At 71.6% G+C, this 57,671-nt stretch carries 53 protein-coding genes (1 of these 53 running past the window's edge); 6 read left to right on the top strand and 47 right to left on the bottom strand.

Features of this window, described 5'->3' with window-relative positions; translation table 11 throughout:
- Positions 1 to 259: 259 nt before the first annotated feature.
- Positions 260 to 1,705, bottom strand: a complete 1,446-nt coding sequence (locus AC067U_RS36390) for an RsmB/NOP family class I SAM-dependent RNA methyltransferase (RefSeq protein WP_478834147.1) — start codon at positions 1,703 to 1,705, stop codon at positions 260 to 262.
- Between the two features lie 74 nt (positions 1,706 to 1,779).
- On the bottom strand, positions 1,780 to 2,709 hold the full coding sequence (gene fmt / locus AC067U_RS36395) for a methionyl-tRNA formyltransferase (RefSeq protein ID WP_478834148.1): 930 nt from the start codon (positions 2,707 to 2,709) through the stop codon (positions 1,780 to 1,782).
- 340 nt (positions 2,710 to 3,049) lie between these two features.
- On the opposite strand from fmt, the gene AC067U_RS36400 reads away from it, so the two are divergent.
- Positions 3,050 to 3,595 carry a hypothetical protein gene (locus AC067U_RS36400; RefSeq protein ID WP_478834149.1) on the top strand — a complete coding sequence of 182 codons (546 nt, stop codon included), beginning with the start codon at positions 3,050 to 3,052 and terminating at the stop codon, positions 3,593 to 3,595.
- Between the two features lie 245 nt (positions 3,596 to 3,840).
- On the opposite strand, the gene AC067U_RS36405 is transcribed toward AC067U_RS36400, so the two are convergent.
- The 14 genes from AC067U_RS36405 to pyrR all read right to left on the bottom strand — a co-directional run bounded on the left by AC067U_RS36405 (position 3,841) and on the right by pyrR (position 20,457).
- Positions 3,841 to 5,973, bottom strand: coding sequence for a primosomal protein N' (locus AC067U_RS36405; protein WP_478834150.1), 2,133 nt, complete (start codon positions 5,971 to 5,973; stop codon positions 3,841 to 3,843).
- Positions 5,974 to 6,143: 170 nt separating this feature from the next.
- Positions 6,144 to 7,352: a methionine adenosyltransferase gene (gene metK / locus AC067U_RS36410; RefSeq protein WP_478834151.1), complete on the bottom strand. Its 1,209-nt coding sequence runs from the start codon at positions 7,350 to 7,352 to the stop codon at positions 6,144 to 6,146.
- 192 nt (positions 7,353 to 7,544) lie between these two features.
- Positions 7,545 to 8,786 (bottom strand): bifunctional phosphopantothenoylcysteine decarboxylase/phosphopantothenate--cysteine ligase CoaBC, encoded by a 1,242-nt coding sequence (gene coaBC / locus AC067U_RS36415; RefSeq protein ID WP_478834152.1) that lies wholly within the window; start codon positions 8,784 to 8,786, stop codon positions 7,545 to 7,547.
- Positions 8,787 to 8,860: 74 nt separating this feature from the next.
- Positions 8,861 to 9,133, bottom strand: coding sequence for a DNA-directed RNA polymerase subunit omega (gene rpoZ / locus AC067U_RS36420; RefSeq protein ID WP_004948662.1), 273 nt, complete (start codon positions 9,131 to 9,133; stop codon positions 8,861 to 8,863).
- 40 nt (positions 9,134 to 9,173) lie between these two features.
- Positions 9,174 to 9,737, bottom strand: a complete 564-nt coding sequence (gene gmk, locus AC067U_RS36425; protein WP_365116917.1) for a guanylate kinase — start codon at positions 9,735 to 9,737, stop codon at positions 9,174 to 9,176.
- Between the two features lie 61 nt (positions 9,738 to 9,798).
- The gene (locus AC067U_RS36430; protein ID WP_016638838.1) at positions 9,799 to 10,122 is read right to left on the bottom strand and encodes an integration host factor; all 324 of its coding nucleotides are present in this window, start codon (positions 10,120 to 10,122) and stop codon (positions 9,799 to 9,801) included.
- Between the two features lie 213 nt (positions 10,123 to 10,335).
- On the bottom strand, positions 10,336 to 11,172 hold the full coding sequence (gene pyrF, locus AC067U_RS36435; protein WP_478834153.1) for an orotidine-5'-phosphate decarboxylase: 837 nt from the start codon (positions 11,170 to 11,172) through the stop codon (positions 10,336 to 10,338).
- Positions 11,169 to 12,278: a quinone-dependent dihydroorotate dehydrogenase gene (locus AC067U_RS36440; RefSeq protein ID WP_478834154.1), complete on the bottom strand. Its 1,110-nt coding sequence runs from the start codon at positions 12,276 to 12,278 to the stop codon at positions 11,169 to 11,171. The genes pyrF and AC067U_RS36440 overlap by 4 nt, the downstream gene beginning before the upstream one ends.
- Positions 12,279 to 12,377: 99 nt before the next feature.
- Positions 12,378 to 15,686 carry a carbamoyl-phosphate synthase large subunit gene (gene carB, locus AC067U_RS36445; protein WP_478834155.1) on the bottom strand — a complete coding sequence of 1,103 codons (3,309 nt, stop codon included), beginning with the start codon at positions 15,684 to 15,686 and terminating at the stop codon, positions 12,378 to 12,380.
- Positions 15,679 to 16,842 carry a glutamine-hydrolyzing carbamoyl-phosphate synthase small subunit gene (carA, locus tag AC067U_RS36450; RefSeq protein WP_478834156.1) on the bottom strand — a complete coding sequence of 388 codons (1,164 nt, stop codon included), beginning with the start codon at positions 16,840 to 16,842 and terminating at the stop codon, positions 15,679 to 15,681. The genes carB and carA overlap by 8 nt, the downstream gene beginning before the upstream one ends.
- Complete coding sequence (locus AC067U_RS36455) at positions 16,839 to 17,435, bottom strand: PH-like domain-containing protein (RefSeq protein ID WP_478834157.1); 597 nt, start codon at positions 17,433 to 17,435, stop codon at positions 16,839 to 16,841. Before AC067U_RS36455 ends, carA begins: the two co-directional genes overlap by 4 nt.
- A complete protein-coding gene (locus tag AC067U_RS36460; RefSeq protein ID WP_478834158.1) occupies positions 17,432 to 18,721 on the bottom strand; it encodes a dihydroorotase in 1,290 nt (429 codons plus the stop codon). The genes AC067U_RS36455 and AC067U_RS36460 overlap by 4 nt, the downstream gene beginning before the upstream one ends.
- A 2-nt stretch (positions 18,722 to 18,723) precedes the next feature.
- Positions 18,724 to 19,713 carry an aspartate carbamoyltransferase catalytic subunit gene (locus AC067U_RS36465; RefSeq protein ID WP_478834159.1) on the bottom strand — a complete coding sequence of 330 codons (990 nt, stop codon included), beginning with the start codon at positions 19,711 to 19,713 and terminating at the stop codon, positions 18,724 to 18,726.
- 156 nt (positions 19,714 to 19,869) lie between these two features.
- On the bottom strand, positions 19,870 to 20,457 hold the full coding sequence (pyrR, locus tag AC067U_RS36470; protein ID WP_393578524.1) for a bifunctional pyr operon transcriptional regulator/uracil phosphoribosyltransferase PyrR: 588 nt from the start codon (positions 20,455 to 20,457) through the stop codon (positions 19,870 to 19,872).
- Between the two features lie 297 nt (positions 20,458 to 20,754).
- Between pyrR and bldD the strand changes: the two genes are divergently transcribed.
- A complete protein-coding gene (gene bldD, locus AC067U_RS36475) occupies positions 20,755 to 21,255 on the top strand; it encodes a transcriptional regulator BldD (protein ID WP_125645028.1) in 501 nt (166 codons plus the stop codon).
- Between the two features lie 140 nt (positions 21,256 to 21,395).
- Here the strand turns inward: bldD and nusB are convergent, their stop codons facing one another.
- From nusB to AC067U_RS36545, 14 genes are all read right to left on the bottom strand, one after another.
- A complete protein-coding gene (nusB, locus tag AC067U_RS36480) occupies positions 21,396 to 21,830 on the bottom strand; it encodes a transcription antitermination factor NusB (protein ID WP_478834160.1) in 435 nt (144 codons plus the stop codon).
- 2 nt (positions 21,831 to 21,832) lie between these two features.
- Positions 21,833 to 22,399 (bottom strand): elongation factor P, encoded by a 567-nt coding sequence (gene efp / locus AC067U_RS36485; protein ID WP_478834161.1) that lies wholly within the window; start codon positions 22,397 to 22,399, stop codon positions 21,833 to 21,835.
- A 58-nt stretch (positions 22,400 to 22,457) separates the two neighbouring features.
- A complete protein-coding gene (locus AC067U_RS36490) occupies positions 22,458 to 23,570 on the bottom strand; it encodes an aminopeptidase P family protein (protein WP_478834162.1) in 1,113 nt (370 codons plus the stop codon).
- Positions 23,571 to 23,631: 61 nt separating this feature from the next.
- Positions 23,632 to 24,354, bottom strand: a complete 723-nt coding sequence (locus AC067U_RS36495; RefSeq protein ID WP_478834193.1) for an AAA family ATPase — start codon at positions 24,352 to 24,354, stop codon at positions 23,632 to 23,634.
- Positions 24,355 to 24,426: 72 nt separating this feature from the next.
- Positions 24,427 to 24,879, bottom strand: coding sequence for a type II 3-dehydroquinate dehydratase (gene aroQ / locus AC067U_RS36500; RefSeq protein ID WP_478834163.1), 453 nt, complete (start codon positions 24,877 to 24,879; stop codon positions 24,427 to 24,429).
- Positions 24,876 to 25,985, bottom strand: a complete 1,110-nt coding sequence (gene aroB / locus AC067U_RS36505; protein ID WP_478834164.1) for a 3-dehydroquinate synthase — start codon at positions 25,983 to 25,985, stop codon at positions 24,876 to 24,878. Before aroB ends, aroQ begins: the two co-directional genes overlap by 4 nt.
- Positions 25,982 to 26,500, bottom strand: a complete 519-nt coding sequence (locus AC067U_RS36510; protein WP_478834165.1) for a shikimate kinase — start codon at positions 26,498 to 26,500, stop codon at positions 25,982 to 25,984. Before AC067U_RS36510 ends, aroB begins: the two co-directional genes overlap by 4 nt.
- Positions 26,497 to 27,681, bottom strand: a complete 1,185-nt coding sequence (aroC, locus tag AC067U_RS36515) for a chorismate synthase (protein WP_478834166.1) — start codon at positions 27,679 to 27,681, stop codon at positions 26,497 to 26,499. Before aroC ends, AC067U_RS36510 begins: the two co-directional genes overlap by 4 nt.
- A gap of 132 nt (positions 27,682 to 27,813) precedes the next feature.
- Positions 27,814 to 28,641 carry a shikimate dehydrogenase gene (locus AC067U_RS36520; protein WP_478834167.1) on the bottom strand — a complete coding sequence of 276 codons (828 nt, stop codon included), beginning with the start codon at positions 28,639 to 28,641 and terminating at the stop codon, positions 27,814 to 27,816.
- Entirely contained in the window at positions 28,638 to 30,443 is a 1,806-nt protein-coding gene (gene mltG / locus AC067U_RS36525) for an endolytic transglycosylase MltG (protein ID WP_478834168.1), read from the bottom strand. Before mltG ends, AC067U_RS36520 begins: the two co-directional genes overlap by 4 nt.
- Before the next feature lie 83 nt (positions 30,444 to 30,526).
- A complete protein-coding gene (gene ruvX, locus AC067U_RS36530) occupies positions 30,527 to 30,997 on the bottom strand; it encodes a Holliday junction resolvase RuvX (protein ID WP_478834169.1) in 471 nt (156 codons plus the stop codon).
- Positions 30,997 to 33,681 (bottom strand): alanine--tRNA ligase, encoded by a 2,685-nt coding sequence (gene alaS, locus AC067U_RS36535; RefSeq protein WP_478834170.1) that lies wholly within the window; start codon positions 33,679 to 33,681, stop codon positions 30,997 to 30,999. The genes ruvX and alaS overlap by 1 nt, the downstream gene beginning before the upstream one ends.
- On the bottom strand, positions 33,681 to 34,019 hold the full coding sequence (locus AC067U_RS36540; protein WP_478834171.1) for a DUF6167 family protein: 339 nt from the start codon (positions 34,017 to 34,019) through the stop codon (positions 33,681 to 33,683). The genes alaS and AC067U_RS36540 overlap by 1 nt, the downstream gene beginning before the upstream one ends.
- Positions 34,020 to 34,025: 6 nt before the next feature.
- Entirely contained in the window at positions 34,026 to 34,454 is a 429-nt protein-coding gene (locus AC067U_RS36545; RefSeq protein ID WP_478834172.1) for a DUF948 domain-containing protein, read from the bottom strand.
- 138 nt (positions 34,455 to 34,592) lie between these two features.
- Here AC067U_RS36545 and AC067U_RS36550 point away from each other — a divergent pair, with 138 nt between their 5' ends.
- The gene (locus tag AC067U_RS36550) at positions 34,593 to 36,743 is read left to right on the top strand and encodes an ATP-binding protein (RefSeq protein WP_478834173.1); all 2,151 of its coding nucleotides are present in this window, start codon (positions 34,593 to 34,595) and stop codon (positions 36,741 to 36,743) included.
- A gap of 13 nt (positions 36,744 to 36,756) precedes the next feature.
- On the opposite strand, the gene rpsD is transcribed toward AC067U_RS36550, so the two are convergent.
- Positions 36,757 to 37,368 (bottom strand): 30S ribosomal protein S4, encoded by a 612-nt coding sequence (rpsD, locus tag AC067U_RS36555; RefSeq protein WP_393578503.1) that lies wholly within the window; start codon positions 37,366 to 37,368, stop codon positions 36,757 to 36,759.
- 297 nt (positions 37,369 to 37,665) lie between these two features.
- On the opposite strand from rpsD, the gene AC067U_RS36560 reads away from it, so the two are divergent.
- Entirely contained in the window at positions 37,666 to 38,337 is a 672-nt protein-coding gene (locus AC067U_RS36560) for a DUF2470 domain-containing protein (RefSeq protein ID WP_478834174.1), read from the top strand.
- Between the two features lie 163 nt (positions 38,338 to 38,500).
- Here AC067U_RS36560 and AC067U_RS36565 read toward each other — a convergent pair whose 3' ends face one another.
- The 4 genes from AC067U_RS36565 to AC067U_RS36580 all read right to left on the bottom strand — a co-directional run bounded on the left by AC067U_RS36565 (position 38,501) and on the right by AC067U_RS36580 (position 42,582).
- Positions 38,501 to 39,856: a replication-associated recombination protein A gene (locus AC067U_RS36565; protein WP_478834175.1), complete on the bottom strand. Its 1,356-nt coding sequence runs from the start codon at positions 39,854 to 39,856 to the stop codon at positions 38,501 to 38,503.
- A gap of 52 nt (positions 39,857 to 39,908) precedes the next feature.
- A complete protein-coding gene (locus AC067U_RS36570) occupies positions 39,909 to 40,523 on the bottom strand; it encodes a vitamin K epoxide reductase family protein (RefSeq protein WP_478834176.1) in 615 nt (204 codons plus the stop codon).
- A gap of 75 nt (positions 40,524 to 40,598) precedes the next feature.
- Entirely contained in the window at positions 40,599 to 41,861 is a 1,263-nt protein-coding gene (gene hisS, locus AC067U_RS36575; protein WP_478834177.1) for a histidine--tRNA ligase, read from the bottom strand.
- Positions 41,862 to 41,871: 10 nt separating this feature from the next.
- Positions 41,872 to 42,582 carry an MBL fold metallo-hydrolase gene (locus AC067U_RS36580; RefSeq protein ID WP_478834178.1) on the bottom strand — a complete coding sequence of 237 codons (711 nt, stop codon included), beginning with the start codon at positions 42,580 to 42,582 and terminating at the stop codon, positions 41,872 to 41,874.
- A gap of 155 nt (positions 42,583 to 42,737) precedes the next feature.
- Here AC067U_RS36580 and AC067U_RS36585 point away from each other — a divergent pair, with 155 nt between their 5' ends.
- Positions 42,738 to 43,511, top strand: coding sequence for a peptidylprolyl isomerase (locus tag AC067U_RS36585; RefSeq protein WP_478834179.1), 774 nt, complete (start codon positions 42,738 to 42,740; stop codon positions 43,509 to 43,511).
- 183 nt (positions 43,512 to 43,694) lie between these two features.
- Positions 43,695 to 44,924, top strand: coding sequence for a DUF349 domain-containing protein (locus AC067U_RS36590; protein WP_478834180.1), 1,230 nt, complete (start codon positions 43,695 to 43,697; stop codon positions 44,922 to 44,924).
- A gap of 168 nt (positions 44,925 to 45,092) precedes the next feature.
- Here AC067U_RS36590 and AC067U_RS36595 read toward each other — a convergent pair whose 3' ends face one another.
- The 12 genes from AC067U_RS36595 to AC067U_RS36650 form a co-directional block, all read right to left on the bottom strand.
- Positions 45,093 to 47,519, bottom strand: coding sequence for a RelA/SpoT family protein (locus AC067U_RS36595; protein WP_478834181.1), 2,427 nt, complete (start codon positions 47,517 to 47,519; stop codon positions 45,093 to 45,095).
- A 364-nt stretch (positions 47,520 to 47,883) separates the two neighbouring features.
- Positions 47,884 to 48,447, bottom strand: coding sequence for an adenine phosphoribosyltransferase (locus tag AC067U_RS36600; protein ID WP_478834182.1), 564 nt, complete (start codon positions 48,445 to 48,447; stop codon positions 47,884 to 47,886).
- Positions 48,444 to 49,517, bottom strand: coding sequence for a protein translocase subunit SecF (gene secF, locus AC067U_RS36605; protein ID WP_478834183.1), 1,074 nt, complete (start codon positions 49,515 to 49,517; stop codon positions 48,444 to 48,446). The genes AC067U_RS36600 and secF overlap by 4 nt, the downstream gene beginning before the upstream one ends.
- A gap of 1 nt (position 49,518) precedes the next feature.
- Complete coding sequence (gene secD, locus AC067U_RS36610; protein ID WP_478834184.1) at positions 49,519 to 51,378, bottom strand: protein translocase subunit SecD; 1,860 nt, start codon at positions 51,376 to 51,378, stop codon at positions 49,519 to 49,521.
- A 159-nt stretch (positions 51,379 to 51,537) separates the two neighbouring features.
- Positions 51,538 to 51,996 carry a preprotein translocase subunit YajC gene (yajC, locus tag AC067U_RS36615; protein ID WP_478834185.1) on the bottom strand — a complete coding sequence of 153 codons (459 nt, stop codon included), beginning with the start codon at positions 51,994 to 51,996 and terminating at the stop codon, positions 51,538 to 51,540.
- 164 nt (positions 51,997 to 52,160) lie between these two features.
- Entirely contained in the window at positions 52,161 to 53,222 is a 1,062-nt protein-coding gene (ruvB, locus tag AC067U_RS36620; protein WP_478834186.1) for a Holliday junction branch migration DNA helicase RuvB, read from the bottom strand.
- Between the two features lie 151 nt (positions 53,223 to 53,373).
- Entirely contained in the window at positions 53,374 to 54,006 is a 633-nt protein-coding gene (ruvA, locus tag AC067U_RS36625) for a Holliday junction branch migration protein RuvA (protein WP_478834187.1), read from the bottom strand.
- Positions 54,003 to 54,533 (bottom strand): crossover junction endodeoxyribonuclease RuvC, encoded by a 531-nt coding sequence (gene ruvC, locus AC067U_RS36630; RefSeq protein WP_478834188.1) that lies wholly within the window; start codon positions 54,531 to 54,533, stop codon positions 54,003 to 54,005. Before ruvC ends, ruvA begins: the two co-directional genes overlap by 4 nt.
- 118 nt (positions 54,534 to 54,651) lie before the next feature.
- Positions 54,652 to 55,404 (bottom strand): YebC/PmpR family DNA-binding transcriptional regulator, encoded by a 753-nt coding sequence (locus AC067U_RS36635; protein WP_478834189.1) that lies wholly within the window; start codon positions 55,402 to 55,404, stop codon positions 54,652 to 54,654.
- A 57-nt stretch (positions 55,405 to 55,461) separates the two neighbouring features.
- The gene (gene pdxT, locus AC067U_RS36640; protein ID WP_478834190.1) at positions 55,462 to 56,055 is read right to left on the bottom strand and encodes a pyridoxal 5'-phosphate synthase glutaminase subunit PdxT; all 594 of its coding nucleotides are present in this window, start codon (positions 56,053 to 56,055) and stop codon (positions 55,462 to 55,464) included.
- Between the two features lie 13 nt (positions 56,056 to 56,068).
- A complete protein-coding gene (gene pdxS / locus AC067U_RS36645) occupies positions 56,069 to 56,980 on the bottom strand; it encodes a pyridoxal 5'-phosphate synthase lyase subunit PdxS (protein ID WP_478834191.1) in 912 nt (303 codons plus the stop codon).
- Positions 56,981 to 57,181: 201 nt separating this feature from the next.
- Positions 57,182 to 57,671 carry the 3' portion of a LemA family protein gene (locus tag AC067U_RS36650; protein WP_478834192.1) on the bottom strand. The gene runs 50 nt beyond the window's last position, so 490 of the gene's 540 nt are visible here — the last part of the coding sequence; its start codon lies beyond the right edge, outside the window; the stop codon is at positions 57,182 to 57,184.

Here is a 57,671-nt window from a genome sequence, read left to right on the forward strand (position 1 = left end):
GGCCATCGGCTTGCCGACGCGACCAACGGGAGCGCCCTTGACGCCGACGGCCGGCACGTAATGACACTGGGACTGACGGGCAGCCCCCGGGCACCCGCTCACCCCCGCCCAGGCGAAGCCTCGGCAAACCCCACCCCGCCCCACCGCCTCGCTCCGCTCGCTACGGCGGTGCCAGGGGGCGGGTGGGCAACCCCCGACCGGCCCCGGCAGGGCTCGGGGGGTGGAGCGGGCCGCGTCAGCAGCCCCGTACCCCCTCCCCCTACGCCACCCGCCGCAGCAGCGCCAAGTACATCGCGTCCGTCCCGTGCAGGTGCGGCCACAGCTGGACGTCCGGGCCGTCGCCCAGGGCCGGGACGCCCGGCATCAGGGGGCGGGCGTCGATGAGTTCCGCCGCGGCGGGCGCCGCGCCGCCTCGGCCCTTCAGGACGTCGTCCACGACGACGCGGGTCTCCGCCAGGTGCGGGGAGCAGGTCGCGTACCCGACCACGCCGCCGACCCGGACCGCCGCCAGCGCCTCGCGCAGCAGCGACCGCTGGAGCGGTGCGAAGCCGTCCAGGTCCTCCGGACGCCGCCGCCAGCGCGCCTCCGGGCGGCGGCGCAGGGCGCCCAGCCCCGAGCACGGGACGTCCATCAGGATGCGGTCGAAGGAGCCCGGCAGCCACGCCGGGCGGGTGCCGTCGGCCGTGATGACCTGGTACGGGCCGGGGTTCCCGGCCAGCGCCCGTTCCACCAGCCGCGCGCGGTGCGGCTGCTTCTCCGAGGCCAGCAGGAACGCGCCGCGCTCGGCCGCCAGCGCGCCGAGCAGCGCCGCCTTGCCGCCGGGACCGGCGCAGCCGTCCAGCCAGCGTTCGTCCCGACCCTCCAGCGGCGCGTTCGCCAGCGCGATGGCGACCAGCTGGCTTCCCTCGTCCTGGACTCCGGCCCGGCCTTCCCGCACCGCCTCCAGCGCGCCCGGCTCACCGCCCTCCGCCAGCCGGACGGCGTACGGCGACCAGCGGCCCGGCAGCGCGGACTCCTCGCCGACGGCGTCGACCAGCTCCTCGGTCGTGGCCCGGCCCGGGCGGGCCACCAGCGTGACCTCGGGGCGGTCGTTGTCCGCCTCCAGCAGGTCCTCGATGCCGGCCCGGCCGCCGCCCAGGGCGTCCCACAGCGCGGAGACCACCCAGCGCGGGTGCGAGTGGACCACCGCGAGGTGGTCCTCGGCGTCCTCCTCGTAGGGCGGGGCCACCTGCTCCAGCCAGCCGTCGAGGTCGTGGGCGGAGATCTTGCGCAGCACCGCGTTCACGAACTTCGCGCGCCCGTCGCCCAGCACCACCCGCGCCAGCTCGACGCTCGCCGACACCGCCGCGTGGGTCGGGATCCGGGTGCCGAGCAGCTGGTGCGCACCCAGTGAGAGCACGTCCAGGACGGGCGGGTCCACCTCCCGCAGCGGCCGGTCGATGCAGGCGGCGATGATCGCGTCGTACGTGCCCTGGCGGCGCAGGGTCCCGTAGACGAGCTCCGTGGCCAGCGCGGCGTCCCGGGCCTGGAAGTTCTCGTCCTGGCGGGCCTTGCGCAGCAGCGGCGGCAGCACCAGGTTCGCGTACGCGTCGCGCTCGTCCACGGCGCGCAGCGCCTCGAAGGCGAGGATGCGGACGGGGTCCTTCTTGGGACGGCGGTACGGCTTGGCCTGCTTCTGGCCACTGCGGCGAGGCTGCTCACTCACGGGAAAGGTGCTCCGGGATCAAAGGAGATGAGGGGGACGGGTTCCAAGCCCCGTCCCCCTCAGCCTACGTCCCCTCAGCCCACCCGCTCACCAGCGGCGATCCGGACCCCGCGGGCCCAGTCCGCGCCCTTCATCGGCTTCTTGCCCTGGGGCTGCACCCAGAGCAGCTCCACCGCGTGCGAGCCCGTCCCGACCCACACGTTGTTCTTGGCGACGGCGATCTCCCCGGGGGCGAGGTCGGTCCGCTCGGTGACCAGGCCCACCGAGACCAGCTTCAGCCGTTCGCCGCGGAAGACGGTCCATGCGCCGGGTGCCGGGGTGCAGCCGCGCACCACGCGGTCGACGCGCAGGGCCGGCGCCTTCCAGTCGATGTGGGCGTCCTCGACGGTGATCTTCGGGGCGAGGGAGATGCCGTCGCCGGGCTGCGGGACCGCGCGCAGGGTGCCGTCCTCGATGCCGTCCATGGTGGCGGCGAGCAGTCCGGCGCCGGCGAAGGCCAGGCGGGTCAGCAGGTCGCCGCTGGTGTCGGTGGGCCGGACGTCCTCGGTCAGCACGCCGAACACCGGGCCGGCGTCCAGTCCTTGCACGATCCGGAAGGTGGACGCGCCGGTGACCTGGTCGCCGGCCATGATCGAGTGCTGTACGGGGGCGGCGCCGCGCCAGGCGGGCAGCAGCGAGAAGTGCAGGTTGACCCAGCCGTGCCGGGGAATGTCCAGGGCGCTCTGCGGGAGGATCGCGCCGTAGGCGACGACGGGGCAGCAGTCGGGCGCGATCTCGCGCAGCCGCTGCTGGAACTCGGGGTCGCGGGGCTTGAGCGGCTTGAGGACCTCGATGCCGGCCTCTTCCGCCCGCTCGGCGACGGGGCTGGCGATCAGCCGCCGGCCGCGGCCGGCCGGCGCGTCGGGGCGGGTGACGACGGCCGCGACCTCGTGGCGCCCGGAGGCGATCAGGGCGTCCAGGGCGGGCACGGCGACCTCGGGGGTGCCTGCGAAGACGAGCTTCACTGGGTTCCTACCTCGTTTCTCGGCGGCGGCTCGGTGGCAGCTCGGTGCGGCTCGGTGGCAGCTCGGTGCGGCTCGGTGGCGGCCCGGTGGCGGCCCGGCCGATGGCGCGGCCGGACCTCCCGGCCCCGCCGCGTGATCGGCAACGCACCATCCTATGGGGCGTCCGGACAGGGGGCGTACGCACATACGCGCGCCTCTCGCATATGCCGACACGCCCCTGGTGCGTGACTTCCTCGCCGTATGGCGCGTTGGTCAAGAGAGATTGACCAGTACGGGCCGCGTCCGGCAACGGGGTGTGCGGTCCGATCCGCTCCTCAGCACCGGTTCGAGAGGCTTGTTCATGGCCGACCACGCCACCCACGACGCCCAAGCGCGGGCCAGTCTGCACCTCCTGGTGCGGGACATCGAACGGGTCCGCCGGCAGGTGGATGCTCTGCGTACCCTCACCGCGCAGCTCGGAAACGTATACCGCCCGCGCCGCTCCGGCCCCTCCACGGGCTTCGTCGTCTACGGGCGGGCACCCGCGCCGACCGTCCGACTCGCGCAGGAACTGCGGGACAGCGTCGAGACGCTGGTCACCGCCGCGGTCGACTTCGACCGCTCGCTCGGCTTCTCGTGGGACGCGGTGGGTTCCGCACTCGGGGTCACCAAGCAGGCGGTGCACCGACGGTACGGGGCGCGCCGTGCGCAGGCCGCCGAGGCGGCGGAGCCGGTGGCCGAGGCCACGAACACCCGGGCCATCGGCCTGCCCACGGTCCCGGCCGCCCGTACCGTCCCGCCGCAGCCACTGCGCGAGGAGTCCGCGGCGGCCGGTTCCCGCCCGGGGGCTTTCCCGGGCCCCCGGCAACGGCTGACCCCGGCCGCGGCTGACCCCGGCAACGCCTGACCCGGGCGACGACCGACCTGCGTCGGCCACCCCGCGAACGGCCGACTGCCGCGACCGCCGGCGCCCACGAGGGCTGAACACCGCGAGCCGCGGACCGCCCGGCACCCGGAAACCTCCGGGTGCCGGGCGGTCGTCATATCCGGCGAACCGGCCTGCGCCCCCGGCACGCGCCGGGCCGCAGGCCCGCTCACACCGAGCTCGCGGCCCCGCGGCCCCGCGGCCCCGCGGCCCGGCAGCCCGGCGGCTCAGCCGATGTCCAGCGGGTCGATCCGAACGCGTACCGCGTCCGCCGCGGGGACCCCCCGGGCCAGGCGGCCCGCCTGGGCCGACTTCAGGGCGGCGGCCAGGGCGGCGCCGCTGCCCGGGCGGACACGGACCAGCGCGCGTACGCCCGGGGAGGGCTCGCCCCGGCGTCCCGGCACGGGGACCGGGCCGAGGATCTCCGCGTCCGCCGGCAGTTCCGCCAGCGCCAGGAAGGCGGCCACCGCCTCCTCCCGGCCGACCACCGAGGCCATCCGGGACACCGGCGGGAACCTCAGCTCGGCGCGTTCCGCGAGTTCCCGCAGGGCGTGGCCCACCGGGTCCCAGCGGACCAGGGCCTGCACCGGCCGCAGGGTGGGCTCGGCCACGATGACCACCTGGCCCTCGCCGCGCACCAGCGAGGCCGCGCCGATCCAGCGGCGCAGCGCCTCCTCGCCGGCCCGCAGGTCGGGAAAGCCGAGCATCGCCCACCCGTCCAGGAGCAGGGCCGCCGCGTATCCGGCACCTTCGGCCACCGGTTCGGCGCCGGGCGTGGACACGACGAGGGCGGGGGCCTCCGGCACGCGTTCGAGTACGTGGTCCCGCCCGGAGGTGCGTACGGGCACGGCCGGGAAGGCGCGCCCGAGCTCCTCGGCGGTCCGCCGGGCGCCGACCACACTGGCCCGCAGCCGGAACGAGCCGCATTCCTCGCAGTGCCAGGCCGGTTCGGGGCGGCCGCACCAGCCGCAGGCGAGGTCCCGTTCATCGGGGGCCTGCAGCGGGCCGGAGCAGTGGCGGCAGCGGGCCGGGGTGCGGCAGCGTTCGCAGGCGAGCCGCGGCACGTAGCCGCGCCGGGGCACCTGGACGAGGACCGGGCCGGTCTTGAGTCCCTCCCGCACGGTCTCCCAGGCCAGGCTCGGCAGCCGGGCGGCACGGGCCGCCTCGTCCCGGGCCAGCAGTTCGTCGCCGACGGTCCGGACCCGGGGGGCAGCCGCCCGTACGGTGGCCCGGTCCGCGATCAGCGGCCGCGCCCAGCCCGTCTCCACCAGCTGGGCCGCTTCGACGGTGCAGCTCGTGCCGCCCAGCAGGAAGCCGCAGCCCTCGGTCACCGCGCGCAGCTCCAGGACCTCCCGGACGTGCGGGAAGGGCATGCGGTCGTCGCTGTGGCTGGAATCCCCGTCGTCCCAGAGCGCGACCAGCCCCAGGTCGCGTACGGGCGCGAACATCGCGGCGCGGGTGCCGATCACCGCGCGCACCGAGCCGCGGTGCACCGCGAGCCACTGGGCGTAGCGCTTCTCGGGGCCGGACTCGGCGGTCAGCAGGACGTGCAGCCCGGGGCCGAGCAGATCCGTGAGCGCCCGGTCCACCCGGTCCGCGGCCCGCCCGTCGGGCAGGACGGCCAGCGCTCCGCGGCCCGAGGCGAGCGTCGCGGCCATGGCCCGGGCGAGTTCCTCGGGCCAGCCGGGTCCGGGCAGGGCGGTCCACACGGCCCGCGGGTTGGCGCCGGAGGCGAGTTCGTTCAGGAAGGCGGGCCCGGCCTGGTAGCGCGCCCAGCCGCCGGGTTCCGGTGCGGCCGGGCGGGGCCGGGGGGCCGGGGAGGGGCGTTCCTCCGCCTTGGCGTGCCGGGGCGGGATGGCCAGCTGCAGTACGTCGGCCAGACTGCCGGCGTAGCGGTCGGCGACGGCGCGGGTGAGGGCGAGCATCCGCGGGGAGAGCACCGGCTCGGGCGACACGACCTGGGCGAGGGCGGCCAGCGGGCCCTGGTACTCGGCCTCGGCGACCCGGTCGACGAGGTAGCCGTCGACCAGTCCGCCGCCCTCGCGGCGGCCGTCGCGGACGCGTCCCCGGCCGGCGCCGAACCGTACGCGCACCCGGACGCCGGGGCGGGCATCTTCGGAGAGGTGGGCGGGGACGGCGTACTCGAAGAGCCGGTCCAGGTGGAGGACGCCCTTGTTGACCACGATCCGGGCGATCGGCAGGTGCTCGGCCAGCGGCGCTCCGCGCCAGGTGCGCGGCTTGGCCTTCTCCTCGGCCGCGTTCCTCGCCTTCGCCTCGGCCACCACCTCCCGGATGAGCGCGAGCTGTTCCGGCGGTCCGCCTGCTGCCTCGGAGGCCTCGGATTCGTTGTCGCTGCTCACAGCAGCATTCTCGCAGGAGCCGCTGACACCGTCGGGGGGCTGGGGACGCGCGGAGGGCGTCCGCCCGCCCGACGCACGGAGGGCCCGGACCGTTGCCGGTCCGGGCCCTCGTGGTGCTCGGTGTGGTGCCCCCGTGCTCCCGTGCGGCGCGCCGCGCGGTCGTACGGGTCTTACAGGCCGGCGGCCGCGCGCAGCGCGTCCACGCGGTCGGTGCGCTCCCAGGTGAAGTCCGGCAGCTCGCGGCCGAAGTGGCCGTAGGCGGCGGTCTGGGCGTAGATCGGGCGGAGCAGGTCGAGGTCGCGGATGATCGCGGCCGGGCGGAGGTCGAAGACCTCGCCGATGGCGTGCTCGATCTTGGCGACGTCGGTCTTCTCGGTGCCGAAGGTCTCGACGAACAGGCCGACGGGCTCGGCCTTGCCGATCGCGTACGCGACCTGGACCTCGCAGCGGGCCGCGAGGCCGGCCGCGACGACGTTCTTGGCGACCCAGCGCATGGCGTAGGCGGCCGAGCGGTCGACCTTCGACGGGTCCTTGCCGGAGAAGGCGCCGCCACCGTGGCGGGCCATGCCGCCGTAGGTGTCGATGATGATCTTGCGGCCGGTGAGGCCGGCGTCGCCCATCGGGCCGCCGATCTCGAAGCGGCCGGTCGGGTTGACCAGCAGGCGGTAGCCCTCGGTGTCCAGCTTGATGCCGTCCTCGATGAGCTCCTTGAGCACGTGCTCGACGACGAACTCGCGGATGTCGGGGGCGAGCAGCGAGTCCAGGTCGATGTCCGCGGCGTGCTGCGAGGAGACGACCACGGTGTCGAGGCGGACGGCCTTGTCGCCGTCGTACTCGATGGTGACCTGGGTCTTGCCGTCGGGGCGCAGGTACGGGATGGTCCCGTTCTTGCGGACCTCGGTCAGACGGCGGGAGAGCCGGTGCGCGAGGTGGATCGGCAGCGGCATGAGCTCGGGGGTCTCGTCGGTGGCGTAACCGAACATCAGGCCCTGGTCGCCCGCACCCTGCTTGTCGAGCTCGTCCTCGTCACCCTCGACGCGCTTCTCGTACGCCGTGTCGACACCCTGCGCGATGTCCGCGGACTGGGCGCCGATGGACACGGACACGCCGCAGGAAGCGCCGTCGAAGCCCTTCTTGGACGAGTCGTAGCCGATCTCCAGGATCTTCTCGCGGACGAGCTGGGCGATCGGGGCGTAGGCCTTGGTGGTCACCTCGCCGGCCACGTGCACGAGACCGGTGGTGATCAGGGTCTCCACCGCCACGCGGGACGTGGGGTCCTCGCGCAGCAGGGCGTCGAGAATCGTGTCGCTGATCTGGTCAGCGATCTTGTCGGGGTGGCCCTCGGTGACGGACTCCGAGGTGAAGAGACGGCGGGACACATCGCTCCCTGGGGTTGCAGCGGCTGCTGGCTGATGATTGACGGCACGGTACCGGGGGCTGCGCCCGACCGTACCGGGTTCAGCTTATCGGGCGCTGCCACCCGCAAGACCACCTGTCTCGCCTTCTGGGAGCCGTGTGACCTGCGGCACTACATTCTTGCGCCATCCGAAACGCAGAAACAAGTGTCTCTGTCAGGTACGCGGCGCGGTCAGCCGGGCGGCGACGTGGTCCCAGATCACATCCGCCAGTGCTTCCTTCGGGCCATGGGGCACAAGGGTTTCCGTCCCGTCGGATGCGAGGATCACGGCCTCGTTTTCCTCGGAACCGAAGGTCTTCTGCTCGCCGACCTCGTTGACGACCAGCAGATCGCAGCCCTTGCGCGCCAGCTTCTTCCGGCCATTGGCCAGGACATCGTCGGTCTCGGCGGCGAACCCGACCACGACCTGCCCCTCCCGGGCGCGTCGCGCGGAGATCTCGGCCAGCACGTCCGGATTGCGCACCAGGGCGACCGGGGCGGGCTCCTGGCCGTCCTGCTTCTTGATCTTGCCCTCGGCGTACTCGGCCGGGCGGAAGTCGGCCACGGCGGCCGCCATGACCACGGCGTCCGCGTCCGCCGCCGCCGCGAGGACCGCTTCCCGGAGCTGGACCGCGGTGCCCACCCGTACGAGGTCGGCGCCGGCCGGGTCCGGCAGCGCGGTGTTGGCGGCGATCAGGGTGACCCGGGCGCCGCGGGCGACCGCCGCGCGGGCCAGGGCGTAGCCCTGCTTGCCGGAGGAGCGGTTCCCGAGGAAGCGGACCGGGTCGAGGGGCTCGCGGGTGCCGCCGGCGCTGATCACGACGTGGCGGCCGGTGAGGTCGGGGGCGGTGGTGCCACGGGCCAGCACGCGCCGGCAGACCTCGAAGATCTCCTCGGGGTCGGGCAGCCGCCCCTTCCCGGTGTCCTTGCCGGTGAGCCGCCCGACGGCGGGGTCGATGACCAGCGCGCCGCGCCGGCGCAGCGTGGCCACGTTCTCCTGGGTGGCCGGGTGCTCCCACATCTCGGTGTGCATGGCCGGGGCGAAGACGACCGGGCAGCGCGCGGTGAGCAGGGTGTTCGTCAGGAGGTCGTCGGCGAGGCCGTGGGCGGCCTTGGCCAGCATGTCCGCGGTGGCGGGGGCGACCACGACGAGGTCGGCGGACTGGCCGATGCGGACGTGCGGCACCTCGTGCACGCTCTCCCAGACCTCGGTGCCGGCCGGGTTGCCGGAGAGCGCGGCCCAGGTGGCCTCGCCGACGAAGTTCAGGGCGGACGCGGTCGGCACGACCCGTACGTCGTGTCCGGATTCGGTCAGCCGGCGCAGCAGCTCGCACGCCTTGTACGCGGCGATCCCGCCGCTGACCCCCAGCACGACCTTCGGCTTGTCCACTGCGTCTCCCGCTCGTCCGTTGTCCATGAGACGTACTCACCTATGACACACCACAGGCCCGGCAGCGGTGCTGCCGGGCCTGTGGTGAAGGTTCTCGTGCCTTACTGGGCCGGGGCCTCGATGGCCTCGGAGGTCAGCAGACCCGCGTTGATCTCGCGCAGGGCGATCGACAGCGGCTTCTCGTGGACGTGGGTGTCCACCAGCGGGCCGACGTACTCGAGCAGGCCCTCACCCAGCTGCGAGTAGTACGCGTTGATCTGACGCGCGCGCTTGGCCGCGTAGATCACGAGGCTGTACTTCGAGTCGGTGGCCTCGAGCAGCTCGTCGATCGGCGGGTTGATGATGCCCTCGGGCGCGGTGATGGAAGAGGACACGCTCTACCTTCCGAAGATGGGTAAATGACCAAACAAACGATCAAACAACTTCCATCAAGGCTAGCAGCTCACGCGCCACGTCCTCGACGGAGGTGTTGACCAGGGTGGTGTCGAACTCGGATTCGGCGGCGAGTTCGATCTTCGCGGTGTCGAGTCGGCGCTGGATGACCTCCGGCGGCTCGGTCCCGCGGCCGGTGAGCCGACGGACCAGCTCGTCCCAGCTCGGCGGGGCAAGGAAGACCAGTTGGGCCTCCGGCATGGACTCCCGGACCTGCCGGGCGCCCTGCAGGTCGATCTCGAGCAGGACGGGTTCGCCGCGCTCGAGCCGCTCCAGCACCGCCCCTCGGGGGGTGCCGTAGCGGTTGCCCGCGAACTCGGCCCACTCGAGCAGTTCGCCGTTGGCGATCAGCTTGTCGAACTCGTCGTCCGTGACGAAGAAGTAGTGGACTCCGTGCCGCTCACCGGGCCGCGGCTTGCGGGTGGTGGCCGACACCGAGAGCCAGACCTCGGGGTGGACCTTGCGCATATGCGCGACGACCGTGCTCTTGCCGACCCCGGAGGGGCCGGAGAGCACGGTCAGCCGCGGACGAACCTCTGCTGCCATGAAGCGATTATCCCGGTTCTTGAGACTGCTCGGGAACACGGGACGAACTTCGGGCGACGCCTCAGGCGCCGCTGCCGCCGAACTCACGCTCCAGAGAGGCGATCTGGTTGGAGCCGAGACCCCGGACACGCCGGGATTCGGAGATGCCGAGGCGCTCCATGATCTGCTTGGCGCGGACCTTGCCCACGCCGGGCAGCGACTCAAGGAGGGCGGAGACCTTCATCTTGCCGATGACGTCGTTCTCCTGGCCCTGCTTGATGACCTCGTGCAGGGAGGCGCCGGAGTGCTTGAGTCGATTCTTCACCTCGGCCCGCTCCCGGCGAGCCGCGGCGGCCTTTTCGAGCGCGGCTGCGCGCTGTTCAGGGGTAAGGGGCGGAAGAGCCACGCCTACGTCACCTCGGATGTCGAACTGTCGGATACGGACCGAGCTCACGAACAGTGGTGCTCGTTCGCTCTGCTCGGAGACTAGCGGCCAGGACCGCTCCAGTCAGCGAGAACGAACGAAAAGTCCTGGTCAGCATCCACCGAACCGCACATCACGGACAAAATACCCCGGTTTTGTCCGACGGCCGACCTGCGATTTCGTCAAATCTCTCGGTCAGCCGGAGACGGCCTCGCGGATCTCGGCCGCGAAAGCCGCCGCGGAGGCCCGCAGCGCGGAGACGTCCGGGCCGTGCCGGAGGACCCCCCGGGAGACGTTCGGGACCACGTTGCGGACCGCGGCGCCGAAGACCGCCGGGAGGTCCGCGGCGGTGGCGCCCTGCGCGCCGATGCCGGGGGCGAGGAGCGGGCCGTTGATGTCCAGGTCGAAGGCGGACAGATCGCCGAGGGTGGCGCCGACCACCGCGCCGAAGGAGCCCATGGGCTCGGCGCCGGCGTTCTCCGCCGCCAGGTGGGCCAGCATGGTCGCGCCGACGGTCAGGCCGTCCTCGCGGACCGCGCGCTGGACCTCGGCACCCTCGGGGTTGGAGGTGAGCGCGAGGACGAACAGGCCGGCGCCGTTCTCCCGGGCCAGGTCGACGGCGGGCTTCAGGGAGCCGTAGCCCAGGTACGGGGAGACGGTCAGCGCGTCCGAGAACAGCGGGGAGTCCTTGCGCAGGAAGGTCTCGGCGTACGCGGCCATGGTCGAGCCGATGTCGCCGCGCTTGGCGTCCATGACGACCAGGGTGCCGGCCGCGCGGGCGTCCGCCACGGCCCGCTCCAGGACGGCGATGCCCTTGGAGCCGAACCGCTCGAAGAACGCGGCCTGCGGCTTGAAGACCGCCACGGAGTCGGCCAGGGCCTCCACGACCGTGCGGGAGAACCGCTCCAGGCCCGCGATGTCGTCGTTCAGGCCCCAGGAGGACAGCAGGGCGGCGTGCGGGTCGATGCCCACGCACAGCGGGCCCCGGGCGTCCATGGCCTCACGGAGGCGGGTTCCGAAGGAGAGAGTCACAGGCTGGCCTTCCGGGTCTCGGCGCCGACGGCCTCGGCGAGGGTGGCGTAGGGGCTGGCGGCCAGGCGCGCGGCCAGGCCCTTGTGGATGGCGCGGGCGTAGCAGGGGCCCTCGTAGATGAAGGCGCTGTAGCCCTGGATCAGGGTGGCGCCGGCCAGGATGCGCTGCCAGGCGTCCTCGGCGTTCTCGATGCCGCCGACGCCGACCAGGACCATCCGGTCGCCCACGCGGGCGTACAGGCGGCGCAGGACCTCCAGGGAGCGCTCCTTGACCGGGGCGCCGGAGAGTCCGCCGGTCTCCTTGACCAGGGCCGGGGAGGACTTCAGCCCCAGGCCCTCGCGGGCGATCGTGGTGTTCGTGGCGATGATGCCGTCCAGGCCGAGCTCCAGGGCGAGGTCGGCGACGGCGTCCACGTCCTCGTCGGCGAGGTCGGGAGCGATCTTGACCAGGAGCGGCACCCGGCGGTCGGTGACCGTACGGTCGGCGGCCTCGCGCACGGCGGTCAGCAGCGGGCGCAGGGACTCGGTGGCCTGGAGGTTCCGCAGGCCGGGGGTGTTGGGCGAGGAGACGTTGACCACGAGGTAGTCGGCGTGGCCGGCGAGCCGCTCGGTGGAGAGCACGTAGTCGGCGGCGGCCTCGGCCTCCGGTACGACCTTGGTCTTGCCGATGTTGACGCCGACGACGGTCCTGAAGACCGGGTTGCGGGCCGCCAGGCGGGCCGCGACGGCCTCGGAGCCCTCGTTGTTGAAGCCCATCCGGTTGATCAGGGCGCGGTCCGGCACGAGGCGGAACAGGCGCTTCTTGGGGTTGCCCGGCTGGGCCTGGCCCGTGACGGTGCCGATTTCGACATGGTCGAAGCCGAGCATGGACATGCCGTCGATGGCGACGGCGTTCTTGTCGAAGCCGGCGGCCAGGCCGAAGGGGCCGTGGAAGCGCAGGCCCAGGGCCTCGGTGCGGAGTTCCTTGTGGCGGGGGGCGAGGTAGGCGGCGACGAAGGTGCGCAGCACCGGAGTGCGGGCGGCCAGGCGGATCCAGCGGAAGGCCATGTAGTGGGCCTGCTCGGGATCCATCCGCTTGAAGACCAGATTGAAGAACAGCTTGTACATCGTCCGAATTGCCCCTTGATTCCCTTGTGTGCTCGGAATGACCTCATGAAAGGGGGGACACCGGTCGCTGTCGCCGGTGCCCCCCTTTCGTACGGGCTGCTAGTCGCGGGCCGCGGTCAGGTGCTCCGCGTGCTCCTGGAGGGAGCGGACGCCCACGTCGCCGTGGTTGAGGGCGTCGATGCCCTGGACCGCCGCGGCGAGTGCCTGGACGGTGGTCAGGCACGGGACGCCGCGCGACACCGCCGCCGTACGGATCTCGTAGCCGTCGAGGCGGCCGCCGGTGCCGTACGGGGTGTTGACGATCAGGTCGACCTGGCCGTCGTGGATCAGCTGGACGATGGTCTTCTCGCCGTTCGGGCCCTCGCCCTCGGACTGCTTGCGCACGACGGTGGCGTTGATGCCGTTGCGCTTGAGGACCTCGGCGGTGCCGGAGGTGGCCATCAGCTCGAAGCCGTGGGCGACCAGCTCGCGGGCCGGGAAGATCATCGAGCGCTTGTCGCGGTTGGCGACCGAGATGAACGCGCGGCCCTTGGTGGGCAGCGGGCCGTACGCGCCGGCCTGCGACTTGGCGTAGGCCGTGCCGAAGACCGAGTCGATGCCCATGACCTCGCCGGTGGAGCGCATCTCCGGGCCGAGGACAGTGTCCACGCCGCGGCCGTGGATGTCGCGGAAGCGGCTCCACGGCATCACGGCCTCCTTGACGGAGATCGGCGCGTCCATGGGCAGGGTGCCGCCGTCGCCGTTCCTGGGCAGCAGGCCCTCGGCGCGCAGCTCGGCGATGGTGGCGCCGAGCGAGATGCGGGCGGCGGCCTTGGCCAGCGGGACCGCGGTCGCCTTCGAGGTGAAGGGGACGGTCCGGGAGGCGCGCGGGTTGGCCTCCAGCACGTAGAGGATGTCCCCGGCCATCGCGAACTGGATGTTGATCAGGCCGCGGACTCCGACGCCCTTGGCGATGGCCTCGGTGGAGGCGCGCAGGCGCTTGATGTCGTAGCCGCCGAGGGTGATCGGGGGCAGGGCGCAGGCCGAGTCGCCGGAGTGGATGCCGGCTTCCTCGATGTGCTCCATCACGCCGCCGAGGTAGAGCTCCTCGCCGTCGTAGAGGGCGTCGACGTCGATCTCGATGGCGTCGTCGAGGAAGCGGTCGACCAGCACCGGGCGGGTCGGGGAGATCTCGGTGGACTCGGCGATGTACGACTCCAGGCGCGCCTCGTCGTAGACGATCTCCATGCCGCGGCCGCCGAGCACGTAGGACGGGCGGACCAGGACCGGGTAGCCGATCTCGTCGGCGATGGCCTTGGCGCCGGCGAAGGTGGTGGCGGTGCCGTGCTTGGGGGCGGGCAGGCCGGCCTCCTGGAGCACGCGGCCGAAGGCGCCGCGGTCCTCGGCGGCGTGGATGGCCTCCGGGGAGGTGCCGACGACCGGCACGCCGTTGTCCTTCAGGGCCTGGGAGAGGCCCAGCGGGGTCTGGCCGCCGAGCTGGACGACGACGCCCGCGATCGGGCCCGCGAGGGACTCGGCGTGGACGATCTCCAGCACGTCCTCGAGCGTGAGCGGCTCGAAGTACAGGCGGTCGGAGGTGTCGTAGTCGGTGGAGACGGTCTCCGGGTTGCAGTTGACCATCACGGTCTCGTAGCCGGCGTCGCTCAGGGCGAAGGAGGCGTGGACGCAGGAGTAGTCGAACTCGATGCCCTGGCCGATGCGGTTCGGACCGGAGCCCAGGATGATCACCGCGGGCTTCTCGCGCGGTGCGACCTCGGTCTCCTCGTCGTAGGAGGAGTAGAAGTACGGGGTCTTGGCGGCGAACTCGGCGGCGCAGGTGTCGACCGTCTTGTAGACCGGGCGGACGCCGAGGGCGTGCCGGACCTCGCGGACGACGTCCTCGCGCAGGCCGCGGATCTCGGCGATCTGGACGTCGGAGAAGCCGTGCCGCTTGGCCTCGGCGAGCAGCTCGGGCTCGAGCTTCTCGGCGGCGGCGAGCTCGTCGGCGATCTCCTTGATCAGGAAGAGCTGGTCGACGAACCACGGGTCGATCTTGGTGGCCTCGAACACCTCCTCCTGGGTGGCGCCGGCCCGGATCGCCTGCATGACCGTGTTGATCCGGCCGTCGGTCGGGCGGACCGCGGTGGCCAGCAGCTCCGCCTTGTCACCCGGCTCGCCGACGAAGGTGAACTGCGAGCCCTTCTTCTCCAGGGAGCGCAGGGCCTTCTGGAGCGCCTCGGTGAAGTTGCGGCCGATGGCCATGGCCTCGCCCACCGACTTCATGGTGGTGGTGAGGGTGGCGTCGGCGGCCGGGAACTTCTCGAAGGCGAAGCGGGGCGCCTTGACGACCACGTAGTCGAGGGTCGGCTCGAAGGAGGCCGGGGTCTTCTCGGTGATGTCGTTGGGGACCTCGTCGAGGGTGTACCCGATGGCCAGCTTCGCGGCGATCTTGGCGATCGGGAAGCCGGTGGCCTTCGACGCCAGCGCCGAGGAGCGGGAGACGCGCGGGTTCATCTCGATCACGATGACGCGGCCGTCGACCGGGTTGATCGCGAACTGGATGTTGCAGCCGCCGGTGTCGACGCCGACCTCGCGGATGATCGCGATGCCGATGTCCCGGAGGCGCTGGTACTCGCGGTCGGTCAGCGTCATCGCCGGGGCGACGGTGATCGAGTCACCGGTGTGCACGCCCATCGGGTCGAAGTTCTCGATGGAGCAGACGACCACGACGTTGTCGGCCTTGTCGCGCATCAGCTCCAGCTCGTACTCCTTCCAGCCGAGGATGGACTCCTCCAGGAGCACCTCGGTGGTCGGGGAGAGCGTCAGGCCCTGGCCGGCGATGCGGCGCAGCTCCTCCTCGTCGTGGGCGAAGCCGGAGCCGGCGCCGCCCATGGTGAAGGAGGGGCGGACGACGACCGGGTAGCCGCCGAGGGTGTCCACGCCCTTGAGGACGTCGTCCATGGAGTGGCAGATGACCGAGCGGGCGGACTCGCCGTAGCCGATCTTGGCCTTGACGGCCTCGACGACACCCTTGAAGAGGTCGCGGTCCTCGCCCTTGTTGATGGCCTCGACGTTGGCGCCGATCAGCTCGACACCGTACTTCTCCAGCACACCCTGCGCGTGCATGGAGATGGCGGTGTTCAGGGCGGTCTGGCCGCCGAGGGTGGGCAGGAGCGCGTCGGGGCGCTCCTTGGCGATGATCTTCTCGACGAACTCGGGGGTGATCGGCTCGACGTACGTGGCGTCGGCGATCTCCGGGTCGGTCATGATCGTCGCCGGGTTGGAGTTCACCAGGATGACCCGCAGGCCCTCGGCCTTGAGGATGCGGCAGGCCTGGGTACCGGAGTAGTCGAACTCAGCGGCCTGGCCGATGACGATCGGGCCGGAGCCGATGACCAGGACGGACTGGATATCGGTGCGCTTAGGCACGCTGGCCCTCCATCAGTGCGGTGCTCATCAAAGACGTGAAGCGGTCGAACAGGTACGCGGCGTCGTGCGGGCCCGCGGCCGCCTCGGGGTGGTACTGGACGCTGAAGGCCGGCTGGTCGAGCAGCTGGAGGCCCTCCACCACGTTGTCGTTGAGGCAGACGTGGGAGACCTCGGCGCGGCCGTAGGGGGTGTCGGAGACCTTGTCGAGGGGGGCGTCCACGGCGAAGCCGTGGTTGTGCGCGGTGACCTCGACCTTGCCCGTGGTGCGGTCCTGCACCGGCTGGTTGATGCCGCGGTGGCCGTACTTCAGCTTGTAGGTGCCGAAGCCGAGCGCGCGGCCGAGGATCTGGTTGCCGAAGCAGATGCCGAAGAGCGGGGTCTTGCGCTCCAGCACGCCCTGCATGACGGAGACGGCGTGGTCGGCGGTGGCCGGGTCACCGGGGCCGTTGGAGAAGAACACGCCGTCCGGGTTGACCGCGTAGACGTCCTCGACGGTGGCGGTGGCGGGCAGCACGTGCACCTCGATGCCGCGCTCGGCCATCCGGTGCGGGGTCATGCCCTTGATGCCCAGGTCGACGGCGGCGACGGTGAACTTCTTCTCACCGATCGCGGGGACGACGTAGGTCTCCTTGGTGGCGACCTCGGCGGACAGGTTGGCGCCCTTCATCTGCGGGGCGGCCTGGACCTTGGCGACCAGGGCCTCCTCGCGGACGCCGGTCCACGCCTCGCCGGAGAAGATGCCGACGCGCATGGCACCGCGCTCGCGCAGGTGGCGGGTGAGGGCGCGGGTGTCGATGCCGGAGATGCCGACGACGCCCTGCCGCACCAGCTCCTCGTCCAGCGAGCGCTGCGAGCGCCAGTTGGACGGGACGCGGGCGGGGTCGCGGACGACGTAGCCGCTGACCCAGATCCGCGAGGACTCGGGGTCCTCGTCGTTCACGCCGGTGTTGCCGACGTGCGGGGCGGTCATCACCACGACCTGGCGGTGGTACGACGGGTCGGTGAGGGTCTCCTGGTAGCCGGTCATGCCGGTGGAGAACACGGCCTCGCCGAAGGTCTCCCCCACGGCTCCGTAGGCGCGGCCGCGGAAGACGCGCCCGTCCTCCAGGACGAGTACGGCGGGAGCTTTGGCTGCTCCCCTGGTGGAGGTCGTCATCGTTCGGCGCCTTCCGTCGTGGTGGTGGTGGATTGGTTCATGGAGTTGATCGCCTCGACCCAGGCGGCGTGCTCGGCCGCGCGGTCGGAGCGGAATCCGGAGTCGATCAGCTTGTCGCCGTGCGCCCAGGTGACGACGAGCAGACCGCCCTCGGTGAGTACCTTGCCCGCGATTCCCTTGTCGAGGCGGGCGCCGCGCAGCTGCGCGGCCGGTACGAAGAAATCTGTTGCCCCCGGACGGACCACGTCGAGGCCCGCTTCGGTGAGGGTGAGCTCGACCCGGCTGCGGACACCCAGGCCGTGTGCCACGATCCGGTCGAGCCACTGCCCGGCGGTGGTGGACCCGTGGTACCGGCCGGTCAGGGCCAGCCGGTGCTCGGGGAGTCCGTCGGGTGCGGCGGGCAGCTCCGGCAGGTCGTTCTGCAGGGCCCCCCGCCATTTCCAGCCCTGCCGCATCAGCCAGTACACGAAGGCGATGAAGAGGAGGAGCCCGGCCACCCACGCGATGCGCGCGCCCCAGTCCGTCACCTCCGCCGACTTCTGTTCGGATGCCACGGCGGCCTTGTGGGCCAGCTGGATTACTGCAGGTGTCACGCGAGTTTCCCGTCCACGACCGTTGCCCGGCCCCGCAGGAAGGTGTGAGTGACGCGCCCCGGCAGCTCGCGGCCCTCGTAGGGCGTGTTGCGGCTGCGGGAGGCGAAGTGTGCGGGGTCCACGACACCACGGTACGAGGTATCGACCAGGGTCAGGTTCGCGGGTTCACCTGCCGAGACGGGGCGTCCGTGGTGGGACAGGCTGCCGATGCGCGCCGGGGCGGAGGACATGCGGTCCGCGACCCCGGCCCAGTCCAGGAGGCCGGTCTCGACCATGGTCTGCTGGACCACGGAGAGGGCGGTCTCCAGGCCGACCATGCCCATGGCGGCGGCGGCCCACTCGCAGTCCTTGTCCTCGTGCGGGTGCGGGGCGTGGTCGGTGGCGACGATGTCGATCGTGCCGTCGGCCAGGGCCTCGCGCAGGGCCATCACGTCGCGCTCGGTGCGCAGCGGCGGGTTGACCTTGTAGACCGGGTTGTACGAGCGGACCAGCTCGTCGGTGAGGAGCAGGTGGTGCGGGGTGACCTCGGCGGTCACGTCGATGCCGCGGGACTTGGCCCAGCGGACGATCTCGACGGAGCCGGCCGTGGAGAGGTGGCAGATGTGCACGCGGGAGCCGACGTGCTCGGCGAGCAGCACGTCGCGGGCGATGATCGACTCCTCGGCGACGGCCGGCCACCCGCCGAGGCCCAGCTCGGCGGAGACGACGCCCTCGTTCATCTGGGCGCCCTCGGTGAGGCGGGGCTCCTGGGCGTGCTGGGCGACGACTCCGCCGAAGGCCTTCACGTATTCCAGGGCGCGGCGCATGATCACTGCGTCGTCCACGCACTTGCCGTCGTCGGAGAAGACGGTGACCTTGGCGGCGGACTCGTGCATGGCGCCCAGCTCGGAGAGCTTCTTGCCCTCCAGGCCGACGGTGACCGCGCCGATGGGCTGGACGTCGCAGTAGCCGGCCTCCTGGCCGAGGCGGTAGACCTGCTCGACCACGCCGGCGGTGTCGGCGACCGGGAAGGTGTTGGCCATGGCGAACACGGCGGTGTAGCCGCCGGTGGCGGCGGCACGGGTGCCGGTGAGGACGGTCTCGGAGTCCTCGCGGCCGGGCTCGCGCAGGTGGGTGTGCAGGTCGACGAGGCCGGGGAGGAGGACCTGGCCGGCCGCCTCGATGACGGTGTCGACGCCGTCGGCGGAGAGGTTCGCACCGACCTCGGCGATGGTCTCGCCGTCGATCAGGACGTCCTGCGGCTCGCCGCCCAGTACCTTCGCGCCACGGATAAGGATCTTGCTCATGGTTACTTGTTCTCCTCGGTGCGCGCGGCGGGGGTGGTGGTGACGGCGGGCTCGGAGCCGCCCAGCAGCAGGTAGAGGACGGCCATGCGGATGGACACGCCGTTGGCGACCTGCTCGACGACCGTGCAGCGGTCGGAGTCGGCGACCTCGGCGGTGATCTCCATGCCGCGGACCATCGGGCCGGGGTGCATGACGATGGCGTGCTCGGGCATCTTCGCCATCCGCTCGGCGTCCAGGCCGTAGCGGCGCGAGTACTCGCGCTCGGTGGGGAAGAAGGCGGCGTTCATCCGCTCCCGCTGCACACGCAGCATCATCACCGCGTCGGACTTCGGCAGCACCTCGTCGAGGCTGTACGAGATCTCGCAGGGCCAGTTCTCGACGCCGACCGGGACCAGGGTGGGCGGGGCGACCAGGGTGACCTCGGCTCCGAGGGTGTGCAGCAGGTCCACGTTGGAGCGGGCCACGCGGCTGTGCAGGACGTCGCCGACGAGGGTGATGCGGCGGCCGTCGAGGCCCTTGCCGAGGCCGGCGTCGCGGCCGACCAGGCGGCGGCGCATGGTGAAGGCGTCGAGCAGGGCCTGGGTGGGGTGCTGGTGGGTGCCGTCGCCGGCGTTGATGACGGGGGCGTCGATCCAGCCGGAGTTGGCGAGGCGGTAGGGGGCGCCGGAGGCGTGGTGCCGGATGACCACGGCGTCGACGCCCATGGCCTCCAGGGTCTGGGCGGTGTCCTTCAGGGACTCGCCCTTGGACACCGAGGAACCCTTGGCGGCGAAGTTGATGACGTCTGCGGAGAGGCGCTTCTCGGCGGCCTCGAAGGAGATCCGGGTGCGGGTGGAGTCCTCGAAGAACAGGTTGCAGATCGTGCGGCCGCGGAGGGTGGGCAGTTTCTTGATCGGCCGGTCGGCGACGCGGGCCATCTCCTCGGCGGTGTCGAGGATGAGGACGGCGTCGTCGCGCGTGAGGTCGGCGGCCGAGATGAGGTGGCGCTTCATCTGGGTGCTCCGTAGGGGTCGGGAGGGTCAGCGGATGCGGCGCGGGGCGCCACTGTGGCCTGAGTGCCGGGCAGGGCACGGGGCAGAACGGGGCAAGTCGGGCAGTGCAGGGCGCGGCGGGGCGCAGGTCCGCATCCGGACCCGGCCCCGTTCGGGCTACTGCTGCCCGGCCGCCCGGTCGGTCCGCTGGCCGAGCAGTACGGCGTCACGGCCGTCCTCCTCCTGGAGCTGGACCTTGACGGCCTCCCGCAGCGAGGTGGGGAGGTTCTTGCCGACGTAGTCGGCACGGATGGGGAGCTCGCGGTGGCCGCGGTCGACGAGGACCGCGAGCTGCACGGCGCGGGGGCGGCCGAGGTCGCCGAGGGCGTCCAGCGCGGCGCGGATGGTGCGGCCGGAGAAGAGCACGTCGTCGACGAGGACCACGAGCCGGCCGTCGATGTCGTCACCGGGGATCTCGGTGCGGCCGATCGCACGGGCGGGCTTCATCCGCAGGTCGTCGCGGTACATGGTGATGTCGAGGGAGCCGACCGGGATCTTGCTTCCGGTGATCTCCTCGAGCTTCGCGGCCAGCCGGCGGGCGAGGAACACACCGCGGGTGGGAATGCCGAGGAGCACCACGTCGTCGGCGCCCTTGGCGCGTTCGACGATCTCGTGGGCGATACGGGTGAGGACCCGGGCGATGTCCTGCGCCTCCAGTACGGGGCGGGCGTCGCCGGTCTCGAGCTGAGCTGCCTGGGCGTCCATGAAGAGGACCTCCTTCTCCGCCTCACGGGACGGTTCTTAAAGGACGTCTGTGTACTGATGTACGCGAGCCACGTTACCAGGGCTGCCCGAGGGGCTCCGCACCGGGGGTCGCGGAGATCCCTCCCAGGGGTGCGAGCCGGTCCATTCGGCTTGACGGGGCCAAGTAACGCTGCGTAACCTCACAGTGAGTTACCAGCCGCACGGCGGAGCCGCATGTGGTCAAGTAGTCACAGTGCTCTGTAGTCACAGTGCTATGCAGTGCCCAGTAGTCACAGCGTCACAGCGTCCGGGAGCGTTATGTCCAGCGAATACGCCAAACAGCTCGGGGCAAAGCTCCGCGCCATCCGCACCCAGCAGGGCCTCTCCCTCCACGGTGTCGAGGAGAAGTCGCAGGGCCGGTGGAAGGCCGTGGTGGTCGGGTCGTACGAGCGCGGGGACCGCGCCGTGACCGTCCAGCGCCTCGCCGAGCTCGCGGACTTCTACGGCGTGCCGGTGCAGGAACTCCTGCCGGGCACCACCCCCGGCGGCGCGGCCGAGCCGCCGCCGAAGCTGCGTCTGGACCTGGAGCGGCTGGCCCACGTGCCCGCCGAGAAGGCCGGTCCGCTGCAGCGCTACGCGGCCACCATCCAGAGCCAGCGCGGTGACTACAACGGCAAGGTGCTGTCGATCCGCCAGGACGACCTGCGCACGCTGGCGGTCATCTACGACCAGTCCCCCTCGGTGCTGACCGAGCAGCTGATCAGCTGGGGCGTGCTGGACGCGGACGCCCGCCGGGCCGTCGCCCACGAGGAAGCGTGACGCTCCCCCGGTCACGGGCCCACAGATCTGAAGAAACGTATACGCGGTAACGGAAGGGCCCGCAGCGCATGTGCGCTGCGGGCCCTTCCGCATGTCCGGCGCATGTCCGGCTTCTCGCCCCTGCCGGACGACCCGCCCGGTCAGTCCTCGCCGCGGCGGAGGCTGGGCTTGAGGTCCTTGAAGCGGCCGAGCAGTCCGTTCACGAACGACGGGGAGTCGTCGGTGGAGAACTCCTTGGCGAGCTGAACGGCCTCGTCGATCGCCACGGCGTCCGGGGTCTCGTCCACCCAGATCAGCTCGTAGGCACCCAGGCGCACGATGTTCCGGTCCACGGCCGGCATGCGGTCCAGGTCCCAGTCCACGGCGTAGGTGGCGATGAGGTCGTCGATCCGGTTCACCCGTTCGGCGTAGCCCTCCACGAGATTCATCGTGAACTCGTTGACGGGGGGCTGACGGCTGTCGCTCCGCGAGTGGCGGATCCAGTCCGCGAGGACCTCGCGCACGGGCACCCCGCGCTGGTCGGCCTCGAAGATGATCTGGAAGGCGCGCTTGCGCGCGTTGCTGCGGGCAGCCACGGTTAGTCGTTCACCCGGCCGAGGTAAGAGCTGTTGCGGGTGTCGACCTTGACCTTCTCGCCGGTGGTGACGAAGAGCGGCACCTGGATCTCGTGGCCGGTCTCCAGGGTGGCGGGCTTGGTGCCACCGGTGGAGCGGTCGCCCTGGACGCCCGGGTCGGTGTGCTGGATGGTCAGCTCGACCGCGGCCGGGAGCTCGACGTAGAGCACCTCGCCCTCGTGGCGGGCGACCGACGCCTCGAAGCCCTCGATGAGGAAGTTGGCGGCGTCGCCCACGACCTTGCGGTCGATGTGCAGCTGGTCGTAGGTCTCCAGGTCCATGAAGACGAAGTACTCGCCGTCCATGTAGGAGAACTGCATGTCGCGACGGTCGATGGTGGCCGTGTCGACCTTGATGCCGGCGTTGAAGGTCTTGTCGACGACCTTGCCGGACAGCACGTTCTTGAGCTTGGTGCGCACGAAGGCCGGGCCCTTGCCGGGCTTGACGTGCTGGAACTCGACGACGGACCAGAGCTGGCCGCCATCGAGCTTGAGCACCATGCCGTTCTTGAGGTCGTTCGTGGAAGCCACGGTTGCGGAATCTCCTGCACTGGAAGGCCAAGGGCCCGCGGCGCGCGCACAGCGTCGGCTACAGCGCGAGCAGCTCCTTGGTCGTAATGGTGAGTAGCTCGGGACCGCCGTCCGCCTCGGGGCGCACGACGAGCGTGTCATCGATCCGGACACCTCCCCGCCCGGGGAGGTGAACCCCCGGTTCGACGGTGACCGGCACGCAAGCGTCCAGTTTACCCATGGCCGCAGGTGCAAGCTGCGGGTCCTCGTCGATTTCGAGACCGACGCCGTGGCCGGTGCACGGCGTGAGGGCCTCGCCGTGGCCGGCGGAGTCCAGCACGGAGCGCGCGGCGTGATCCACGTCCCGGTAGGCGGCACCGGGCAGCAGCGCCTCCCGGCCGGCCCGCTGGGCCGCGAACACGACGTCGTACAGCTCGATCTGCCAGTCGGCGGGAGTGGTGCCGATCACGAAGGTACGGCCGATCTCGCAGCGGTATCCGCGGTACGCGGCACCCAGGCAGACCGAGAGGAAGTCGCCCTCCTCGACCCGTCGGTCGGAGGGGCGGTGGCGGGACCGGCCGGAGTTCGGGCCGGTGCCCACCGAGGTGGGGAAGGCGGGGCCGTCGGCGCCGTGGTCGACGAGCCGCCGTTCCAGTTCGAGGGCGAGGTGCCGTTCCGTCCGGCCGACCAGGATCGACTCCAGCAGCTCGCCGAGCGCCTGGTCGGCGATCTCGGCGGCGATCCGCAGGCAGGCGATCTCCTCCTCGTCCTTGACCAGCCGCTGCTGTTCCACGGCGGTGCCGAGGTCCGCCAGGCGAAGCCGGGGGGCGACCGAGCGGAGGGCGCGGTGCCGGGCGACGGTGAGGTGGTGCTCCTCCACGGCGAGGGCCTCTGCGCGGACGGCGGGGCCCGCGGCCAGGTCGGCGGCGGCGACCGCCGGGTCCGCGCCGGGAGTGGCCAGCACGGTCAGCGCGAGCTGTTCGTCGAGCCGGCCCTCGTCCGGCTCGCCGGTGGGAGCTCCGGGACTGAACAGCACGTCGTCCGCCGTGCCCACCAGCAGCACGGCACCGGCCGGGCTGGCACCGGCGAGGTAGCGGATGTTCGCCGGACGCGTGATCAGGGCGGCGGTGTTGCCGGTTGCGGCGCAGCGGTCGCGAAGCAGGGCTCTGCGGGCGGCGTACACGTCTGACATGGTTCGAGCGTATTTGCGTAGCCGCGGCCTTGCCCGCCGAGCGCGTCCGGCCGGGGTCCGGCTACCAGCGGGGCGGGGCGGCCAGCGCCCGGGCCAGCGCCTCGTCCAGGGCCCGGGAGGTGGCCTCCACGTCCAGGTTCGAGTTGTCGATGATCGGGAGGCCCGAGCCGTACCAGCCGGCCATGCGGCCGTGGATGCGGGCGACCTCCTCATCCGAGAGGCGGCGGTTGCCGGAGCGCTCCGCGTTGCGTTCGAGCACGATCTCCAGGCCGGGCAGCAGGACCACCGGGAGCAGTCCGGGACCCATGTGGCGCTTCCAGCCGCCGAGGCCCACCACCGGCCGGTCGGGGAACACCGCGTCGTCGACGATGCAGGAGATCCCGTTGGCGAGGAAGTTGCGGGCGGCGAATCCGCAGGTGCGGCGGGCGAGGCGGTACTGCGCCTCGGAGTGGTCGTTCCAGCCCGCCTGCGGGTCCGCGAAACCGGCGCAGACCCATTCGCGGACGTCGTCCAGGCTGATGTGCGCGGTGGCCACCGGCCGGGTGCTGGCCCAGTGCCGGGCCACGGTCGTCTTGCCGGCCCCGGCCGGGCCGATCAGCAGGACCGAGAGGGTGGCCGCGCCGGTGCCGGGCACGGCCGGCGGAGGCAGCGGAATGTGCCCGGTGGCCTCCGGCACCGGGGCGACCGGGGAACCCGGCCAGCCCTGCGCGGGGGGTATCGGCGGGTGCGGGGGCACGCCCGGGTGATGTCCCGGCGGCCCCCAGTCCCCCACTCCGTGCTGCATCCGCTGCCACTCCGTCCCGTTCACGGCCGGTTCGTCCCGTTCACGGCCGGCTGCTGATGCGAGAACGTTATCTCAGCCGGAGACTTCCTCGGCCAGCGCGCGGAGCGCCAGCCGGTAGGAGCCGAGGCCGAAGCCGGCCACCGTTCCGGTGGCCACGGCGGCGATGACCGAGGTGTGCCGGAACTCCTCCCGCGCGTACGGGTTGGAGATGTGCACCTCGATCAGCGGGGCGGTGCGCTGGGCCGCGGCGTCGCGCATCGCGTACGAGTAGTGCGTGAACGCGCCGGGGTTGATGACCACGGGGATCCGCCCGTCCGCGGCCTCGTGCAGCCAGCGGACGAGCTCGCCCTCGTCGTTGGTCTCCCGGACCTCGACGGCGAAGCCGAGCTCCGCGCCGAGCTCGGTGCAGCTCTCCACCAGACCGGCGTACGAGGTGGCCCCGTACACATCGGGCTCGCGGGAGCCGAGCCGGCCCAGGTTCGGGCCGTTCAGCACCAGGACCGGGCGGCCGGGGCCGCCGCTCACGCGGACACCTCGCCGTACGCGGCGATCAGGTGGGCCGGGTCGGGGCCCTCCAGGACCGTCGGCTTGGCCAGGCCGTCCAGGACGATGAAGCGCAGCAGGTTGCCCCGCGACTTCTTGTCGACCTGCATGGTCTGCAGCAGCTTGGGCCACTGGTCGCCGCGGTAGGTGAGCGGCAGCCCGACGGAGGCCAGGATGGCCTTGTGCCGGTCGGCGGTGGCGTCGTCCAGGCGTCCGGCCAGCCGACCGAGTTCGGCGGCGAAGACCATGCCGACGGAGACGGCCGCGCCGTGCCGCCACTTGTAGCGCTCGTTCTTCTCGATGGCGTGCGCGAGGGTGTGGCCGTAGTTGAGGATCTCCCGCAGCCCGGATTCCTTCAGGTCGCTGGAGACCACGTCGGCCTTGACCTGGATCGAGCGGACGATCAGCTCGGCCGTGTGCGGGCCGTCGGGCGTGCGGGCGCCCTCCGGGTCCGCCTCGATCAGGTCGAGGATCACCGGGTCGGCGATGAAACCGGCCTTGATGATCTCGGCGAGGCCGGACACGTAGTCGTTGACCGGCAGCGAGCCGAGCGCGGCGAGGTCGCAGAGGACCCCGGCCGGCGGGTGGAAGGCGCCGACGAGGTTCTTGCCCTCGGCGGTGTTGATGCCGGTCTTGCCGCCGACGGCCGCGTCCACCATGGCGAGCACGGTGGTGGGGACGGCGATCCAGCGCACCCCGCGCAGCCAGCTGGCCGCGACGAAGCCCGCCAGGTCGGTGGTGGCGCCGCCGCCCACGCCGACGATGACGTCGGTGCGGGTGAACCCGGACTGGCCGAGCGCCTTCCAGCAGTAGGCGGCGACCTCGGCGGTCTTGGCCTCCTCGGCGTTCGGCACCTGAATGGCGATCGCCTCGTAGCCCTGCTCGGCGAGGTCGTCGCGCAGGGCCTCGCCGGTGGAGGCCAGGGCCTCGGGGTGGATCACGGCGACCCGCTGGGCCTTCGTGCCCACCAGCCCGGCGAGCTCGCCGAGCAGCTGGTTGCCGACCAGGACCTCGTACGGGTCGTGGCCGGCGCTGCCGCCGACGTGGATCCGCGTGACCTGGTCCCGGCCGGTGTCCTGCTCCGTCATGCGTCCTTCAACTCCAGTGCGTCGAGGACCGCCTGGGCGACCTCTGCGGGGGTGCGGTCGTCGGTGGCCACGACGACGCGCGCGACTTCGGTGTAGAGGTGGCGGCGGGCCTCCATCAGCTCGCGCCACTGCCGGCGCGGATTGACGGCCAGCAGCGGGCGGGCGGTGTTCAGGCCCACCCGGCGCACGGCCTCCTCCACGTCCATCGACAGATAGACCACGGGCAGGCCGGTCAGCAGCTCGCGGGTGCCCTCGTCGAGGACGGCGCCGCCGCCGAGGGCGAGTACTCCGGCGTGCTCGGCGACCGCGGCCGCGACGGCCTGGCGCTCCAGCTCACGGAAGTACGGTTCGCCCTCGTCGACGAAGATGTCGGAGATCGGCCGGCCCTGGGCCCCGACGATGTCCGCGTCGGTGTCCCGGTAGGCGACGCCGAGCCGCTCGGCGAGCAGCGCCCCCACCGTGGACTTGCCGGACCCCATGGGCCCGACCAGGACGACCAGTGGTCCGCCGGTCACCGGATGTGGAGGTTGTCGAGGTACGCCTGCACGTTGCGGCGGGTCTCCGGGACGGAGTCCCCGCCGAACTTCTCGACGACGGCATCGGCGAGGACCAGGGCGACCATGGCCTCGGCGACGATGCCGGCGGCCGGCACGGCGCACACGTCGGAACGCTGGTGGTGGGCGGCGGCCGCCTCACCGGTGGCGACGTCGACGGTCGCCAGGGCCCGCGGAACGGTCGCGATGGGCTTCATGGCGGCCCGTACGCGCAGCAGCTCGCCAGTGGTCAGGCCGCCCTCGGTGCCGCCGGCGCGGCCGGAGGTGCGCTTGATGCCCTCGGGGGTGGAGACGATCTCGTCGTGCGCCTTCGAGCCGGGCACGCGGGCGAGCTCGAAGCCGTCGCCGACCTCGACGCCCTTGATGGCCTGGATGCCCATGAGGGCGCCGGCGAGGCGGGCGTCGAGACGGCGGTCCCAGTGGACGTGGGAGCCGAGGCCGACGGGGACCCCGTAGGCCAGGACCTCAACGACGCCGCCGAGGGTGTCGCCGTCCTTGTGGGCCTGGTCGATCTCCGCGACCATCGCCTTGCTCGCGTCGGCGTCGAGGCAGCGCACCGGGTCGGCGTCGAGCTTCTCGACGTCGGCGGGGGTCGGGTAGACCCCGTACGGGGCCTTGGCCGCGGCCAGCTCGACGACGTGGGAGACGATCTCGATGCCGGCGACCTCCTTGAGGAAGGAGCGGGCGATCGCACCGAGGGCGACACGGGCGGCGGTCTCACGGGCGCTGGCGCGCTCCAGGATCGGCCGGGCCTCGTCGAAGCCGTACTTCTGCATGCCGGCGAGGTCGGCGTGGCCGGGCCTCGGACGGGTCAGCGGCGCGTTGCGGCCGGTGTCCTTGAGCAGCGACGGGTCGACCGGGTCGGCCGACATGACGGTCTCCCACTTGGGCCACTCGCTGTTGCCGACCATCACGGCGACCGGCGACCCGAGGGACAGTCCGTGCCGGACGCCACCCAGGAAGGTGATCTCGTCCTGCTCGAACTTCATGCGGGCACCGCGGCCATAGCCCAGCCGACGCCGAGCCAGGTGGTCGGCCACCAGCTCGGTGGTGACCGGAACGCCGGCGGGAAGACCCTCCAGCGTCGCGACCAGCGCCGGTCCGTGGGACTCTCCGGCCGTCAGCCAACGCAACCTGCTCAACGATGCTCCTCATGCTCGCGCGTGATCCGGCTGTGGGCCGACCGGGGCGCGCAGCCCTGGTCCGCCACACTGATCCTCCCACGTCCGGGCCCGTTTGAAGGGCCCAGGTCCAGCTATCGGACGCCTTGTCCGTCAGGTGTGCTTCGAGCGGGAGTCCAGAGCGCGCTGTCCGGCGGCCCGCATGGCCGCCAGCGGCCCCGGTCGGCCGGTCATCTGCTCGACCTGGAGGACCGCCTGGTGGACCAGCAGGTCGAGGCCGCCGAGCAGCTTCCCGCCCTGCTCCGACCAGGCGGCGGCCAGCGGCGTCGGCCAGGGGTCGTAGAGCACGTCGAAGAGGGTGCCGGGGTTCTCCGGCACGGCGCCGGCCAGCGCGTCGGTGGTGCCCGCCGGAGTGGTGGCGATCACGAGGGGAGCGCTCAGGGCCGCCGCCGCGTCCGCCCAGTCGGCCGTGCGGACGGGGACGCCGAGCCGTTCGCCCCACTGCCGCATCTCGTCAGCGCGGGCCCGGGAGCGCACGTAGGCGGTGACCTCGCCGGAGCAGATCCGGGAGAGCGCGGCCAGGGCGGAGGAGGCGGTGGCGCCGGCGCCGAGCACGGCCGCCGAGGCGACCTTCTCCACGCCCCGCTCGCGCAGCGCGGCGATCAGACCGGGGATGTCGGTGTTGTCGCCCGTGAGCCGGCCGTCCTCGGTCCGGACGACCGTGTTGACCGCCTCCACGGAGGCGGCGGTGTCGCTGATGCCGTCCAGCAGCGGGATGATCGCCCGCTTGAGCGGCATGGTCAGCGACAGCCCGGCCCACTCCGGGCCGAGCTCCGCGACGAAGCCGGGGAGCGCGGCCTCGTCGATCTCGAACCGGTCGTAGGACCAGTCGGCGAGGCCGAGCTCCTCGTAGGCGGCGCGGTGCAGGACCGGGGAGAGGGAGTGCTCGATGGGCGATCCGAGCACCGCTGCGCGCTTCACTGCTTCTTCTCTTGCCTTTCCTTCTCGTACTCCGCGCGGTTCTGGTTGTGCTCTTCGTTGGTGGTCGCGAACAGGGTCCGCTTCTCCAGGGACACGAAGTAGAACCAGGGCCCGGGCTCGGGGTTGAGCGCGGAGTGCAGGGCCTCCTGACCGGGGTTCCCGATCGGGCCGGGAGGCAGGCCCTTGATCTTGTAGGTGTTGTACGGGTCGTTGAGCGTGCGGAGCTTGTCGACGGAGCCGACGTCCAGGGTGCTCTGGCCCTTCATGTAGTTGATCGTGGAGTCGAAGTCCAGCAGACCGTAGGTCTCGGTGTTGTCCGGCTCCAGACGGTTGTAGACGACCCGGGCGATCTTGTCGAAGTCGGGCTTGTTGTTGCCCTCGGCCTGGACCAGGCTGGCGAGGGTGACGACCTGGAGCGGGTTCTGCAGGCCGAGCTTGGCCGCCTGGCCCTGGACGTCCTCTTCGGTGTAGGCCTCGTTGGCCTTGGCCACCATCTGCTTGAGGAGCGACTGCGGGGTCGAGTCCTTGCCGAGGTCGTAGCGGGCCGGCCAGAGGAAGCCTTCCAGCGGGTCCTTGATGTCCTTGCTGCTGTTCGCCCAGGCGGGCAGCCCCAGGGTCTTGAACTCCTTCTTGGCGATGTCCGCGGTGGTGCCCTCGGGCTTCCTGAGGCGCTTGTCGATCTCCTTGTAGATCTCGACGTTGCGCTTGCCCTCGGGGATCGTGAGGACGTTCAGCTTCTTCGGGTCGCTCATCAGCTCGAGGGCCGACTTGGCGGACATGCCCTTCTTCAGCGGGTAGAGGCCCGGCTGGATCAGCTTCGACTTGGGGTCGGCGTTGGCCGCGTCCACGAAGGCCTGGACGCTCTTGACCACGCCGGCTTCCTTGAGCGCGACTGCCATGTCGGTGAGGTTGGCACCGGCCTTGATCTCCACGTCGACGGGCTCGCCGCCCTCGCCCGTGTAGTCCTCGGGCGCGCCGAACCGGTCCTGCAGGAAGGAGTAGCCGTAGTAGCCGACGCCGCCCACACCGCCGACCAGGACGAGCGCCACGAACAGGCAGGCGACGCCGTTGCGGCCTTTGCCCTTCTTGGCCTTCTCCTTGCCCTTGCCCTTGCCGCCGTCCTTGCCGCGGGCGTTGCGGCGGCCGCCGGGAGGCGTGCCGTCGTCGTCGCCCTCGCCGTCGTCGGCCTGGTCCTCCGCGGCGGGATCGGCGTCCTCGCCGTCCTCCTGCCATTCGGTGGCGGGCCGGCGGCGGCCCGGGGCCTCCGGCGGCGGGTAAGCCTCTTCCGTGCCGTAGTCGTCGGCGGTCTCGCCGGGATACGCGGTCGCCTGCTGCTGGGGGTACGGGTCGGGGCCCCCGCCGTACGGGTCGCCCCCGTAGGGCGCCTGGGGCGCGGCCGGGGGCTGGAACTGGCCACCCTGGGTGTCGTAGGCCTGCTGCTGGCCGAAATACGGCTGCTGCTGCGGCTGCTGCCCCTGCGGCATGTGCGGCATCTGCTGCTGGAACTGCGGAGGTTGCTGGAACTGCGGAGGTTGCTGGAACTGCGGCGCCTGCGGGTGCCCCTGGTACTGCGGGTCCTGGAAGTTCGGCTCCTGGAAGTTCGGGTACTGGGGGTTGTGGTACTGGCCGTTCTGGTACTGCTGGCCCGCGTACTGCTGCGGGTCCGGGTACTGGGGCTGCTGGGCGTGGGCCTGGGGATAGTGCTGCGGGACCTGGTGCTGTCCCGTCCACCCCGGGTCCCCGTAGAGGGGGTCCTCGGGGTGCCACGGTTCGGGGGCCTGGCCCCGCCCATACTCAGTCATCGATTCCCTAACGCCGCGCCGCGTCGAATAGCCGACGGCTGTTCGAATGCCGCCACATCGCGCGGAACGTTACCGTATCGCGATCAGATGACCACTTCGACGCACTCGCCGGGCGGATTTCCCGATACCCGTTCGGTCTCAAGAGCGTTCTGAAGGATGATCACAGCGGCTGCCTGGTCGATGACCGAGCGGCCCTTCTTGGCGTTCTTCCCCGAGGCCCGCAGGCCCTGGGCCGCGGTGACCGTGGTCATCCGCTCGTCCACCAGACGGACCGTCACCGGCTTGATGCCCTTGGCCAGTTCGGTGGCGAAGGCGCGGACCTTGGCCGCGGCCGGCCCCTCGCGTCCGCTGAGCGAACGCGGCAGGCCGACCACCACTTCCAGGGGCTCGTACTCCGCCACCAGCTGGCGCAGCCGGCGGTGCGCGGCCGGGACGTCGCGTCCCGGCACGGTCTCCACCGGTGTGGCCAACACCCCGTCGGGGTCGCAGGAGGCGACCCCGATCCGGGCGTCACCGACATCGATCGCGAGGCGTCGGCCACGGCGCAGCGTCATTACGCGGTCTCCCCCACCAGACGCTCGACGGCGGCGATGGCGTCGCCGACCGCGGCCGGGTTCTGGCCGCCGCCCTGGGCGACGTCGGGCTTGCCGCCACCGCCGCCGCCGAGGGTCTTGGCGGCGGTGCGCACCAGGTCACCGGCCTTGAGGCCGCGCTCGCGGGCCGTCTCGTTGGTGGCGATGACGGTCAGCGGGCGGTCGTTCGCCACGGCGAACAGGGCGACCACGGCCGGGCGGTCGGCGGCCCCCGAGAGCTGCTGCAGCCGGCCGCGCACGTCGAGGACCAGCTTGCGCAGGTCGTCGGCGCCGGTGCCGTCCGGCACCTGCCCGGTGACCACGGCCACGCCGCGGATGTCCTGGGCGCCGGCGGCCAGACCGGCGGCGGCCTGGAGGACCTTCTCGGCGCGGAACTTCTCGATCTCCTTCTCGGCGTCCTTCAGCTTGCCGAGCATGGTGGCGATCTTCTCGGGGAGCTCCTCCGGGCGGCCCTTGACCAGCTCCTGGAGCTGGGCGACGACCGTGTGCTCCTTGGCGAGGAAGTTGTACGCGTCCACGCCGACCAGGGCCTCGACACGGCGCACGCCGGAGCCGATGGAGGACTCGCCGAGCAGCTTCACCAGGCCGAGGTGGGCGGTGTTGGTGACGTGCGTGCCACCGCACAGCTCCTTGGAGAAGTCGCCGATGGTGACGACGCGCACGCGCTCGCCGTACTTCTCGCCGAACTCGGCGATGGCACCCTGCTTCTTCGCCTCGTCGATGCTCATGATCTCGGCGGTGACGTCCAGCTCGCGCGAGAGCACGTCGTTGATCTTCTGCTCGACGTCGGTGAGGACCGTGCCGGGGACGGCGTTCGGGGAGCCGAAGTCGAAGCGGAAGCGGCCGGGGCTGTTCTCGGAACCGGCCTGGGCGGCGGTCGGGCCGAGGGCGTCGCGCAGCGCCTGGTGGGTCAGGTGGGTGGCCGAGTGGGCGCGGGCGATGGCCCGGCGGCGCTTGACGTCGATGGCGGCGTAGGCGGAGGCGCCCACCGTCACCTCGCCGACCTGGACGGAGCCCTTGTGCACGGAGACGCCGGGGACCGGCTGCTGGACGTCGCGGACCTCGATGACGGCGCCCGAGTCGAGCTTGATCCGGCCCTGGTCGGCGAGCTGGCCGCCGCCCTCGGCGTAGAAGGGGGTGCGGTCGAGGACGACCTCGACCTCGTCGCCCTCGGAGGCGGCGGGCGAGGAGACGCCGTTGACCAGGAGGCCGACGATGGTGGCCTCGCCCTGGTTGGTGGCGTAGCCGGTGAATTCGGTGGCGCCGGAGCCGTCGGCGATCTCGCGGTAGGCGGAGACGTCGGCGTGGCCGGTCTTCTTGGCCTTGGCGTCGGCCTTGGCGCGGTCGCGCTGCTCCTGCATCAGGCGGCGGAAGCCCTGCTCGTCCACGGAGAGGCCCTGCTCGGCGGCCATCTCCAGGGTGAGGTCGATCGGGAAGCCCCAGGTGTCGTGGAGCAGGAACGCCTTGTCGCCGGAGAGCACGGAGCCGCCGGCGGCCTTGGTCTCGGTGACCGCGGTGTCGAGGATGTTGGTGCCGCCCTTGAGGGCCTTGAGGAAGGCGGCCTCTTCGGCGAGCGCGACGGTCTCGATGCGCTTGCGGTCGGTGATCAGCTCGGGGTACTGCTGCCCCATCGTGTCGATCACGACGTCGAGGAGGTCCTGGACCACCGGGCCGGTGGCGCCCATGAGGCGCATGTTGCGGATGGCGCGGCGCATGATGCGGCGCAGCACGTAGCCGCGGCCCTCGTTGCCGGGGGTGACACCGTCGCCGATGAGCATCACGGAGGTGCGCATGTGGTCGGCGACCACGCGCATCGAGACGTCGGTGTCCTTCGCGGCGCCGTAGCGGACCCCGGTCAGCTCGGTGGCCTTGTCCATGACGACGCGCAGGGTGTCGGTCTCGTACATGTTCTGCACGCCCTGCAGGATCATCGCCAGGCGCTCGAGGCCGAGACCGGTGTCGATGTTCTTGGACGGCAGGTCGCCGAGGATCGGGAAGTCCTCCTTGCCGTCGCCGGCACCCCGCTCGTACTGCATGAAGACGAGGTTCCAGATCTCGACGTACCGCTCGTCGTTGACGGCCGGGCCGCCCTCGACGCCGAACTCGGGGCCGCGGTCGTAGTTGATCTCGGAGCAGGGGCCGCAGGGACCGGGCACGCCCATGGACCAGAAGTTGTCCTTCTTGCCCAGGCGCTGGATGCGCTCGGCGGGGACGCCGATCACGTCGCGCCAGATCGTCTCGGCCTCGTCGTCGTCGAGGTAGACGGTGATCCAGAGCTTCTCCGGCTCCAGGCCGTAGCCGCCGTCCGCCACGGAGCTGGTGAGCAGCTCCCAGGCGTACTTGATGGCGCCTTCCTTGAAGTAGTCGCCGAAGGAGAAGTTGCCGCACATCTGGAAGAACGTGCCGTGGCGGGTGGTCTTGCCGACCTCTTCGATGTCGGGCGTACGGACGCACTTCTGCACGCTGGTGGCGCGCGGGGCCGGCGGCTTGGTCTCACCGAGGAAGTACGGCTTGAACGGCACCATGCCCGCGTTGACCAGCAGCAGAGTCGGGTCGTCCGCGATGAGCGACGCCGAAGGGACGACGGTGTGACCGCGCTCCTCGAAGAAGCTCAGCCAGCGACGGCGGATCTCAGCCGACTCCATTAGTGGTCCTCATTCCGGTTGTACGAGTAGGTGGATCGAGAGTTGTCGTTCTGGATGGCCCGCAGGCCGCGCGGCCCGGGGAGGGCGCGTACGTCGCCGGGCCGGTCCGGATCCTGGGTCAGCCCCAGGGCATCGTTCAGCTCGTCCTCGCGCCGGGCCATTCCCGCCTTGACGTCGAGGGCGAAGTCCTTGAGCCGGTGGCCCGCCTCCACGGCCTTGTCTGCGGCCTGGGCGGCGAGGCTCTCCGGGGTCAGCTGCTTCAGCTTGCGGTTGACCTTGGTGGTGGCCCACACCCCGGCGGCAGCGCCGGCGGTGAACCAGAAGGTGCGGCGGAACATCGCGGTCTAGCCCTTCTGCTTGCGGCGCCGGGCGGCCGGCACGGTCCGTCCGACGATCACGCTACGTCGCTCCGAGCGCGCCGGCACGTCGTCCGTTCGGCCCAGTGCCTTGCGCACCCCGTACCCGAAGGCCGCGACCTTGACCAGCGGGCCGCCGAAGGTGCTGGCCACGGTGGAGCTGAGCGCGGAGGCGTTGGAGGTGACCTCCTGGACGTCGCTGGTGATCGCGTCGACCTTGTCGAGCTGGGTGCGTGCGGAGCGGACGGTGGTGGAGGCGTCTGCGAGGAGCGGGACGGCCTGCTCGGTCACGTCCGCGACCAGCTTGGTCGCCGCCTTCAGCGTCTGCGCCAGCCTCACCAGCGCCAGCGCGAGGAAGGAGACCAGGATCGCCCAGAAGACGGCCACGATGATCCCGGCCACCTCTCCACCGGACACGTTGCACCGCTCCCTGAAAGTCTAAGAAAAGTCCTGCCCCGACCCTATCGCGCCGGGGGTGGCCCTCCGTACCGGAATTCCGCAGGAGAGCGGGCAGCCTTGTACGCGGCGCATCCGGAGCACTACGCTCCGTGTCCCATGCGGACCGGGACCCACGGCAATCTTCCCTCGGAGCTCTCCGGCCTGGTCGGGCGGGGTGCCGAACTGGCCTCGCTGGGGCGGCTGCTGGATTCCTCGCGGCTGGTGACGGTGACCGGGGTCGGCGGGGTGGGGAAGTCCCGGCTGGCGGTGGCGGCAGCGCGGGCGGCGCAGGAACGCTTCCCCGACGGGGTCTGGCTCGCCGGTCTGTCCTCCGTGCGCGATCCCGCGCTGCTGGCGCTGTCGCTGGCCGAGGCCCTGGGGCTGACCGACCACACCGTGCGGCCGCCCCGGGTGGTGCTGGCCGAGCACCTGGCGGACCGGACACTGCTGCTGGTGCTGGACGGGTTCGAGCAACTGGTCGACGACTGTGCCGAGCTGGTGGTGGAACTGCTGGGGCGGGCGCCGGGGCTGCGGGTGCTGGCGGCCGGCCGGCGGCCCTTCGCCGTCGACGGGGAGCGGGCGTTCCCGCTGGCGCCGCTGGGCGCCGAGGACTCCGTACGGCTGCTGGAGGCGCGGGCGGGGGCGGCCGATCCGGGGTTCGCCGCGGACCCGGGGGTGCTCGCGGAACTGTGCGCCCGCCTGGACGGGATCCCGCTGGCCCTGGAGCTGGCGGCGGCGCGGCTGCGCGCGCTGTCCGCGGAGCAGGTGCTGGCCCGGCTGGACGACCGGTTCCGGCTGCTGGCGGGCGGAACCCGCGGGGTGCTGCCCCGCCACCGGGCGCTGCGGACGGCGATCGGCTGGAGCCATGAGCTGTGCACGGCGCGGGAGCGGCTGCTGTGGGCGCGGCTGTCGGTGTTCGGCGGGCGGTTCGACCTGGACGCGGCGGAGTACGTGTGCGCGGGCCCGGACCTCCCGGTGGAGGAGGTGCTGGACCTGCTGGGCGCGCTGCTGGACCAGTCGCTGCTGGTCCGGGAGGACACGGCGGTTGGTGTCCGCTACCGGATGCTGGAGACCGTACGGGCGTACGGGGCGGACTGGCTGGAGTCGCTGGGCGACACCGGGCGGCTGCGGCGGCGGCACCGGGACTGGTACCTGGGGCTGGCGACCTGGTGCGAGGTGGACTGGTTCGGCGACCGGCAGCCGGAGGTGGCGGCGCTGGTGGAGGCGGAGCTGCCGAACCTGCGGCTGGCGCTGGACTGCTGCCTGGAGGATCCCGAGGAGGTCCATCTGGGCCGGTTCCTCGCGGGCACGCTGTGGTTCTACTGGGCGGGCTGCGGCCGGCTGGCCGAGGGCCGGCTGTGGCTGGACCGGGCGCTGGAGCGGGAGGCGGCGCGCGGCACGGACGCGGACACCTCGCGGCTGAAGGCGCTGTGGGTGCTGGGGTACGTGGCGGCGCTGCAGGGCGATGCCGTGGCCGCGCTGGGCGCGCTGCACGAGTGCCGGGAGGGGGCGGAGGCGGCCGGGAACGCGGTGGCGGCGGCGTACGCGGTCCACCGGCTGGGCTGCCTGGCGCTGGTGTCCGACGACATGGAGCGGGCGGGCGAGCTGCTGTCCTCGGCGCTGGAGCGGTACCGGGCGGCCGGGGAGCTGAACAGCAACGTGCTCATGTGCCAGGTGGAGCTGGCGATGGTGCTGGCCTTCCAGGGCGACCTGTCGGCGGCGCGGGCGCTGTGCGAAGAGGTGCGGGAGCACTGCGAGGAGCGCGGGGAGCGCTGGACGAAGACGTACGCGCTGTACGTGCTGGCGTACGCGGCGCTGGACGCGGGGGATCCGGCGGCGGCGCGGCGTCTGCTGGCCGAGTGCGTGGCGGTGAACCACGCGTTCCGCGATCTGGTGGGCCTGGTGCTGGCGGTGGAGCTGCTGGCGCTGGTGACGGTCACCGAAGGGCACCCGGCGGAGGCGGCCCTGCTGCAGGGCGCGGTGGAGCCGGTGTGGGGGTCGGTGGGGCTGCAGCTGTTCGGCTCGGGGTACTTCAACGCGCCGCGGCTGATGTGCGAAGAGCGCTGCCGCGAGGCGCTGGGCCGGGCCGAGTACGCGGAGGCGGCCGCGCGGGGGCGGGACCTGGGCGTGGACGCCCTGGCGGAGCGGGCGCTGCGGGGGCCGGTCCGGCTGCCGGGCGGGCGTTCCGGGGAGGGAAGCGGACGCGGGAACGGCGGAGGCCCGCAGCCCCCCGGTGGGGTGCTGCGGGCCTCGCGTACAGCCGGGTGAGGCTACGACCGCATCAGCGGGCGTAGTACTCGACGACGAGCTGCTCGTCGCAGATCACGGGGATCTCCTTGCGCTGCGGCTCGCGGTCCAGGCGGAAGGCCAGGGCCTTCAGGTTGACCTGGAGGTAACGCGGGGTCTCGCCCTCGCCGGCGTAGCCACCCTCGCGGGCGACCTGGAAGGGGTGCTTCTCGCGGCTGCGCTCGCGCACGGTGATGACGTCGTCCGGACGGACACGGAACGACGGCTTGTCGACCTTGCCACCGTTGACCTCGATGTGGCCGTGGACGACCATCTGGCGGGCCTGGTAGATGGTGCGGGCGATGCCCGAACGCAGCACCAGGGCGTCCAGACGACGCTCGAGCTCGACGACCAGGGCCTCGCCGGTCTTGCCGGAGACCTTCTTCGCGCGGTCGTACGCGCGCGCCATCTGCTTCTCGCTGATGTCGTACTGGGCGCGCAGACGCTGCTTCTCGAGCAGACGGACCTTGTAGTCCGAGTTCTGCTTGCGGCCACGGCCGTGCTCACCCGGCGGGTAAGGGCGGGCCTCGAAGTACTTGACGGCCTTCGGCGTCAGGGCGATGCCGAGCGCACGCGACTTCTTGACCTTGGGTCGTGCCTGGTTCACGTGGAACCTACCTCCATGTAAGTTAGGTGAGCCTTACCTTATTTCGAGGAGGACGTAATGTCTCGACCGCATGGGATCCCCCTGCCCAGTGCGCACCGCAGTTCGGACGAGAAACGATCCACGTCCGCTTACGACGACGGTAGGCAAGGTCAGCCGCGTCCCAGGGAAGGCGTTCGACAGCTCACCGGAGCCGAACGCGTACGAACCCTCGTAGAGTCCAACGCCTCAGTATCCCTCACACTGGCGGGTGCTCGTGCCACTCGGGGTCCGAGGGAGCCCGCCGCGCTCGGGACAGGGGTGCCGGCCGCACGGACCGCCACCCCGGACGGGGACGTGGTTCTCCTCGTTTCCGGGGAATCCGCGGCGGCCAGAGCCGCCGCTCACGCCCAGGACGACGACCTCGCAGCAGTGATCGAGATCACTGATGTGGCGCCGGTGTCCGTGCCCCATCGTATCCGGGGCCGCGCCTGGCTGTCCGGCTGGCTCACCCCGGTCCGCGGCGCCGCCGAACGGGCGGCCTGCGCCGCCCTGCTCGCCGAGCGGCACCCGGTCGGCGAACTGCTCGGCCTCGACGAGGGCACCCCCGGGGACCGGCCGGCCTGGACGCTGCTGCGGCTGGAGGTCGGGGTGATCCGCCTGGACGACCTGTGGGGCGCCGAGCAGGTGGACCCCGAGGACTTCGCGGCCGCCGTCCCCGACCCGCTGGCCGGGCACGAGACGGAAATCCTGCAGCACCTGGCCGCGGCGCACGCCGATCGCCTCGCGGACCTGCGGAGCCTGCTCGGACCGCGTGCGGCGGATTCCCTGGCGGCCGTGCCCCTGGCGCTGGACCGGCACGGCCTGCGGATCCGCTTCACCGACGCGGCCGGCGGCCCCTCCTTCGACGCGCGGTTCGACTTCCCGGCCCCGGTGGCCGACGTGTGCGGCCTGCGGCACGCGCTGCGGGCACTGTTCTCGGCGGCGTCCTAGAAACCCGGGCCCGCCCAGGTCCCCAGGGGCGCGGGGAACTGCGCGAACGGCCACCGCGGCGCCGCAGGACCGACACGATCGGACTACCCGGGGGCCCGGGTCCGGGGCGGAGCCCCGGTGAACGGGAGAAGGGCGGGGAGGGGCATGCCCCGCAGGGTGGGCGCTACGGCACGTCGCCGCGCAGCCGCGCGCGCACCCGCTCGACCACGTCGGCGTAGCGGGCCTCCGCGCCGTAGCGGGTCGGCTCGTAGTACCGCTTGCCGTGGATCGCGTCCGGCGCGTACTGCTGCGCGGCGATCCCGCCCGGCACGTCGTGCGGGTACACGTACCCCTGCGCGTGCCCCAGCTTGGCCGCGCCCTTGTAGTGGCCGTCCCGCAGGTGCGGTGGCACCTGGCCGGCCAGGCCGGCCCGTACGTCGGCCAGGGCCGCGCCGATCGCGGTCGTCGCGGTGTTGGACTTCGGCGCCAGCGCCAGCGCGATCGTGCAGTGGGAGAGGGTCAGGGCCGCCTCCGGGAAGCCGATCATCGCCACCGCCTGGGCGGCGGCGACCGCCGTCGGCAGGGCGGTCGGGTCGGCCAGCCCGATGTCCTCGCTGGCGGAGATCATCAGCCGGCGCGCGATGAACCGGGGGTCCTCCCCCGCCTCGATCATCCGCGCGAGATAGTGCAGCGCCGCGTCCACGTCCGAGCCGCGGATCGACTTGATCAGCGCCGAGGCCACGTCGTAGTGCTGGTCGCCGTCCCGGTCGTACTTCACCGCCGCACGGTCGACCGTCTCCTCCAGCGTCTCAAGGGTGATCTCCGGCTCGCCCTTGGCGATGGCCGCACCCGCGCCCGCCTCCAGCGCGGTCAGCGCCCGCCGCGCGTCGCCGCCGGCGATCCGCAGCAGGTGCGCCTCCGCATCGTCCGCGAGCGTCACCGCACCGCCCAGGCCCCGCTCCTCCCCCAGGGCCCGGCGCAGCAGTCCGGACAGGTCCCCGTCGGTCAGCGGCTCCAGCGTCAGCAGCAGCGAGCGCGACAGCAGCGGTGAGATCACCGAGAAGTACGGGTTCTCCGTGGTGGCCGCGATCAGGGTGACCCAGCGGTTCTCCACCGCGGGCAGCAGCGAGTCCTGCTGTGCCTTGCTGAAGCGGTGGATCTCGTCGAGGAAGAGGACGGTCTCCTTGCCGTACCCGCCGGCTGCCCGACGGGCTCCGTCGATGACCGCCCGGACCTCCTTCACCCCGGCCGTGATCGCGGACAGCTCCACGAAACGCTTCTTCGTGGCCTGGCTGACCACGTACGCCAGGGTCGTCTTGCCGATGCCCGGCGGCCCCCAGAGGATCACGGAGGAGGAGCCGGCCGGGCCGCCGCTGCCCTCGCCGACCAGCCGTCGCAGCGGGGAGCCGGGCTTGAGCAGGTGCTGCTGGCCGACGACCTCGTCCAGGGAGCGCGGGCGCATGCGGACGGCGAGCGGTGAGCTCGCCGGGTCCTTCTCCTGGCGGTCCTCGGCGGCGGCGGTGAACAGATCGGGTTCCACGCCCTGAAGCCTAAGCGAGCGGACCGACAGTCCGGACGGACGGCCCCGTCTGTCAGGAGATCCAGAAGTCCCACCAGCGGGTCAGGATCAGCATGCCGATGATCCCGATGTGCAGGACGGGCGGCACCCAGGCGAACTCCTCGAAGAAGCCCTTGAGCCAGCCCGGGGCGGGAAGCAGCCCCTCGCGGACGTTGTGCGCGGTGACGTACCAGAACATGACGATGGTGGCGACCCAGGCCAGGCAGCACCACAGGCACAGCGCGTTGATGTTGTACAGCGACTGGTAGGTGAGCCAGGCGCAGAAGACGACGCCGAACAGCGTGCCGGCGTTGAAGGTCAGCCAGTACCAGGGCCGGAAGCGGGCCCCGGCCAGCAGGCTCATGCCCACGCAGATCACGATGCCGTAGGCGACCAGGCCCAGCATCGGGTTGGGGAAGCCGAACGCGGACGCCTGCTCGGACTTCATGATGCTCCCGCAGGCCACCACGGGGTTGAAGCTGCAGCCCGGAACGAAGTCCGGGTCCTCCAGCAGCTTGAACTTGTCGATGGTGATCACCCAGGCGGCGAGCAGCCCGGCCGCTCCGGTGATCACCAGCAGCCAGGCCAGCGCCCGGCTCCCGCCGACCGTCCGTGTGGTTCCCGCGCCCGATGTCGTCATGCCGAGCATTCTGCCGCACCCGGTCCGGGGGCCGTGCCCCGGACCGGGTACCGATGATCATGCGCGGCGGGTACGCCGCGGCGGTCAGGCCAGCTTGGCGCGGACCGCCTCGACGAGCCCGTCGACCGGTACGGCGCTCTGCTCGCCGGACTCCATGTCCTTGAGCTGGACGACGCCCTCGGCGAGGTCCCGCTCCCCGGCGACCACGGTCAGCCGCGCACCGCTGCGGTTCGCGTCCTTCATGGCGCCCTTGAGGCCCTTGCCTCCGTAGCCGAAGTCGGCGGCGATGCCGGCCCGGCGCAGCTCGGTGACCTTGGCGAACAGCAGCCGCCGGGCCTCGTCGCCGATGGCCACGGCGAACACGCTGGTGGCGGCCGGGATGTCCAGCTCGATGCCCTCGGCCTCCAGCGCCAGCACGGTGCGGTCCACGCCGAGCGCCCAGCCGACGGACGGCAGCGCCGGGCCGCCGATCATCTCGGACAGTCCGTCGTAGCGGCCGCCGCCGCCGACCGCGGACTGGGCGCCCAGGCCGTCGTGCACGAACTCGAAGGTGGTACGGGTGTAGTAGTCCAGGCCGCGGACCAGCTTGACGTCGTCCTCGAAGGCCACGCCCGCGGCGGTGACCAGCGCGCGCACCTCCTCGTGGTACGCCTTGCAGGCGTCGCACAGGTAGTCGCGCAGCAGCGGCGCGTCGACCAGCTGCTTCTGCACGTCCGCGCGCTTGTCGTCGAGCACCCGCAGCGGGTTGATCTCGGCCCGGCGCAGGGTCTCCTCGTCCAGGTCCAGCCCGCGCAGGAAGGTCTGCAGCGCCTCCCGGTACACCGGGCGGCACTCCTTGTCGCCCAGCGAGTTCAGCAGGATCCGGAAGTTCCGCAGGCCCAGCGAGCGGTACGCCTGGTCGGCGAGGATGATCAGCTCGGCGTCCAGGGCCGGGTCCTCGGCGCCGATCGCCTCGGCACCCACCTGCGAGAAGTGGCGGTAGCGGCCCTTCTGCGGGCGCTCGTAGCGGTAGTACGAGCCGGAGTACCAGAGCTTGACCGGCAGGTTGCCCTGCTTGTGCAGGCTCGCCTCCAGGGCGGCGCGCAGCACGGAGGCGGTGCCCTCGGGGCGCAGGGCGAGCTTGTCGCCGCCCTTGGTCTCGAAGGCGTACATCTCCTTGGTGACGATGTCGGTGGATTCGCCGACACCGCGCGCGAAGAGGTTGACGTCCTCGAAGCCGGGGGTCTCGATGTATCCGTAACCCGACGTGCGCAGCGGGCCGGAGATGGCCTCGCGGACCGCCAGGTACTTGGCGGAGTACGGCGGGATCAGGTCGTACGTGCCCTTGGGGGCCTTGAAGGTGCTCAACGTAGTCTCGTCACATTCCTCGTCGTGGGGCGGCCGTGCCGTCCCCCAGGCCGGCGGCGACTTCCCTGAGGTAGGGGTTGGTCGCGCGCTCACGGCCGATGGTGGTCTGGGGACCGTGGCCGGACAGCACCACGGTCGAGTCCTCGAGCGGCAGGCACACGCGGGCCAGCGACTCGAGCATCTCGGCGTGGGAGCCGCCGGGCAGGTCGGTGCGTCCGATGGAGCCGGCGAAGAGCAGATCACCGGAGAAGAAGACGGGCGGGATGTCAGCCGCCTCCGGCATCCGGAAGGTCACCGACCCCTTGGTATGGCCCGGTGCGTGCGCGACCGAGAACTCCAGACCGGCCAGCTCCAGGCTGCTGCCGTCGGTCAGCGTGCGGACGTCGTCCGGCTCCCCCACGGTCAGTTCGCCCATCAGCGGCATCCCGATGGAGCGGCCGAGGGCCTTCTCCGGGTCGCTCAGCATGTAGCGGTCCTCGGGGTGGATCCAGGCGGGAACGTCGTGCGCCCCGCACACCGGGACCACCGAGGCCACATGGTCGATGTGGCCGTGGGTCAGGACGACCGCGACGGGCTTGAGCCGATGCTTCTTCAGCGTCTCCTCGACTCCCTGGGCGGCTTGGTGGCCCGGGTCGATGATGACGCACTCCTCACCGGCGGCGGGGGCGACCAGGTAGCAGTTGGTGCCCCAGGCCCCGGCGGGGAATCCGGCAATCAGCACGTTCGTCCCTCACGTCGGTCTCGGCTGGGCGGTTCAGCGGGAAATGCTGCAGATCAGAGCGTACCGGCGCCGCTCATCACACAGCGAACCCATATACGGTACGGCCTGACCCTGCCCGCACATTGGTACCGGACACGCACAAGGAGACGACCCAGGTGGTCACGAGCGATCAGCGGCGGCGTCAGCTCGCCAGGGAGAAGTACGAGCGTCAGCAGCAGCGCCGCGCCGAGGTCCGGCGCAAGACGCGCAGGCGGACGGCGGTGATCAGCGCGGCCGTGGCCGCGGTGGTGGCACTGCTGATCGGCCTGGCCGTGGGCGGGGTGTTCAGCAGCGGGGACTCCGATGAGCCCAGCGCCGCGAGCACGCCGTCGGCCCAGCCCACGCCGAAGCAGTCCCCCTCGCCGGCGATGGCGATCGACGCCAAGGCGAAGTACACGTTCTCGCTGAAGACGAACCAGGGCGAGATCAAGATCGACATGGACGCGGCGAAGACCCCGCAGACGGTGAACTCCTTCAAGGCGCTCGCGGACAAGGGCTACTTCGACGGGACCAAGTGCCACCGGCTGACCACGGAGGGCATCTTCGTGCTCCAGTGTGGCGACCCGGAGGGCACCGGCATGGGCGGCCCCGGCTACACCATCCCGGACGAGAACCTGACCGCGCTCGGCAAGCCCAACGAGCAGGGCCAGGTGATCTACCCGGCCGGCACCGTGGCGATGGCCAACACCGGTCAGCCGGGCTCCGGCGGCAGCCAGTTCTTCCTGGTCTACAAGGACAGCCCGCTCACGCCGACGTACACCCCGTTCGGGACGATCGACGCGGCCGGCCTCAAGATCGTCCAGGATGTCGCCAAGGAAGGCACCGCCGAAGGCGGCATCGCCCCGAAGAAGGCGGTCACCATCGAGAAGGCGGCGGTGGCCAAGAACTGATCTTCCCGGCGCCCCGGGCCGGCCGCCGCACCCCCGTGCCGATATTCCGTCGTGCGGGATGCGGACAGCCGGCCCGGCGGTCGCCTATGTTTGCGTTGTGCAGGGCGGGCGCTGCCCGCCCCCAGGAACTGTGGACGATGCCGAGGGGTGATCCCCGTGGAGGCATCAGGTGGAGGAGGCGCTGTGAGCAGCGACCCGTGGGGCCGCGTCGACGAGACGGGCACCGTGTACGTGCGAACCGCCGAGGGCGAACAGGTCGTCGGCTCGTGGCAGGCGGGCACCCCCGAGGAGGCCCTGGCCTACTTCGAGCGCAAGTACGAGGGCCTGGTGGTCGAGATCGGCCTCCTCGAGCGGCGGGTGCGGACCACCGATCTGTCCGCGAAGGACGCGCAGACCGCGATCGACCACCTTCGTCAGCAGGTGGAGGAGCACCACGCGGTCGGCGACCTCGACGCGCTCCGTAAGCGTCTGGACAAGCTCGTCGCGGCGGTCGAGTCGCGCCGCGAGGAGCGCAAGGTCGCCAAGGCCAAGCAGACCGACGAGGCCCGCAAGGCCAAGGACGACCTGGTCACCGAGGCCGAGCAGCTGGCCCAGAGCGACCAGTGGCGGGCGGCCGGCGAGCGGCTGCGCGCGCTGGTGGACACCTGGAAGGGCCTGCCGCGGCTGGACCGCAAGTCGGACGACGAGCTGTGGCACCGGTTCTCGCACGCCCGGTCGGCCTTCTCCAAGCGCCGCAAGGCGCACTTCGCCGCGCTGGACTCGCAGCGCGAGGACGCCCGCAAGGTCAAGGAGAGGCTGGTCGCCGAGGCCGAGGCGCTCTCGAAGTCGACGGACTGGGGTCCGACGGCGGCCCGCTACCGCGAGCTGATGGCGGACTGGAAGGCGGCCGGCCGGGCGCAGCGCGAGGCGGAGGACGACCTGTGGAACCGCTTCCGCGGCGCCCAGGACGTGTTCTTCGCGGCGCGCGGCGAGGTGTTCGCGGTGCGTGACGCCGAGCAGGTGGAGAACCTGAAGCTGAAGGAGGAGCTGGCCGACGAGGCCGAGAAGCTCGTCCCGGTGACGGACCTGAAGGCGGCCCGGGCCGCGTTCCGCTCCGTCAACGAGCGCTGGGAGGCCATCGGTCACGTCCCGCGGGACGCCCGACCGAAGGTCGAGGGCCGGATGCACGCCGTGGAACGGGCGATCCAGGAGGCCGAGGAGGCCGACTGGCGCCGTACGAATCCGGAGGCGCGGGCCCGCGCGGCCGGCCTGACGGGCCAGCTGCAGGCGGCTGTCGACAAGCTGCGCGAGCAGATCGACGCGGCGCGCGCGGCGGGCAACAACGCCAAGGCCGACAAGCTGGCGCGTGAGCTGGAGGGCCGCCAGGCCCTGCTGGACCAGGCGCTGAAGGGCCTGGAGGAGTTCGGCGGCTGAGCACCCCTTTGCGCCTTGACCGGCGCCGCTCTCGCGGAGGTGGTTGCTCGCCGTGGGAGTTGCTCAATGGATGGCTGAGGTAGCCGTCGCCGAAAGAGAGGGCCCCGGTACGCGTTGATGCGTACCGGGGCCCTCGCGTCTCCGGCTGGGGGCGGGGTCAGGCCCTCGTCACGGTCTCCTCGCCGACGTCACACGGTAGACGTCGTAGACGCCCTCCACGCCCCGGACGGCCTTCAGGACGTGGCCCAGGTGCTTGGGGTCGCCCATCTCGAAGGTGAAGCGGGAGGTGGCGACGCGGTCGCGGGAGGTCTGGACGGCCGCGGACAGGATGTTGACGTGCTGGTCGGAGAGGACCCGGGTGACGTCCGACAGCAGGCGGGACCGGTCCAGCGCCTCGACCTGGATGGCGACCAGGAAGACGGAGGACTGGGTGGGGGCCCACTCGACCTCCAGGATCCGCTCGGGCTGCTGCGAGAGGGAGTCCACGTTGACGCAGTCGGCTCGGTGAACCGATACGCCGCTGCCGCGGGTGACGAAGCCGATGATCGGGTCGCCGGGCACCGGGGTGCAGCAGCGGGCCAGCTTCACCCAGACGTCGTCGACGCCCTTGACCACCACGCCCGGGTCGGCGCTGCCGCGCCGCTTGCCGCGGCTCCGCGAGGGCGGGACGCTCTCCTCGATCTCCTCGCCCGCGGCCTCCTCGCCGCCGAGTGCCTGCACCAGCTTCTGGACCACGGCCTGTGCGGAGACGTGGCCCTCGCCGATGGCGGCGTAGAGGGAGGAGATGTCCGGGTAGCGCATCTCATGGGCGAGGGTGACCAGGGAGTCGCCCGTCAGGATCCGCTGGATCGGCAGGTTCTGCTTGCGCATGGCCCGCGCGATGGCGTCCTTGCCCTGCTCGATGGCCTCGTCCCGGCGTTCCTTGGAGAACCAGGCGCGGATCTTGTTGCGGGCGCGCGGGGACTTGACGAATCCCAGCCAGTCGCGGGACGGGCCCGCGCCCTCCGCCTTGGAGGTGAAGACCTCGACCAGGTCGCCGTTGTCCAGGGTGGATTCGAGCGGCACCAGGCGGCCGTTGACCCGGGCGCCTATGGTCCGGTAGCCGACCTCGGTGTGTACGGCGAAGGCGAAGTCGACCGGGGTGGCGCCGGCGGGCAGCGCGATGACGTCGCCCTTGGGGGTGAAGACGAAGACCTCGTGGCGGGACAGGTCGAAGCGCAGGGACTCCAGGAACTCGCCCGGGTCCTCGGTCTCCTTCTGCCAGTCCAGGAGCTGGCGCAGCCAGGCCATGTCGTTGACGGTGTCCTGGCCGGCACTGCCCTTGGCGGCCTTGGGGACGTCCGTGCGGATCTTGGAGCTGCCGGCGACGGTCTCCTGCTTGTACTTCCAGTGCGCGGCGATGCCGTACTCGGCGCGGCGGTGCATGTCGAAGGTGCGGATCTGCAGCTCGACCGGCTTGCCGCTGGGCCCGATGACCGTCGTGTGGAGCGACTGGTACATGTTGAACTTGGGCATCGCGATGTAGTCCTTGAACCGGCCGGGGACCGGGTTCCATCGCGCGTGCACGGTGCCCAGGGCCGCGTAGCAGTCGCGGACGGTGTCCACGAGGACGCGGATGCCCACCAGGTCGTAGATCTCGGCGAAGTCGCGACCCCGCACGATCATCTTCTGGTAGACGCTGTAGTAGTGCTTGGGGCGGCCGGTGACGGTGGCCTTGATCCGGGCGGCGCGCAGGTCGACCATCACCTCGTCGGTGACGACCGCGAGGTACTCGTCGCGCTTGGGCGCGCGCTCGGCGACGAGCCGCACGATCTCGTCGTACATCTTCGGGTAGAGGATCGCGAAGGCGAGGTCCTCCAGCTCCCACTTGATCGTGTTCATGCCGAGGCGGTGGGCCAGCGGCGCGTAGATCTCGAGGGTCTCGCGGGCCTTCTTCTCCTGCTTCTCCCGCTTGAGGTAGCGCATGGTGCGCATGTTGTGCAGGCGGTCGGCCAGCTTGATGACCAGGACCCGGGGGTCCTTCGCCATGGCCACGACCATCTTGCGGACCGTCTCGGCCTGGGCGGCCTCGCCGAACTTGACCTTGTCCAGCTTGGTGACGCCGTCGACGAGCAGGGCCACGGCGTCGCCGAAGTCGCGGCGGAGCTGCTCCAGCCCGTACTCGGTGTCCTCGACGGTGTCGTGCAGCAGGCCCGCCATCAGGGTGGCCGGGTCCATGCCGAGCTCGGCGAGGATGGTGGTCACCGCGAGCGGGTGGGTGATGTACGGGTCGCCGCTCTTGCGCTTCTGGCCGCGGTGCCAGCGCTCGGCGACCTGGTACGCCTGCTCGATCTGGCGGAGCGTGGCCGTCTCGATCTTGGGGTCGTTGCTGCGGACTATGCGGAGCAGGGGTTCCAGCACCGGGTTGTACGGGCTCGACCGCTGGACGCCCAGACGCGCGAGCCGGGCGCGCACGCGGTTGGAGGACCCGGCCGGCTTCAGCGGCGCGGGGCGGGCCGGCACGGCGGGCGGCGCCGGCTTGGGCGCGGCCGACTGGGGCGGCTCGGCCTTCGGCTCGGGCTGCGCGGCGGAGATGGGCTGGACCTCGTCTGGCAAGAGCGCTCCTCTGGGGGTCCCCCGGACTGAGTCCGGGGGAGGATCCGGGGCCCCGGTCAGGTCCGGATAACCCATGGTAGCGAGCTGCGCCGACAGACGTTCCCCGGGCCGTCATGCGGACGCCGCCTCCGCGGAGCCCGCCCGTCCGCCCGGAGACCGCCCGGCCGGGTGCGGGAAACGCGAAGCGGCGGGCTCCCCCACCCGGGGGAACCCGCCGCTTCGGCGGAACGGCTCGGGCCGGCCGGGCCCGCGTCCGGTCAGGAGCGGACCGGAACAGAAGCAGGCCGGGTCACGAGCAAGCCAGATCACCGCCAAGGCAGATCACCGGCAAGCCAGATCACGAGCAGGCCGGACCACGAGCAGGCTAGATCACGAGCAGCGCGTCCAGCGGCGCTCCCGCGAGCGCCCGCTCCAGGCGGACGCGGCCGCTGAGGAACGACAGTTCCATCAGCACCGCGACGCCCGCGACCTGGGCCCCGGCCCGCCGGATCAGCTCCAGCGAGGCCTCGGCCGTGCCGCCGGTGGCCAGGACGTCGTCGATGACGAACACCCGGTCCTCGGCCGTGAGGGCCTCGGCGTGGATCTCGATCTCCGCCGTGCCGTACTCCAGGTCGTACGCCTGCGCCAGCGTCGCCCCCGGCAGCTTCCCGGCCTTGCGGACCGGGACGAAGCCGATGCCGGAGCGGACCGCGACCGGCGCCGCGAGGATGAAGCCGCGGGCCTCCAGGCCCACGATCTTCGTCGCCCCGCAGGCCGCCGCGATCTCCGCCAGTGCCCCGGTCAGCGCCGAGAACGCCTCCGGGTCCGCGAGCAGCGGGGTGATGTCCTTGAACACCACACCCGGCTTCGGGTAGTCGGGCACGTCGGTGATGCGGCTGAGCAGCAGCTCGCGCACCTCGTCCGCGACCGGCCCGGGACGCCCGCTCACCGGCGGCGGCCCGACGGACGGCCGGAGGCCCGGCCCTGCGCGACGACCTCGGGACCGCCCTCGCCATCGGCGGAGTCGAAGTCCGCGGACTCGCCCTTCGCGGCGGCCGCGGCCCGCTTGGCGAGCACCCGCTTCTTCAGCGCCTTCATCGCCGGCTCGCGCTCCCTGAGGTCCACGACCAGCGGGGTCGCGATGAAGATCGAGGAGTACGCACCGGCCGCGAGGCCGACGAACAGCGACAGCGAGATGTCGTTCAGCATGCCCGCGCCCAGCACGCCGCCGCCGATGAACAGCAGGCCGGCGACCGGCAGCAGCGCCACCACGGTGGTGTTGATGGACCGGACGAGGGTGCCGTTGATGCTCTTGTTGGCCAGCTCGCCGTAGGTGAAGCGGCTCTGCTTGGTGATGTCCTTCGTCGACTCCTTGAGGCCGTCGAACACCACGACGGTGTCGTACAGCGAGTAGCCGAGGATGGTCAGCAGACCGATGACCGTACCGGGGGTGACCTCGAAGCCGACCAGGGCGTAGATGCCGACGGTGATGGTGAGGTCGTGGATGAGCGCGACCAGCGCGGCCACGGCCATCCGCCATTCGAAGGCGATCGCCAGGTAGATCACCACGAGGACCATGAACACGCCGAGGCCGGTCCACGCCTTGTTGGCGATCTGCTCACCCCAGCTGGGGCCGACCAGATCCGCGTTGATGTCCTTCTCGGCGACCTTGAGGTCCGTCGCGAGCTGCTTCTTCACGTCGGTCGCGGCGGCCGTGTCCAGGCCGGACACCTGGATGCGCAGGCCGCCGCTGCCGAGTTCCTGGACGATCGCGTCGTGCCCGGACGCCTGCTCGGCGTCCTCGGTGGCCTTGGCCACGGACACGCTCGTCTTCGGGGTGGTGAAGACGGCACCGCCCTTGAACTCGATGCCCATGTTGAGGCCCTGGACGGCCAGGGCCACGATCGCCGTGATGGTGATCAGAACGGAAACGCCGTACCAGACGAAACGCTTGCCGACGAAGTCGTACCCGACCTCGCCGCGGTACAGCTTGGCGCCGAGATCTCCGAGCTTCGACATCTCACGCCTCCTTTACGTCGACGGGGGCGGATGCGGCGGTGGAACGGCGGGACCGGCGCAGCGGCGGCTTGGCGCCGAGCCGCTTGGGGTCCAGACCGGACCACGGGTGCCCGCTGGCGAAGAACTTCGTCCGCGCGAACAGCGTCATGATCGGCTTGGTGAAGAGGAACACCACGACCACGTCGAGCAGGGTGGTCAGACCCAGGGTGAAGGCGAAGCCCTGCACCTTGCCGACGGTGACGATGAACAGCACGGCCGCCGCCAGGAACGACACGAAGTCGGAGACCAGGATGGTGCGCCGGGCACGCGGCCAGGCCCGCTCCACGGAGGACTGCAGCGAGCGGCCCTCGCGGATCTCGTCGCGGATGCGCTCGAAGTACACGATGAACGAGTCGGCGGTGATACCGATGGCGACGATCGCACCGCAGACGGCGGGCAGGTTCAGCGCGAAGCCGATGCCCTTCCCGAGCAGCGCCATGATCGAGTACGTGAGGATCGCGGAGACCAGCAGCGAGGCGACCGCGATCAGCGACAGCCCGCGGTAGTACACCAGCAGGTAGATCACGACGAGGGCGAGGCCGATGGCACCGGCGATGAGGCCGGCCTTCAGCTGCTCGCTGCCGAGCGCCGAGGTGACGGTGGTGACGCTGTCCTCCTGGAAGGACAGCGGCAGGGCGCCGTAGGACAGCATGTTGCCCAGGTCCTGCGCGGACTGCTGGGTGAAGCCGCCGGAGATCTCGGCGCTGCCGCCGGGCAGGGCCTGGCTCACCGACGGGTCGGAGACGACCTCGCCGTCGAGGACGATCGCGAACTGGTTCATCGGCGGGGCCTGCGCTGCCAGCTCACCGGTGATCTTCGCGAACTTGTCGGCGCCACGGTTGTTGAACTTCATCGTGACGATCCAGGCACCGCGCTGCGAGTCCAGGATGCCCTTGGCCTCGGTCACGTCCTTGCCCTCGACGCCGGCCGGGCCCAGGATCCACTTGCCCCAGCTGTCGCCGCGCTTGCCACAGGCGAGGGTGGAGTCGGTCGGCTTGGCGTCCTTGCCGACGGTGGCCCGCTGGTCCTCCTTGGTGCAGTCCAGGGCGGCGAACTTCGCCTGCAGGGCCGCGGCGCCCGCGTCAGCCGCGGGGGCGGAGGGGCTCGGAGCCGGGGCGGAACCGCTCGGCTTCGGGGCGGGGGAGCCGGTCGCCTTGTTGTCGTCTGCCTTCTTCGACTGGCCCGCCGACGGGGTCGGGGTGGGCGTGCCGGGGGCCTTGAGGCCCTCGGTGAGAGCACGGCCCTGCGAAGTGGCGCTGGACGACGGCGTGGCCGACGGACTCGACTTGCCCTTGTTGTCGCCGGCCTTCGGGGAGGCCGAGGTGCTGCCCGACGGGCTCGGGGAGCCGCTGGGCGCTCCGCTCGGCGCGCCCGACGGGTTCGCCGTGGGCATCGGCTGCTCCGGCGTGCCCATGTCCTGGTAGGCCAGGACCGGGCGGAAGTACAGCTGGGCGGTGGTACCGACCTGCTCGCGAGCCTGCTTCTCGTTCGTCCCCTTGGGGATGTTCACGATGATGTGGTCGCGGCCCTGCGTCTGGACCTCGGCCTCCGAGACGCCGAGACCGTTGACGCGGCGGTCGATGATCCCGACCGCCGTGTTCATGTTGGTCTCGTTGATCGCGTTCGGCTTGCCGGGCTCGCTCTTGGCCTTGAGCGTGATGCTCGTACCGCCGGCGAGGTCGATGCCCAGCCGGGGAGTCGTCTGCTTGGAGAGGAACATCCCCGCGGTGAGCGCCACCATCGCGATCAGGATGATCGCCAGGGCGCGCCCCGGCCTCCCCTGAGCCCCCGTGGGCCGCCGGCCCTTCTTCGGTGCTGCCACCTTTGTCGTATCTCCCTGTCCAACCGTCCGGCGCTCGGTCAGCGCGCGGACGGCCACGAAATGTGTGGTGGGGACCCCTGCCCCCCGCGGAAACGGGTCACCGGGCGGAGGACCTCCGCGGCCGCCGGTCGGACGGCGCGGTGTCCCCCGCCGGGTGCGCTACTTCGCGCCGCCCTCGGCGTCGCCCTTGGGCTCGTCCTTCTTGCCCAGGTCGAGCTTCGGGGCCTCGTCTGCGTCCTTGTCCTCGGCCTTGCCCTCGGTCTTGTCCTCGGCGGACTCGATCAGCGAGGAGGCGTCGTCCGGGACGACCGGCGTGTCGATGGTCAGATCATCGGTGACACCGTGGACGATGCGGTTGTACTCGTCGTCCTCCAGGACGGCGCCGATGGCGTTCTTCGCGTAGATCGCGTGGACGCCGGGGGCCACCTCGAGGGTGACGGTGTCGTCACCGAGCTCCTTGACCGTGGCGTACATGCCGCCGATGGTCCTGACACCGGTGCCGGGGGTCATCTGGTCCCGCATCTGAGCGGCCGCCTGCTGCTTCTTCTTGGCAGAGCGGGTCATCAGGAACATCGCCCCGATGAGCACGATGAACGGGAGGAAAGTCACGAGGTTCACGAGACGAAGATCCTTCGCACGACCGCGCCGGAGGGCGGCCATTTCTACGGGGGTGGGCATGCCGACCTGCACGGTCGGCATCGGCGGAGTCTAGGCGAGTCCACACCGATGGAACAACGCCCAGCATGGCACCGCAGTTCCAGCCGGGGCGAACCTCCGCGCCGTCAGGCCCCGAAGAGCCCCTGCTGTCCGGCCTGTCCCCCGGGGGCGACGAGTCCCAGATGGGCCCAGGCGGCGGGGGTGGCGATCCGGCCCCGCGGCGTCCGGGCGAGCAGGCCCTCGCGGACCAGGAAGGGCTCGGCGACCTCCTCCACCGTCTCCCGCTCCTCCCCCACCGCGACCGCCAGCGTGGACAGTCCGACGGGACCGCCGCCGAACAGCTTCAGCAGCGCCTCCAGGACCGCCCGGTCCAGGCGGTCCAGGCCGCGCGCGTCCACCTCGTACACCTGGAGGGCGGTGGCGGCCACCTCGCGGGTGATCACGCCGTCGACCTTGACCTGGGCGTAGTCGCGGACCCGGCGGAGCAGCCGGTTGGCGATGCGGGGGGTGCCGCGGGAACGCCCGGCGATCTCGGCGGCTCCGTCGGTGTCGATCTCCACGTCGAGGAGCCGGGCGGAGCGGTGGATGACCCGCTGCAGCTCCTCGGGGGCGTAGAACTCCATGTGACCGGTGAAGCCGAAGCGGTCGCGGAGCGGCGGGGGCAGCAGGCCCGCCCTGGTGGTGGCGCCGACCAGGGTGAACGGCGGCAGTTCCAGCGGGATGGCGGTGGCGCCGGGGCCCTTGCCGACGATCACGTCGACCCGGAAGTCCTCCATCGCCATGTAGAGCATCTCCTCGGCGGGCCGGGACATGCGGTGGATCTCGTCGAGGAAGAGCACCTCGCCCTCCTGGAGCGAGGAGAGGATCGCGGCGAGGTCGCCGGCGTGCTGGATGGCGGGGCCGGAGGTGATCCGGATGGGGGCGCCCATCTCCGCGGCGATGATCATCGACAGGGTGGTCTTGCCGAGTCCGGGAGCCCCCGAGAGCAGCACGTGGTCGGCGGTGGCCCCACGCTGCCGGGCGGCCTTCAGGACGAGGTCGAGCTGCTGCCGGACCTTCTCCTGCCCGACGAACTCGTCGAGGTCCTTCGGGCGCAGCGCCGCCTCGACGGCGCTGTCGTCCCGGTCGGCGTCCGCGCCGACCAGCCGCGCCTCCGCCTCGGCGGTGGTCTCGTCGTCCCAGTTCACGGTGTCTGCCTTCTCGGTGTTCGTGCGGTGCGATCGTACGTCTGCGGGCGGTGCGTCCTGTCGGGGGCGCGGGGAAATACGCGACCAGCCCCCACGGCGCCGCACGTGCGACGACCCGACCCAGGGGTCCGGGGGTTTCCCCCGGCTTCGACTACCGGGCCCGGTTCAGGCTCTGCAGCGCGGCCCGCAGCAGCTGCGGCACGGGCGCCGAGCCGGTCTCGGCCAATGCGGCCTCGGCCTGCGGAGCGACGGCCTCCACCGCCGACTCCGCCTCGCGGGCGGCGTAGCCGAGCCCGATGAGCGCGGCGGAAAGCTGCTCGGTCCACGGCGCGGGCCCGGACGTCGCGGCCCGCTGGGCGCCGACCAGGCCGCTGCTGCCCAGCGGGGCGCCCAGCTTGTCCTTGAGCTCCAGCAGCAGCTTCTGGGCGCCCCGCTTGCCGATGCCCGGCACCGCCGTCAGCGCCTTCTCGTCGCCGGTGGCGAAGGCGGTCCGCAGCGCGTCGGGGCTGTGCACGCCGAGCATGGCCTGGGCGAGCCTCGGGCCGACCCCGCTCGCGGTCTGCAGCAGCTCGAAGACCTGGCGCTCGTCGTCGTCGGCGAAGCCGTAGAGGGTGAGCGAGTCCTCCCGGACCACCAGCGAGGTCGCGAGCCGGGCCTGCTCGCCGGTGCGCAGTCCGGCGAGGGTGGCGGGGGTGCAGTGCAGCAGCATGCCGACGCCCCCCACCTCGATCACGGCGCTGGTGGGGGCGAGCGCGGCCACCGGGCCGCTGACGAAGGCGATCATGCGCTTCGGCCTTTCGAGGCGTGCAGGGCTACGGCCTGCTGCAGGCGGTTCTGGGCGGGGGCCCGCCAGATGTGGCAGATGGCGAGGGCGAGCGCGTCGGCGGCGTCGGCCGGCTTGGGCGGGGCGTCCAGCCTCAGCAGCCGGGTCACCATCGCCCCGACCTGCGCCTTGTCGGCCCGTCCGCTGCCGGTGACGGCGGCCTTCACCTCGCTGGGAGTGTGCAGGGCGACGGGGATGCCGCGGCGCGCGGCGCACAGCATCGCGACGGCACTCGCCTGCGCGGTGCCCATCACGGTCCGCACGTTGTGCTGACTGAACACCCGCTCCACGGCGACCAGCTCGGGCCGGAACTCCTCCAGCCACCGCTCGATGCCGCGCTCGATCTCGACCAGCCGGAGCCCGATGTCCGCGTCGGCGGGAGTCCGTACGACGCCCACGCCGAGCATCTTCAGGGGACGCCCGGCGACCCCCTCGACCACGCCGACACCACACCGGGTCAGACCGGGGTCCACCCCCAGGACTCGCACCGGCCCCTCCCCTCGCTCACCCGTTCACACACGTCCACGCAGGCTATCCGGTAGGTCTGACAACGCAGCGGGCCGACGGGGTGTGTCCCCGTCGGCCCGCTGCGCGGAAGGCCGCCGATCAGGCGTCGACCTTCTCCATGACCTCGTCGCTGACGTCGAAGTTCGCGAAGACGTTCTGCACGTCGTCGCTGTCCTCCAGGGCGTCGATCAGCTTGAACATCTTGCGGGCGCCCTCTTCGTCGAGCTCGACCTGCATGGTCGGGACGAAGCTGGACTCGGCCGAGTCGTAGTCGATGCCGGCCTCCTGGAGGGCGGTGCGCACCGCGACCAGGTCGGTGGCCTCGCTGATGACCTCGAAGTTCTCACCGAGGTCGTTGACTTCCTCGGCACCCGCGTCGAGGACCGCGCCGAGGACGTCGTCCTCGGTCAGCTCGCCCTTGGGCAGAACGACGACGCCCTTGCGGTTGAACAGGTACGAGACCGAGCCCGGGTCGGCCATCGAGCCACCGTTGCGCGTCATGGCCACGCGCACGTCGGACGCGGCGCGGTTGCGGTTGTCGGTGAGGCACTCGATGAGCACCGCGACGCCGTTCGGGCCGTAACCCTCGTACATGATCGTCGCGTAGTCCACGCCGCCGGCCTCGAGGCCGCCGCCGCGCTTGACCGCGGAGTCGATGTTCTTGTTCGGGACCGAGCTCTTCTTCGCCTTCTGGATGGCGTCGAACAGCGTCGGGTTGCCGTCCGGGTCGGCGCCGCCCGTACGGGCCGCGACCTCGATGTTCTTGATCAGCTTCGCGAAGAGCTTGCCGCGCTTGGCATCGATCACGGCCTTCTTGTGCTTCGTCGTAGCCCATTTAGAGTGGCCGGACATCCGCCTGTCTCCTTCGCGTAACCAACAGTGTTCTACCGAGATCCTACCGGGATGCGGTCAGGCCCCCGCGCGCACCATGTCCACGAAGTACGCGTGGACCCTGTCGTCCCCGGTCAGTTCGGGGTGGAACGAGGTGGCGAGGACGTTGCCCTGCCGCACGGCCACGGTGTGGCCGTCGTAGGTGGCCAGCACCTCGGCCGAGGCTCCCACGGACTCCACCCACGGCGCACGGATGAACACGCCCTCGACGGGTCCGCCCTCGATGCCGGCGAAGTCGATCCGGGCCTCGAAGGACTCGTTCTGTCGTCCGAAGGCGTTACGGCGCACGATCATGTCGATGCCGCCCAGGGTCTCCTGGTCCTCACGGCCGTCCAGGATCTTGTCGGCGAGCATGATCATGCCGGCGCAGGTGCCGTAGACCGGCATGCCGGCCCGGACCCGCTCGCGGAGCGGCTCCAGCATCCCGAACAGGACCGCGAGCTTCGACATGGTCGTGGACTCGCCGCCGGGGATGACCAGGGCGTCGACCTCGGCGAGCTCCTCGGGGCGCCGGACCGGCCTGGCCACGGCGTCCGCCGCGGCCAGGGCGATCAGGTGCTCCCGGACGTCGCCCTGCAGGGCCAGGACGCCTATCACGGGGGGATTGTTCATCGGGGTTACTGCCTTACCAGCCGCGGTTGGCGTAGCGCTCGGCCTCGGGCAGGGTGTCGCAGTTGATGCCGACCATGGCCTCGCCCAGGTTGCGGGAGGCGTCCGCGATGATCTTCGGGTCGTCGTAGAAGGTGGTGGCCTTCACGATGGCGGCGGCACGCTTGGCCGGGTCGCCGGACTTGAAGATGCCGGAGCCGACGAAGACGCCCTCGGCGCCGAGCTGGCGCATCAGCGCGGCGTCGGCCGGGGTGGCGACACCACCGGCGGAGAACAGCACGACGGGCAGCTTGCCGAGCTCGGCAACTTCCTTCACCAGCTCGTACGGGGCGCGCAGCTCCTTGGCGGCGGCGTACAGCTCGTTGTTGTCGAAGCCGCGCAGCTTGGCGATCTCGTTCTTGATCTGGCGCAGGTGGCGGACGGCCTCGACGACGTTGCCGGTGCCGGCCTCGCCCTTCGAACGGATCATGGCCGCGCCCTCGGCGATCCGGCGCAGGGCCTCGCCCAGGTTGGTGGCGCCACACACGAACGGGGTGGTGAAGGCCCACTTGTCGGAGTGGTTGACCTCGTCGGCCGGGGTGAGGACCTCGGACTCGTCGATGTAGTCGACGCCCAGGGACTGCAGCACCTGCGCCTCGACGAAGTGGCCGATGCGCGACTTCGCCATGACCGGGATGGAGACCGCGTCGATGATCTCCTCGATCATGTTCGGGTCGGACATCCGCGCGACGCCACCGTCCTTGCGGATGTCGGCGGGCACCCGCTCCAGGGCCATGACGGCCACGGCACCGGCGTCCTCGGCGATCTTCGCCTGCTCGGCGTTGACCACGTCCATGATCACACCGCCCTTGAGCTGCTCGGCCATGCCGCGCTTGACGCGCGCAGTGCCGGTCTCAGGGGTCTGCGGGGTGGGGGAAAGCGTGCTCACGGGGTGACCTCACTCGAAAGGTACGGATCTACTCGGCCGAGCAAACCGTCCGGGACCAGTCCACTGCAAGGGCCAATAAGGAGCCGGTGGCTCCCGCCAACTTGGCCATCCGGTACAAAATCCCGGCCCGGGCTGACCGGTCAGGGCCAATCAGGGCTGGTCAAGGCCGGTCGGCACCGGTTCGCCAACCTGGCGGACCGATCAGGGCCGGTCCGCCAGCAGGGCGGGCGGCTCGTCGTCCATCTCGACGGCCAGCGGAAACGGCGCGTGCCCTGCCAGTCTGAACCACCGGACCTTCCGATGCGTACGCAGCGCGCGGGCGGCACGCACCGCGTCGTTGTGGAACCTCCGCGCCATCGGAACCCGTCGGACCGCGGCCCCCAGCTCCTCGGCCGCCTCCTCGCCCCCGGGGGCCTCCCTGAGCGCCTCCACCTGCGCGGCATCCCCGAACACGGCCCGCAGCGCCTGGCTCAACTCGCTCTCGGCGACCTCCCGCTGCTCCTCCTCGGCCTGCCGGGCCGCGTGCGCGGCCTCGTACAGCACGATGGAGGAGGCCGGATCGAGCACACCGGAAGTGGCCACTTCGAGCACGACGGAGGCCCGCCGCAGCAACTGCGCGTCGAGCGCGGCCCGCGCCGCGTCCATCCGCGAGTGCAGCCGGTCCAGCCGCCCGGCGGTCCAACTGAGATAC

Source organism: Streptomyces sp. NPDC043853 (assembly GCF_056436025.1).

Excerpts from the sequence above, each read along its gene's own strand:
- AC067U_RS36570 (WP_478834176.1), bottom strand. The coding sequence starts at position 40,523 with ATGCTCGGCATGACGACATCGGGCGCGGGAACCACACGGACGGTCGGC.
- alaS (WP_478834170.1), bottom strand. The coding sequence starts at position 33,681 with ATGGAGTCGGCTGAGATCCGCCGTCGCTGGCTGAGCTTCTTCGAGGAG.
- AC067U_RS36635 (WP_478834189.1), bottom strand. The coding sequence starts at position 55,404 with ATGTCCGGCCACTCTAAATGGGCTACGACGAAGCACAAGAAGGCCGTG.
- AC067U_RS36540 (WP_478834171.1), bottom strand. The coding sequence starts at position 34,019 with ATGTTCCGCCGCACCTTCTGGTTCACCGCCGGCGCTGCCGCCGGGGTG.
- AC067U_RS36550 (WP_478834173.1), top strand. The coding sequence starts at position 34,593 with ATGCGGACCGGGACCCACGGCAATCTTCCCTCGGAGCTCTCCGGCCTG.
- AC067U_RS36460 (WP_478834158.1), bottom strand. The coding sequence starts at position 18,721 with ATGAGCAAGATCCTTATCCGTGGCGCGAAGGTACTGGGCGGCGAGCCG.
- mltG (WP_478834168.1), bottom strand. The coding sequence starts at position 30,443 with ATGACTGAGTATGGGCGGGGCCAGGCCCCCGAACCGTGGCACCCCGAG.
- ruvA (WP_478834187.1), bottom strand. The coding sequence starts at position 54,006 with ATGATCGCCTTCGTCAGCGGCCCGGTGGCCGCGCTCGCCCCCACCAGC.
- pyrR (WP_393578524.1), bottom strand. The coding sequence starts at position 20,457 with ATGGACGCCCAGGCAGCTCAGCTCGAGACCGGCGACGCCCGCCCCGTA.
- AC067U_RS36400 (WP_478834149.1), top strand. The coding sequence starts at position 3,050 with ATGGCCGACCACGCCACCCACGACGCCCAAGCGCGGGCCAGTCTGCAC.
- gmk (WP_365116917.1), bottom strand. The coding sequence starts at position 9,737 with ATGGCAGCAGAGGTTCGTCCGCGGCTGACCGTGCTCTCCGGCCCCTCC.
- AC067U_RS36465 (WP_478834159.1), bottom strand. The coding sequence starts at position 19,713 with ATGAAGCGCCACCTCATCTCGGCCGCCGACCTCACGCGCGACGACGCC.
- AC067U_RS36490 (WP_478834162.1), bottom strand. The coding sequence starts at position 23,570 with ATGTCAGACGTGTACGCCGCCCGCAGAGCCCTGCTTCGCGACCGCTGC.
- secF (WP_478834183.1), bottom strand. The coding sequence starts at position 49,517 with ATGTCGAAGCTCGGAGATCTCGGCGCCAAGCTGTACCGCGGCGAGGTC.
- bldD (WP_125645028.1), top strand. The coding sequence starts at position 20,755 with ATGTCCAGCGAATACGCCAAACAGCTCGGGGCAAAGCTCCGCGCCATC.
- aroB (WP_478834164.1), bottom strand. The coding sequence starts at position 25,985 with ATGACGGAGCAGGACACCGGCCGGGACCAGGTCACGCGGATCCACGTC.
- ruvX (WP_478834169.1), bottom strand. The coding sequence starts at position 30,997 with ATGACGCTGCGCCGTGGCCGACGCCTCGCGATCGATGTCGGTGACGCC.
- pdxT (WP_478834190.1), bottom strand. The coding sequence starts at position 56,055 with ATGAACAATCCCCCCGTGATAGGCGTCCTGGCCCTGCAGGGCGACGTC.
- carA (WP_478834156.1), bottom strand. The coding sequence starts at position 16,842 with ATGACGACCTCCACCAGGGGAGCAGCCAAAGCTCCCGCCGTACTCGTC.
- AC067U_RS36495 (WP_478834193.1), bottom strand. The coding sequence starts at position 24,354 with ATGCAGCACGGAGTGGGGGACTGGGGGCCGCCGGGACATCACCCGGGC.
- coaBC (WP_478834152.1), bottom strand. The coding sequence starts at position 8,786 with ATGGACAACGGACGAGCGGGAGACGCAGTGGACAAGCCGAAGGTCGTG.
- AC067U_RS36440 (WP_478834154.1), bottom strand. The coding sequence starts at position 12,278 with ATGTACAAGCTGTTCTTCAATCTGGTCTTCAAGCGGATGGATCCCGAG.